48 protein-coding genes and 1 tRNA gene (1 of these 49 running past the window's edge) are annotated in these 57,671 nt (G+C 46.7%); 37 read left to right on the top strand and 12 right to left on the bottom strand.

Going from position 1 to position 57,671, the window contains the following annotated elements; genetic code table 11:
- The 7 genes from Q0090_RS02175 to Q0090_RS02145 all read right to left on the bottom strand — a co-directional run.
- Nucleotides 1–370 carry the 5' portion of a DUF2764 family protein gene (locus tag Q0090_RS02175; protein ID WP_297947005.1) on the bottom strand. It extends 542 nt beyond the left edge of the window, so 370 of the gene's 912 nt are visible here — the first part of the coding sequence; its start codon is at nt 368–370; its stop codon lies off the left edge, out of view.
- Nucleotides 371–377: 7 nt separating this feature from the next.
- A complete protein-coding gene (locus Q0090_RS02170) occupies nt 378–968 on the bottom strand; it encodes a hypothetical protein (RefSeq protein ID WP_297947003.1) in 591 nt (196 codons plus the stop codon).
- Between the two features lie 196 nt (nt 969–1,164).
- The gene (msrB, locus tag Q0090_RS02165) at nt 1,165–2,145 is read right to left on the bottom strand and encodes a peptide-methionine (R)-S-oxide reductase MsrB (protein WP_297947001.1); all 981 of its coding nucleotides are present in this window, start codon (nt 2,143–2,145) and stop codon (nt 1,165–1,167) included.
- A 219-nt stretch (nt 2,146–2,364) separates the two neighbouring features.
- Complete coding sequence (locus Q0090_RS02160; RefSeq protein WP_297946999.1) at nt 2,365–3,612, bottom strand: DUF1015 domain-containing protein; 1,248 nt, start codon at nt 3,610–3,612, stop codon at nt 2,365–2,367.
- 120 nt (nt 3,613–3,732) lie between these two features.
- Nucleotides 3,733–4,656, bottom strand: a complete 924-nt coding sequence (locus Q0090_RS02155) for an NAD(P)-dependent oxidoreductase (protein WP_297946997.1) — start codon at nt 4,654–4,656, stop codon at nt 3,733–3,735.
- 100 nt (nt 4,657–4,756) lie between these two features.
- Entirely contained in the window at nt 4,757–5,839 is a 1,083-nt protein-coding gene (gene serC / locus Q0090_RS02150; protein WP_297946995.1) for a 3-phosphoserine/phosphohydroxythreonine transaminase, read from the bottom strand.
- Nucleotides 5,840–6,356: 517 nt separating this feature from the next.
- Nucleotides 6,357–7,712 carry a hypothetical protein gene (locus Q0090_RS02145; protein WP_297946993.1) on the bottom strand — a complete coding sequence of 452 codons (1,356 nt, stop codon included), beginning with the start codon at nt 7,710–7,712 and terminating at the stop codon, nt 6,357–6,359.
- 589 nt (nt 7,713–8,301) lie between these two features.
- Between Q0090_RS02145 and Q0090_RS02140 the strand changes: the two genes are divergently transcribed.
- From Q0090_RS02140 to Q0090_RS01985, 32 genes are all read left to right on the top strand, one after another.
- Nucleotides 8,302–9,144, top strand: a complete 843-nt coding sequence (locus Q0090_RS02140; RefSeq protein ID WP_297946991.1) for a 1-acyl-sn-glycerol-3-phosphate acyltransferase — start codon at nt 8,302–8,304, stop codon at nt 9,142–9,144.
- A 32-nt stretch (nt 9,145–9,176) separates the two neighbouring features.
- Nucleotides 9,177–10,121 (top strand): GNAT family N-acetyltransferase, encoded by a 945-nt coding sequence (locus Q0090_RS02135; RefSeq protein WP_297946989.1) that lies wholly within the window; start codon nt 9,177–9,179, stop codon nt 10,119–10,121.
- A 7-nt stretch (nt 10,122–10,128) separates the two neighbouring features.
- Entirely contained in the window at nt 10,129–10,512 is a 384-nt protein-coding gene (locus Q0090_RS02130; RefSeq protein WP_297946987.1) for a YraN family protein, read from the top strand.
- 137 nt (nt 10,513–10,649) lie between these two features.
- Nucleotides 10,650–11,645, top strand: a complete 996-nt coding sequence (locus Q0090_RS02125; RefSeq protein WP_297946985.1) for an ROK family protein — start codon at nt 10,650–10,652, stop codon at nt 11,643–11,645.
- Nucleotides 11,646–11,683: 38 nt separating this feature from the next.
- Complete coding sequence (locus tag Q0090_RS02120) at nt 11,684–12,454, top strand: SDR family NAD(P)-dependent oxidoreductase (protein WP_297946983.1); 771 nt, start codon at nt 11,684–11,686, stop codon at nt 12,452–12,454.
- Nucleotides 12,455–13,026: 572 nt separating this feature from the next.
- Entirely contained in the window at nt 13,027–14,505 is a 1,479-nt protein-coding gene (locus Q0090_RS02115) for a cell division FtsA domain-containing protein (RefSeq protein ID WP_297946981.1), read from the top strand.
- 27 nt (nt 14,506–14,532) lie between these two features.
- Nucleotides 14,533–16,074 carry a cell division protein FtsZ gene (locus Q0090_RS02110; protein ID WP_297946979.1) on the top strand — a complete coding sequence of 514 codons (1,542 nt, stop codon included), beginning with the start codon at nt 14,533–14,535 and terminating at the stop codon, nt 16,072–16,074.
- A 48-nt stretch (nt 16,075–16,122) separates the two neighbouring features.
- Entirely contained in the window at nt 16,123–16,578 is a 456-nt protein-coding gene (locus tag Q0090_RS02105) for a GatB/YqeY domain-containing protein (protein WP_297946977.1), read from the top strand.
- A gap of 49 nt (nt 16,579–16,627) precedes the next feature.
- Nucleotides 16,628–17,986, top strand: coding sequence for a UDP-N-acetylmuramoyl-L-alanine--D-glutamate ligase (murD, locus tag Q0090_RS02100; RefSeq protein WP_297946975.1), 1,359 nt, complete (start codon nt 16,628–16,630; stop codon nt 17,984–17,986).
- A gap of 22 nt (nt 17,987–18,008) precedes the next feature.
- Nucleotides 18,009–19,427: an FtsW/RodA/SpoVE family cell cycle protein gene (locus Q0090_RS02095; RefSeq protein WP_297946973.1), complete on the top strand. Its 1,419-nt coding sequence runs from the start codon at nt 18,009–18,011 to the stop codon at nt 19,425–19,427.
- Complete coding sequence (murG, locus tag Q0090_RS02090) at nt 19,420–20,544, top strand: undecaprenyldiphospho-muramoylpentapeptide beta-N-acetylglucosaminyltransferase (protein WP_297947120.1); 1,125 nt, start codon at nt 19,420–19,422, stop codon at nt 20,542–20,544. Before Q0090_RS02095 ends, murG begins: the two co-directional genes overlap by 8 nt.
- Before the next feature lie 22 nt (nt 20,545–20,566).
- Nucleotides 20,567–21,961 (top strand): UDP-N-acetylmuramate--L-alanine ligase, encoded by a 1,395-nt coding sequence (murC, locus tag Q0090_RS02085; protein WP_297946971.1) that lies wholly within the window; start codon nt 20,567–20,569, stop codon nt 21,959–21,961.
- A 12-nt stretch (nt 21,962–21,973) separates the two neighbouring features.
- Complete coding sequence (locus tag Q0090_RS02080; RefSeq protein ID WP_297946969.1) at nt 21,974–22,822, top strand: hypothetical protein; 849 nt, start codon at nt 21,974–21,976, stop codon at nt 22,820–22,822.
- A 7-nt stretch (nt 22,823–22,829) separates the two neighbouring features.
- The gene (locus Q0090_RS02075) at nt 22,830–24,209 is read left to right on the top strand and encodes an Ig-like domain-containing protein (RefSeq protein WP_297946967.1); all 1,380 of its coding nucleotides are present in this window, start codon (nt 22,830–22,832) and stop codon (nt 24,207–24,209) included.
- Between the two features lie 191 nt (nt 24,210–24,400).
- Nucleotides 24,401–24,476: transfer RNA gene (locus tag Q0090_RS02070), tRNA-Pro, on the top strand.
- Nucleotides 24,477–24,676: 200 nt separating this feature from the next.
- Nucleotides 24,677–26,845, top strand: coding sequence for an AAA family ATPase (locus Q0090_RS02065; protein ID WP_297946965.1), 2,169 nt, complete (start codon nt 24,677–24,679; stop codon nt 26,843–26,845).
- Between the two features lie 285 nt (nt 26,846–27,130).
- Nucleotides 27,131–27,817, top strand: coding sequence for an ATP-dependent Clp endopeptidase proteolytic subunit ClpP (gene clpP, locus Q0090_RS02060; RefSeq protein WP_297946964.1), 687 nt, complete (start codon nt 27,131–27,133; stop codon nt 27,815–27,817).
- Between the two features lie 49 nt (nt 27,818–27,866).
- On the top strand, nt 27,867–29,129 hold the full coding sequence (clpX, locus tag Q0090_RS02055; protein ID WP_297946962.1) for an ATP-dependent Clp protease ATP-binding subunit ClpX: 1,263 nt from the start codon (nt 27,867–27,869) through the stop codon (nt 29,127–29,129).
- Between the two features lie 35 nt (nt 29,130–29,164).
- The gene (gene recQ / locus Q0090_RS02050; RefSeq protein WP_297946960.1) at nt 29,165–31,339 is read left to right on the top strand and encodes a DNA helicase RecQ; all 2,175 of its coding nucleotides are present in this window, start codon (nt 29,165–29,167) and stop codon (nt 31,337–31,339) included.
- Nucleotides 31,340–31,376: 37 nt separating this feature from the next.
- The gene (locus Q0090_RS02045; protein WP_297946958.1) at nt 31,377–32,762 is read left to right on the top strand and encodes a peptidylprolyl isomerase; all 1,386 of its coding nucleotides are present in this window, start codon (nt 31,377–31,379) and stop codon (nt 32,760–32,762) included.
- A gap of 71 nt (nt 32,763–32,833) precedes the next feature.
- Nucleotides 32,834–34,804, top strand: coding sequence for an OstA-like protein (locus Q0090_RS02040; RefSeq protein WP_297946956.1), 1,971 nt, complete (start codon nt 32,834–32,836; stop codon nt 34,802–34,804).
- On the top strand, nt 34,717–35,124 hold the full coding sequence (locus Q0090_RS02035) for a hypothetical protein (RefSeq protein ID WP_297946954.1): 408 nt from the start codon (nt 34,717–34,719) through the stop codon (nt 35,122–35,124). The genes Q0090_RS02040 and Q0090_RS02035 overlap by 88 nt, the downstream gene beginning before the upstream one ends.
- Nucleotides 35,124–37,049: a DNA mismatch repair endonuclease MutL gene (gene mutL / locus Q0090_RS02030; protein WP_297946953.1), complete on the top strand. Its 1,926-nt coding sequence runs from the start codon at nt 35,124–35,126 to the stop codon at nt 37,047–37,049. Before Q0090_RS02035 ends, mutL begins: the two co-directional genes overlap by 1 nt.
- A gap of 371 nt (nt 37,050–37,420) precedes the next feature.
- The gene (greA, locus tag Q0090_RS02025) at nt 37,421–37,891 is read left to right on the top strand and encodes a transcription elongation factor GreA (RefSeq protein WP_297946951.1); all 471 of its coding nucleotides are present in this window, start codon (nt 37,421–37,423) and stop codon (nt 37,889–37,891) included.
- Between the two features lie 37 nt (nt 37,892–37,928).
- On the top strand, nt 37,929–38,327 hold the full coding sequence (locus Q0090_RS02020) for an HIT family protein (RefSeq protein WP_297946950.1): 399 nt from the start codon (nt 37,929–37,931) through the stop codon (nt 38,325–38,327).
- A 266-nt stretch (nt 38,328–38,593) separates the two neighbouring features.
- The gene (locus Q0090_RS02015; RefSeq protein ID WP_297946948.1) at nt 38,594–39,946 is read left to right on the top strand and encodes a DEAD/DEAH box helicase; all 1,353 of its coding nucleotides are present in this window, start codon (nt 38,594–38,596) and stop codon (nt 39,944–39,946) included.
- 39 nt (nt 39,947–39,985) lie between these two features.
- Nucleotides 39,986–41,212, top strand: a complete 1,227-nt coding sequence (locus tag Q0090_RS02010; RefSeq protein ID WP_297946947.1) for an ROK family transcriptional regulator — start codon at nt 39,986–39,988, stop codon at nt 41,210–41,212.
- 201 nt (nt 41,213–41,413) lie between these two features.
- A complete protein-coding gene (locus Q0090_RS02005; RefSeq protein WP_297946945.1) occupies nt 41,414–42,001 on the top strand; it encodes a sigma-70 family RNA polymerase sigma factor in 588 nt (195 codons plus the stop codon).
- A gap of 397 nt (nt 42,002–42,398) precedes the next feature.
- Entirely contained in the window at nt 42,399–44,348 is a 1,950-nt protein-coding gene (gene rho / locus Q0090_RS02000; RefSeq protein WP_297946944.1) for a transcription termination factor Rho, read from the top strand.
- Between the two features lie 272 nt (nt 44,349–44,620).
- Nucleotides 44,621–46,477, top strand: a complete 1,857-nt coding sequence (locus Q0090_RS01995; protein ID WP_297946942.1) for a DUF349 domain-containing protein — start codon at nt 44,621–44,623, stop codon at nt 46,475–46,477.
- A gap of 106 nt (nt 46,478–46,583) precedes the next feature.
- A complete protein-coding gene (locus Q0090_RS01990) occupies nt 46,584–47,615 on the top strand; it encodes an NAD(P)-dependent oxidoreductase (protein WP_297946940.1) in 1,032 nt (343 codons plus the stop codon).
- Between the two features lie 513 nt (nt 47,616–48,128).
- Entirely contained in the window at nt 48,129–48,389 is a 261-nt protein-coding gene (locus Q0090_RS01985; RefSeq protein WP_297947118.1) for a SemiSWEET family transporter, read from the top strand.
- A gap of 211 nt (nt 48,390–48,600) precedes the next feature.
- Here Q0090_RS01985 and Q0090_RS01980 read toward each other — a convergent pair whose 3' ends face one another.
- The 3 genes from Q0090_RS01980 to Q0090_RS01970 are packed head-to-tail and all read right to left on the bottom strand — an operon-like array spanning nt 48,601 to nt 51,809.
- Entirely contained in the window at nt 48,601–49,620 is a 1,020-nt protein-coding gene (locus Q0090_RS01980) for a branched-chain amino acid aminotransferase (protein ID WP_297946938.1), read from the bottom strand.
- Nucleotides 49,621–49,667: 47 nt separating this feature from the next.
- Nucleotides 49,668–51,023 carry a dihydroorotase gene (locus Q0090_RS01975; RefSeq protein ID WP_297946936.1) on the bottom strand — a complete coding sequence of 452 codons (1,356 nt, stop codon included), beginning with the start codon at nt 51,021–51,023 and terminating at the stop codon, nt 49,668–49,670.
- Nucleotides 51,024–51,065: 42 nt separating this feature from the next.
- Nucleotides 51,066–51,809: a polyprenol monophosphomannose synthase gene (locus tag Q0090_RS01970; RefSeq protein ID WP_297946935.1), complete on the bottom strand. Its 744-nt coding sequence runs from the start codon at nt 51,807–51,809 to the stop codon at nt 51,066–51,068.
- A gap of 187 nt (nt 51,810–51,996) precedes the next feature.
- Here Q0090_RS01970 and Q0090_RS01965 point away from each other — a divergent pair, with 187 nt between their 5' ends.
- From Q0090_RS01965 to Q0090_RS01950, 4 genes are read left to right on the top strand one after another with little or no spacing between them, the layout of a single operon-like run.
- Nucleotides 51,997–53,169 carry an 8-amino-7-oxononanoate synthase gene (locus tag Q0090_RS01965; RefSeq protein WP_297946933.1) on the top strand — a complete coding sequence of 391 codons (1,173 nt, stop codon included), beginning with the start codon at nt 51,997–51,999 and terminating at the stop codon, nt 53,167–53,169.
- Nucleotides 53,166–53,855: a pimeloyl-ACP methyl esterase BioG family protein gene (locus Q0090_RS01960; RefSeq protein ID WP_297946931.1), complete on the top strand. Its 690-nt coding sequence runs from the start codon at nt 53,166–53,168 to the stop codon at nt 53,853–53,855. Before Q0090_RS01965 ends, Q0090_RS01960 begins: the two co-directional genes overlap by 4 nt.
- Nucleotides 53,848–54,627: a malonyl-ACP O-methyltransferase BioC gene (gene bioC / locus Q0090_RS01955; protein WP_297946929.1), complete on the top strand. Its 780-nt coding sequence runs from the start codon at nt 53,848–53,850 to the stop codon at nt 54,625–54,627. The genes Q0090_RS01960 and bioC overlap by 8 nt, the downstream gene beginning before the upstream one ends.
- Before the next feature lie 35 nt (nt 54,628–54,662).
- Nucleotides 54,663–55,703: a TlpA disulfide reductase family protein gene (locus tag Q0090_RS01950; protein ID WP_297946927.1), complete on the top strand. Its 1,041-nt coding sequence runs from the start codon at nt 54,663–54,665 to the stop codon at nt 55,701–55,703.
- Between the two features lie 269 nt (nt 55,704–55,972).
- Here the strand turns inward: Q0090_RS01950 and Q0090_RS01945 are convergent, their stop codons facing one another.
- Both Q0090_RS01945 and Q0090_RS01940 read right to left on the bottom strand, forming a co-directional pair.
- The gene (locus Q0090_RS01945; protein ID WP_297946925.1) at nt 55,973–56,293 is read right to left on the bottom strand and encodes a rhodanese-like domain-containing protein; all 321 of its coding nucleotides are present in this window, start codon (nt 56,291–56,293) and stop codon (nt 55,973–55,975) included.
- Between the two features lie 41 nt (nt 56,294–56,334).
- On the bottom strand, nt 56,335–56,829 hold the full coding sequence (locus Q0090_RS01940) for a rhodanese-like domain-containing protein (protein WP_297947116.1): 495 nt from the start codon (nt 56,827–56,829) through the stop codon (nt 56,335–56,337).
- A gap of 339 nt (nt 56,830–57,168) precedes the next feature.
- Between Q0090_RS01940 and Q0090_RS01935 the strand changes: the two genes are divergently transcribed.
- On the top strand, nt 57,169–57,468 hold the full coding sequence (locus tag Q0090_RS01935; RefSeq protein WP_297946923.1) for a DUF3784 domain-containing protein: 300 nt from the start codon (nt 57,169–57,171) through the stop codon (nt 57,466–57,468).
- Nucleotides 57,469–57,671 lie beyond the last annotated feature (203 nt).

Genomic DNA, 57,671 nt, shown 5'->3' with positions numbered 1-57,671 from the left:
CATCGTCTTGTACATCGTCGTCCTCACCCTTCTCTACCACAAAATCCTTAAGAAAATCTATGATATAAGCAGGGAAATGATGCTTAGGAAGCTTTGTACCCTTCTTGAGAGCATCCATCACTGAGGCAACCTCTTCGTAAGAGAATAGCTGAGGTTGCTCATTTGCCTCCACTGCTTTCTCCGAAGATTCGAGGTAATCGATAAGGAATCGATTCTCACGTTCCCAGCGAAGCACTTCCAGAAGCTTAAAATCGCCTGAGGTAAGCACTTCTCTAAGCTCCTCTACGAAGAGCTCCGAAGAAAAGGGGAGTTTTCTATCGTCTACACCAATATTCGGCAAACCCGATATTGTGGCATAATACTTTGCCATGGTGCGCTTAGAATAACATTTCCACAAGACGAGGACGCAAGAAGCTCTGGAAGAAAGACTTTAGTTCTTCTTCTCCGAACTGAATCTTGTACGATCCATCTGCGGGTTTTAGAACAAAATTGGTTGCCGTACCTGCTACTTCATTAATAGTAACTCCCTTATTGAGAAGCTCCTTAGCATTTGAGGCGAAATACTCTTCTAACCCCTTGGCATCGGCTGTTTCAATTACAACATCGTTTCCAGGAGTCCAATTTTCAACAATCTTGCGAATAACTTCGCGCATAAAGTTGGGATCTTCAGCAGCTGCTTTTACGTTGCCTTGGGCAAGCTTGTCGGTAATACAATTTGCCACAGAAGCCTTCAAGGCATCTAGAGTTTGAGCAGCATAGAGTTTGAGTTCTGCCTCAACATTCTTTTTGAGTTCATCAGATCTCTTCTCAGCATCACGGATGATTCTCTCAGCTTCCGCCTTAGCTTGGTTGAGCATTTCGTCGCTTTTGCTCTGGGCATCAGCCACGAGTCTATCAGCTTCTAGCTTCCCTTTTTCAACCCCTTCGTTGAAAATCTTGTCAGTTAGTTCCCGGATCTTAGCATCCATATCTTATCTATGTTATAATTTGTATTCCCTTTTTCATAGAAAACTACAACTCCCCTTGCTCTCCAAAACAGCAACAGGAGCTATACCCTCTATACTCCGCACAAAGATACAACAAAAGCTTGATTTATAGGCCGATTTGGGTAGTATCCCAACAAAGGCCTACAGATCAAGCTTGACAAATAGAAACAGAGAGCATCTATTTTACATACTTAATGTAATCTTCATACCCCTGCGTCTTCATTTCCTCCAGCGGAACAAAGCGCAAAGCTGCACTATTGATACAATAGCGTTCTCCGCCCAATTCTTTCGGACCATCTTCAAAGACGTGTCCGAGATGGCTCCCCGAAGATTTACTTCGCACCTCTACGCGCACCATTCCATGCGACGTATCTGTACGCTCCACCAGGAGCTTATCATCTATGGGACGTGAGAAAGCCGGCCACCCACAGCCACTCTCGAACTTATCTGTAGATACGAACAGAGGTGTCCCATCCACCACATCTACATAAATACCCTTAGCATAATGGTTGTAATACTCATTTTGGAAAGGAGGCTCTGTCCCCTGCTCCTGAGTCACTTTGTACTGCATAGGAGTTAGCTTACGACGCAACTCGTCCTTATCCACATAGCGCTGAGCATGCGCTCTTGCTATTTTATCTTTTCCTATATGGCAATACCCTGCTGGATGCTTCTTTAGGTAATCTTGATGGTAAGCCTCGGCAGGATAAAAATTCTTTAGAGGGATGCACTCTACAACAATAGGCTTAGGATATTTTTTTGCAAGACCTTGAAGCATCTCCTTTGCCACCACTTCATCCTGAGCATCCGTATAATAAATACCTGTTCGATACTGGCGCCCAACGTCATGCCCTTGGCGATTGAGGATGGTAGGATCAATCACATCGAAATATAATCCTAGGATAAACTTCAGTGGAACTACCGAAGCATCGTACTTAATTTGGAGAGTCTCCGCATAATCGGTATCTACATCTTCATATTTTGGATTGGGACGAGTGCTATTGGCATAGCCAACAGTGGTCTCAACCACACCTTGCACCCCATCAAAATAGCTCTGCATACCCCAAAAGCATCCTCCTGCCAAATAGATTGTCTTTACATTCTCCTTGGAGGAGGATGGAGCTGGCGCCTCTGTTACAAATTGATTTACGGCGGTCATTTTGCTTATTGTTTAATTGTCACTTTCTACTCACAAAACGAATAACAACTTGTGATGGTTCACCATCAAAACAGCAAAATAAGAATGGATTTCTGCCACACAAAAGAGATTGCCTTCTCTCTAAGGAGAAAAGGAAAGGGAGGACTTGATCACCTCAAATCCCCCCCCTCCTTCTTTTATTCGCAGACCTTACTGTCTGCGCTTATGCCACGAACTAAATTAGTCGAGCTTGTGAACTACGATACCGGAACGGAGCTTAGGCTCAAACCAAGTTGTCTTGGGAGGCATAATGTTCCCCGTATCAGCAATATCCATAATTTGCTTCATAGTAACAGGATAAAGAGCCAAAGCAACCTTCATCTCGCCGCTATCAACACGCTTCTTTAGCTCGCCGAGGCCACGGATACCACCAACAAAGTCGATTCGCTTATCCGAACGCAAATCCTTGATACCCAAGATCTCATCCAAGATTAGATTAGAAGAGATGGTAACATCCAATACCCCGATAGGGTCGTTGTCGTTATATGTACCGGGCTTTGCTGTGAGCGAATACCATGCACCACCAAGGTACAGAGCAAAATTATGCAACTTAGCAGGCTTGTAAATGTCGGCCCCCTTCTTCTCTACGATGAAGTTCTTTTCCAAAGCCTTTAGGAAGTCAGCTTCGCTCAAACCATTAAGATCTTTCACAACTCGGTTGTAATCGATAACTGTCAATTGGTTGGCGGGGAAGCAAACAGCCATGAAGTAGTTATACTCTTCGTCTCCCTTGTGATTGGGGTTATTCTTTGCCTTCTCAGCACCTACGAGGGCAGCAGCTGCCGAACGGTGGTGCCCATCGGCAATATAAAGAGCTTCGAATCCTGCGAAAATCTCTGTAATACGCTTGATGTCGGCTTCTTGATCGATGATCCAGAACTTATGACCAAAGCCATCAATATCAGCTACAAAATCGTAGATGGGAGCAGCATTGGTGTAACGAGCCACGATGGCGTCAAGTTCTGCATTATCAGGATAAGCGAAGAAAACGGGTTCGAGGTTAGCGTTATTTACACGAACGTGCTTCATACGATCCTCTTCTTTATCTCTACGAGTAAGCTCATGCTTCTTGATTACACCATTCATATAATCTTCTACCCATGCACCTACTACCAAACCATATTGGGTCTTACCATTCATGGTTTGAGCGTATACATAGTAGTTTTCTTTGGCGTCTTCAACAAGCCATCCCTTCTGTTGGAAGAGATCGAAGTTCTCACGAGCCTTGGTATAAACACGTTCATCATGCTCATCCGTACCTTCGGGAAAGTCGATTTCGGGCTTGATAATATGATAAAGAGACATCTCATTTCCTTTTGCTTCAGCACGAGCTTCTTCGCTGCTGAGGACGTCATAAGGACGAGAAGATACCTTCTCTACGAGGTTAACGGGAGGACGAAGTCCCTTGAAAGGTTTAATTCTAGCCATACTATATATTCAAAGAAAAAATCGAAATAAGGGGAGACATGGTATCTCTACAATAAAAACCCATGTGCTCCCCCACTCTGTCTGTCGATCTTTTTGTGTTCTAATGCTACAAAAAAGAAATTACTTGTTTACACGGAACTTTTCCACACCATTGGCTATAAAGTCAACGATTTGGTTAGCAGCTGCAATACCTGCATTGTTGTTAGCTTCGCCGGTCTGTGCACCCATCTTTTTGGGAGTAGAGAAGTAACGATCGCCAAGAGCAGCTACCATAGCTTCGTGGTTAGCGGGCATAATGTCCGTGAGATAGCGAAGGTCTGTACGCTCTGTAAGAGCCTTTAGTACGCCCTCTTCGTCAATAATCTCCTTACGAGCAGAATTGATGAGAACGGCATCCTTAGGCATCTTCATGAGAAGATCGTAGTTGATAGACTTAATCGTCTCCGGAGTTGCAGGGGCGTGGAGAGAAATTACATCGCAAGTAGCGAACAATTCGGGTACGGTAGCAATAGGAGTTGCACCCGATTCCTTGATAGCTTCTGCAGGCACAAAAGCATCGTAAGCAAAGATTTCCATACCAAAGCCCTTGGCGATACGAGCCACATTGCGACCCACATTACCATAAGCCAAGATACCCATCTTTTTATCCTTTAGCTCACTACCCGACTTGCCATTGAACTGATTACGAGCGTTGAATACGAGAAGACCCATCACAAGCTCAGCCACAGCATTTGAGTTCTGACCGGGAGTATTCATTACACACACGTTGTGCGCAGTTGCCTCTGCAAGGTCTACATTGTCATAACCGGCACCTGCACGCACTACAATCTTGAGATTCTTTGCGGCATCAAATACTTCCTTATCAATTTTATCACTACGGATAATGATAGCATCTACATCGGCAACAGCTGCGAGGAGCTGGCTCTTTTCGGTATACTTTTCTAGCAACACAGTTTCGAAACCTGCCTTGCTTACAATATCCTTAATCGCTGCAACAGCGGGAGCAGCAAAAGGCTTTTCTGTGGCAATAAGAACCTTTGTCATAACAATATATTAGGATTAAAAAGAAGTGCTCTGCTCACTAGACGAAACCTCTAGAAGAACTAGAAGCATCTAGAGAGCCAGAGCACTAAGATGTGATTAATTAGTGTTTGCTTTCGAACTCCTTCATGGCGTCAACGAGAGCCTTCACGCTATCCATTTCGAGAGCGTTGTAGAGGCTTGCACGGAAACCACCTACCGAGCGGTGACCCTTGATACCCACCATACCGCGTTCAGCAGCGAAGGCAGCAAAGTCTGCTTCGAGTTCTTTGTATTCATCGTTCATCACGAAGCAAACGTTCATGATAGAGCGGTCTTCGGTAGCTACAGTACCACGGAATAGTTTGTTGCGGTCGATTTCATTGTAGAGGAGCTCAGCCTTGTCGAGATTGCGCTTTTCGAGTACCTTGAGACCACCCAACTCCTTGTACCACTTAAGGGTTTGGAGGGCAACATAGATGGGGAATACAGGAGGAGTATTGAACATAGACTCCTTCTTGATGTGGGTGTTGTAGTCGAGCATTGTGGGGATAGGACGCTCGAAACGACCAAGTGCATCCTTCTTAACAATCACGAAAGTAACACCGGCAGGAGCCAAGTTCTTTTGTGCACCACCATAGATAAGATCGTACTTGCTGATATCTACAGGACGGCTGAAAATATCGCTAGACATATCGCATACCAAGCGAGCCTTGCAGTCGAAGTCCTTGCGGATTTCACTACCGTAGATAGTATTATTAGAGGTGTAGTGGAAGTAGTCCACATCTTCGGGGATAACGAAATTCTTGGGGATGTAGGTAAAGTTCTTGTCTTCGCTAGAAGCCAAAACTTCTACTTCACCACCAAATACCTTAGATACATATCCGGCTTGCTTGATAGCATTTGTAGCCCACGTACCCGTGTTGATATAGGCAGCCTTCTTGTACATAAGGTTAAGAGGCACCATATAGAATTGGAGGCTTGCACCACCACCGAGGAAGATAACTTCGTATCCTTCGGGGATATCGAGAAGTTCCTTGAAGAGCTGAACAGCTTCTTCGATCACAGCGGTAAACTCTTTACCACGGTGCGATACTTCAAGTACAGAAAGACCTGTACCTGCAAAATTCATTACTGCATCAGCAGCATTCTTGATAACCCCTTGATTTAGAATTGAGGGTCCGGCATAAAAATTGTGCTTTTTCATCACCGCAACTGTTTTTATTGATTACTAATATTAGTCTATTCCTATTATCATACGGAACCGAGGCTTGGGATGTTACACACCCCCCAACCTCTAAGCACCTACAAAGGTAAACTAAACATTTGAATAAAGCCAAATACACCCTAATACATCCCTTTTTCTTCACGAAGAGGAGTCCAAAGGAAGCATTCGGGATGCTGCCTGAAAAGAAAAACTTTCTTGCCCTGCGACAAAAAAAATCTTGGGCAAAAGAAAAAACTTTTCTAGGTAGTTTCCGGGGACAAAACCAACTGATTTCCCCCTGCCCTACTGCCCAAGATATTTTATCACTTTGGGGTGCGCCTGGAATCTCGACACAATACAGGTGAAATAAAAATTAGCATAGAAAGCTACATCCTCCCCCTAATTCACAAAAAAAAGGTCGGCCCTTTTGCTAGAAAGGCCGACCCCTTTTTCAAGGAAATCAATGAAGAGGTACTAACCCCAAGTCGTGAGGCGACACACTCTTCTAGAGTGAAGGTTAGAATTCATTGGGGCTAAATGCGAGACACAATCCGCCAAAGTTACCCGATTGATCCACCTGTACCATCACATTATTTTTACGATCGATATAGGTAGGTATGGCCGATTTTGAATACTTCTCCCATCCCTTACCAGTGAAGAACTTCTCAATATAGGTTGAGTTAATCACTCTCACATCGTCAGTAAACAGAAGGGCCATGGAATACTTACCGGCATAAGCGCCTTCACCTTCCCATACAAGCATCATGGGAAAATCCTTTGAGGTTGTATTAACAACGTCACCGAGCTCATTCTTAGCAAGAGACTTAAAGTAAGGTTGCTTCTTGTACAACTCAAGAGCTTCTGCTAGGGTGTATTTGCCAAATTCGAGGATTGGCAAAGGAATATCCAACTCCTCTTTCATAAAGGAATCTGCCATCTGGGGATTGCCTTTGAAGAACTGCACTTTGGGAAGGAACGCACTTCCATCTGTAGGTTTGTTTAGCTCAGCCACAGCAGCCATATTGGTATCCTTATTATAGTACACAGGGTTACCGTGGTCAGAAAGTGTGGTGATCAAAAATCCCATAGAGCGCATATACTCTGTAACATCATCGGGCTTAGGACGCTTATCGGGGTTCACAAAGATGGCGCACTCTTCTACAAAAGACTTGGTTTTCACATCAAGCCAATAACGCGTGCTGGGGAAATCAGGGTTGCCGGTCTTGAAGGAATAGACGCCCTTGTCCGCCATGGTTGTTTCGGGATCAAGAGTATGTCCCATACGAGCCTCAAAGCGAGTTACCATATCAAGGGTATTATCAAGCGCCATAAGAGGAGCCCAAAGACCTATTGCGTGTTGCTTTGCATCAATACGAGACCAAGAGGTGATCGCTTCATCAAAAGGAGCGAAAACATAAGAAATGTCGCTATCACTACGATGCGAAACGAAGACTACCCATCCACGTTGCTTGTGAACAAATACGCCCTCAGTTGCCATCTTAGTTGCAGTCTTTTCTTGTGTAAAGCCTTGGCTTAGAAGGCTTGCAGCAAAAGCACCTTCAGACTCTGTGTTGGCGATCTTTTCCATGGCATAGCGATACTTGCCCTCAGCATCAAACTTGAGGTAAATAGTACGTGCCAAACCTTGATCTCCATTTATCTTGACTGTGAGAGTACGTGCTTCGGCATCTTTTGTCACAGTCTGACCTAGCTGACGGGCTTCAGCTTCAAGGGCATCATAGCTCTTACCAAAAAGGGAGCTAGGTAGCGTTACCATGATAGGTGCGGTCTTCGGATCCGGAGTTTTACCGCAAGAAGCCATCAAAAGTGTGAATAACACAAGAAGTGTGGTAGGAAAAATTTTTCTTGTCATTGTTTTGATTTTCAGTTACTTGTTTACTATAAATTCTGTTTCTAACAAACCATGTTTAGTGTGCGCTCCTTTTAGAGACAACATATTTTCTAGTGTCTCACACTCTATCAAAAGAGCGCTATTAACCCTAGAGAAATAAGCATCTCGGTACAAATATAGCTCGATTTTATATATTTACAGCACATTGAGAACAAAATCTGCACCACTCTGATAATACATAAAGCTTCCGTGCGGCTTTTTTCTTTGGGATGTAGATTTTAATCCACCCGTGCTAAAGTTCGTCATAAAGCACAAATAGAACTGAAATAGAAAAATAGAGAGGGATTAACTCTTCCGGAGCTCTATTCTTCATATTGGGGTGCCCAAAGAGGCTCTGGAGAGAGGCTGATAACAACTCTAAAGGTAGGATTAGACGAAGATTTAACTGCACGATGCGGGCAAAACGTGCAACTTTACGAAAGACGATATTCATACAATGATATATTACTACTTTTGCAATAAGCAACACCACACAACATAGAAAAAGAAGGAAGAGTTGTATCCGCATCCTTTACGCTGTTGGGTATGACGTCACTATAAAAAGGAACGTATGGAAGGGAGTGTTACTCCGCAACAAATAGATATCGGGGCCATTATATCGGCAAAGTGGGGGCGAAGCGTTCCTCGCTTTGTTGTGCGTTTGGTCGAGAGACTTATCCATCAACGGGAAATCAACGAGATACTGCGAGACCACGGGCACCTACAAGGCGTTGCCTTCATGGATAAGCTCGTGGAGATTTATCGGCTTTCGCTGGGCTTTGTACATGAAGAGCGTTTGCCTCAAGACAAGCGTGCTCTTTTCGTCTCCAATCACCCTCTAGGAGGGCTTGATGGTATCTGTCTTACTCACATGCTCGCAGGGCACTACCAGTCGGACATTCGCTACATTGTCAACGATCTCTTAGGGAACCTCAAACCCCTAGAGTCTATTTTTCTCCCCGTCAATAAGTATGGCTCCCAGAGCCGTAGCTCCATTGAAAGGATGAATACCGCTCTTGCAGGCGACCTACCGGTTATTACATTCCCTGCAGGTCTTTGCTCTCGCCACTTCGATGGTCGTATCCAAGACCTCCCATGGCAAAAGAGCTTTGTGCGTCATGCCGAGGAGTTCCATCGCCCCATTGTTCCCCTCTTTTTCGAAGGATATAATAGCAAACACTTCTATCGAATAGAGCGAGTGCGCAGAAAACTTGGGATCAAATTCAACATCGGTACGGCCCTGCTCCCCGATGAGATGTTTCGCGCCCAAGGCTCGTCATTCCGGGTTTGGGTAGGAGACCCCATCCCCTATCAAGAGCTCTCCTCTCTGGGGAAACGCCCTGCAGATATCGCTCTAGCCGTTCGCGAACGTGTATATCGTCTCCCACAAGAGAGTACACCACCGTCTCTCTAGTATTCACCTCAATCACTTTATTGCAATAATCTATGCAACCCATTATAGCCCCTATTGCTCCGGAACTTATTATGGGGGAACTTACCCCCGACAAGTTGCTTCGCCCCACAAATAAAGGTCGCAACGACATTTATATCTTCTCAGCACACGAGGCTCCACAGACCATGAGAGAGGTAGGACGCCTGAGAGAAGAGGCATTTCGGGCCGGCGGCGGAGGCAGTGGTCTTGAGTGTGACATAGATGAGTACGACCTCGACCCTCTGGGCTATAAGCAACTTGTAGTTTGGAACCCCGAGGCTCAAGTAATTGTAGGAGGCTATCGCTATATTTTAGGTTCTGATGTAGTAAAACATCCGAAGGGCACCGACATACTTGCCACTTCTCACATGTTCGACTACAGCGATGAGTTTGTACAAGACATTCTCCCCTATACAATAGAATTGGGACGCTCGTTTGTTTCTCCGGACTTCCAATCTACCCGCTTCCATCATCTTTCCATCTTTGCATTAGACAACCTATGGGACGGATTGGGAGCTCTCACGGTACTCAATCCAGAGATTCAGTACTTCTTTGGTAAGGTAACCATGTATGCCAATTACAATCGTCGCTGTCGCAATCTTATTTTGCACTTTATGCAGCGCCATTTCCACGATGATCGGCATCTTGTATCTCCCAAGCAGCCTCTGACCATCGACGTGGATCCGGAGGAGATGGATCGGCTATTCTCCGTAGGAACGCTCAATGCCGATTACCTTGCTCTCAAGCGCGAAGTTCGCAAAACCGGCATCAGCATTCCGCCCCTATTTAGCGCCTACATATCGCTTTCACCCCAACTTCTCTTCCTTGGCACAGCTATTAACTATGAGTTTAGCGAGGTAGAAGAGACCGGAATCTTGATCCGTATAGATCAGATCTTAGAAGAGAAAAAAGAACGACACATCAATACCTTCCAGAAGGCAAACCACCCTGCGAACTAGAGAAACGATGGCACAGCACAACGATCTCGGCGTATTGGGTGAGCAGGCCGCTTACCGCTATCTAGAGCAATTGAAGTACCGAATACTCGACAAAAATTGGTCTATTGATGGCAAGAAGGAAGTGGATATTTTTGCCACTGACGAGAAAGAACTCATTGTCATTGAGGTCAAAACGCGAAGCGAGGATTATTGTGTTTCCCCCTTATCGGCAGTTACCAAACGTAAGCAAGCCAATATTATCTCTCTTACAAATTCCTACATCCGTATAAAGGGTATTACCCTACCCATACGGTTTGATGTACTCACAGCCGTCTTCCATCCATTCGATCAATCCTTTGATATAGAGTATTATAAAGATGCATTTAGGGCAACAATGCGAAGGCAATACTAGCCAGCACTAACGAAATAACACTAGAAACAATAATTTTGTACGCTTAAGGTCGTAAAAAACCACCTATATGCAACAGGTAAAGTATATCCACCATAATCTTTTTAATACCTTTGTAAATAAAGAATGAAGGTTATTATATGGAAACGACATATACTATAGGCATAGATATTGGAGGGACTAATACTGTAGTGGGGGTAGTAACAACAGATGGCACTATCCTTACTAGAGAAAAATTCCCAACACGTTCTTGTGGTACCGATTTTGTTTGTTTTACCAATAGGATAGAGGCTTGTATCCATACACTTATTCGGCAACATAATCTCGCCGGAAAGATTGCAGGAATTGGTATTGGAGCCCCCAATGGCAACCACGAAAATGGTACAATAGCCTTTGCCTCGAACCTTCCCTGGAAGGAGACCTTCCCCATTGTTCGACTACTGCAAGAGCGAACTCTTCTGCCCGTTGCACTCATAAACGATGCAAAAGCAGCCGCAATTGGCGAGCGCACCTATGGGGCGGCACGTGGCATGCGCGACTTTATTATTATCACGTTGGGCACGGGCGTTGGCAGTGGTATTGTAGCCAATGGAGAACTGATATTCGGACACGATGGATTGGCCGGAGAGCTCGGGCATTTTATAATTCGCCGTGGGGGGCGCCCCTGTGGATGTGGGCGTTGTGGTTGCTTAGAGACCTACTGCTCGGCACGTGGCATGGCACGCACTGCTGTGGAATTGCTTCAAGAAAGCATGGAGGATAGCCCCTTACGCCGCATCAAAGAGGATGAAATCACGAGCAAGGCAGTCTACGATGCTGCCGAAGCCGGGGATCCTATTGCTCAAAAAGTCTTCGAGGTAACCGGGGAGATATTGGGGGAGAGTTTGGCCGATTTCATGACCTTTTCGAGCCCGGAAGCAATTATCCTCTTTGGAGGAGTTGCCGCAGCCGGGGAGCGATTACTAGAGCCCATCCGGAAAGCTCTTAACAAAAATCTTCTCTGCGTTTACCAAACACCCAAATTGCTTCTCTCTCAACTTCCTACTGATGATGCAGCCATATTAGGCGCTGCAGCTGTAGGAGTAGAGGCAGCCCTCCGCGCTAGTGGACAAAGTAAAGGCGCAATGGCTTCGTAATAATATTATATCCTTTTCAAATTAGATATCGAACTACTATGGCAGAAAAATCACATCCGATTGCTCTCGTAACAGGGGCTACATCAGGTATCGGTCGTGCTACAGCATTGAGGCTGGCACACATGGGATACAATGTTATCATTACAGGGCGTCGTAGTGAACGTCTTGTTGCCTTGAGTCAGGAGATAGAAAAAGAAACAAAAAGCCGCACATTGCCTTTAGTTTTTGATGTACGCTCCTTTGAGGAGGTTCAGAAGCATTTAGGCACTCTTCCCTCGGAGTGGAAAGACATAGAAGTACTCGTAAACAATGCAGGACTAGCCGCCGGCATGGAGCCTCTGCAAGACGGCTTGGTTGACGACTGGGAACGCATGATCGACACCAACATCAAGGGGTTGCTCTACGTCACCAAAGTAGTGTCTCCCGGCATGATTGCCCGAGGTCGTGGACACATCTTTAACGTTGGCTCTATTGCAGGGCGTGAAGTCTACCCCTCCGGCAACGTGTATTGCGCTACCAAGCATGCGGTAGATGCGCTCTCCAAGGGTATGAGAATTGACATGCACAAGCATGGAATAAAGGTAACTCAGATAGCTCCGGGAGCTGTAGAGACAGAGTTTTCGCTCGTTCGCTTCCATGATGACGCAGCTCGTGCAGAGAAGGTTTACGAGGGATACTCCCCTCTCACCGGTGAAGATATAGCCTCTTGTATAGAAGCCGCTCTCCGACTTCCCGACAACGTTTGCTTGGCGGATATGCTTGTTCTCCCTAAAGCTCAGGGATCTAGCCGAGACTTTCACCGCCAATAACCCCCTAAAAACACCCCCTCCTTCCCCACGGTATTAGCATATCTGAGGGAGAGAATCCCATCTCGAAGGGCAGTTTAGGAATTGAGACTTGCAAGCTCACTCCCCCTAAGCTGCTCTTTTTTATTTCTAACCATGAGGCAACACCCCAACCTCACCCGAAAGATTTCGATCAGCAACTAGGTAAAAAATCAGAATATGACAGCCTGGATTTGCCTCCCGTTTTGCCCTAAAAACATCATCGTCTTGCCCAAGATTTCAAAAAATATTACTCAGTTTTGGAAAGAAATCCGGGCAAGATCTTTTTCGTATTACCTCTCTCCCCAAGTGAGGGAATTCCTAGATCGGGAGAGGCCTACTTGCCATCTCGAAAAGAAGAACTGACGCCCCGCTTTTCCCTCCGACCGGCAACTCTCCTTCACTCGCCATTGTACACGAGTCTCCCAGCCAATATCCCCTTCCAACGAAATCGGTGGCATATAGGGGTATAAATCATCTATTATAGTTACTTTTGTAGGGAATAATTCCTGCATTACATTGGGAAAGGAGTTTGTAATAATATCAGTCGTTGAAATATGGACACAAACAAGTTAGTGTATGTTGCCCTTGAGCTAGGGAGTTCTCATATCTGTGGGTTACTTGCCTACAAGGATGCTCTGGGGCGCGTTGTGCCTATGGCTTCGCGTCGGGTGGAGAGCAAAGGAAGTATCGTACACGGGACTATCTACAACATAGATGCAGCAAGTGCAATAGCCAAAGAGATCATCAGAGACTTCAACCAGGAGCTAGAAAGCAGTGGCTATAGCATATCCCAGGTATACGTTTCGATAGATTGTCGTTCTCTTCATTCTCTACGGCATATCGTCTCTCACAGCTACGATGGTGATGGAATACTCGCTACAGAAGAGCATGTAAAAGCACTAGAAGAGGAGCTACTCAAAGAGCAATTTGATGGATACGAAATACTCTCTGTACTCCCTCCCTACTACCACGTAAATGGGAGAAGAGAAAACTCCATTGTAGGGATGCTGTGCCGAGAAGTACGGGTTTATTACACATTGCTACTTGTACGAAAGACCTATGTTCGCCTAATCACAGACCTCGTAGAAAAGAGATTGCGTCTAAAACTTGCCGGTATCTTGGCCGCCCCCATCTGCGAAGCTCAGGTTATTTTGAGTCCCGGTATCCGTCAAATGGGCTGTGCACTTGTAAATATTGGAGCCGATTGTACTACGGTGTCTGTCTACAAAGAAGATGCCCTAGAGTTGTTGCGCGTCTACCCCGTAGGGGGCAGTGCTGTGACCCGAGATCTCTCTACATTGCATATTCTACGAGAAGATGCCGAGGAGATCAAGTGTAGCCGACTCAGTGCAGTAAGCGAGATGAAAGACGGCGATTCTTTTGTGGAAATCCCCTCTTTTATCGGCAAAGAGGCCCAACAAATCCGCCTCCTAGACCTTAATCGCTGTGCACAAGCCCGCATGAAAGAGATTATTGCCAACGTACAAGCCTTGGTAGAGAGCTCCGGAGTAGCGAATCGCATCGACGGAGGATATATTTTCACAGGTGGGGGCTGTCTCATTGGCCGCTTCAATCGCCTACTAAAAGACATGGGGATCAATGACTCCATACAGGTCACCTCTGTCAACGATAAACTCTTTTTTGCGGAGCCTAATACGGACGAGTTTTTTGCCAGCCCCTCCCAATACGCAAGTATTGTAGGCGCCATTTATTGCGCCACAAAGGGATGCTTAGAGGTGGCCAACACGGTATTCTCGCCACTTACAGAGGAAGATGAGTTTGAAAATGAGCCCTCAAAACCTCTACGACAAGACGAGCCTCTCCACTCTCCTTCCGAAGGTAGGACAACAAGACGTGAAGAATATACAAGAGACGTGGAAGAGGATTTGTATAGTCAATCCAACCCAATGCCCAGGAAAGAAGAGAAGAAAAACAAATTCTCTTTGGGGAGGGTTTTCAAAGACATCCTCGATGTAGCTTCTAACACACGGCCCGAAGGCGAAGAAGAGGACGAAGAAGACGAAGAAGAATAAAGAGCAAGCACTAGAATCGAAAACAACATGTTTCCAGAAGATAATAAGGATATAAACGACACACCTCTCAAGAGAGGCGAAGAGGGTTTTTCGATTGAGTTTGATGTAAACTCAGATAATGCTTCAGAGACACCAACTCTAGCGCCCGCCCAAGAAACTGTCTCTCGAGATTTGATGGAGGAGCACGAAGAGGTACTAAAAGGGGGACTCCCGTTTGACCTCCTTACCACCTCCATGGCAGAGCGCAAGCCTATAAAAATTGTAGGTATTGGCGGCGGTGGTGGTAATGCAGCCGAACATATGTACCTAGAGGGTGTAGAAGGCGTAAGCTATCTAATCCTCAACACCGATGTACAGCAGCTCAACGACAATAAGATCCCTCACAAAATCGTACTCGGGGAGAATGTAACAAGAGGCCTTGGGGCCGGTGATACGCCAGAGATCGCCCGCCAAGCAGCTCAAGAGAGTGCGAATAAGATTAGAGAAGCCCTCCACGACGGCAATACCGAGATGGTATTCATCACAGCAGGCATGGGAGGTGGTACCGGTACCGGTGCTGCCCACGTAGTGGCTAATATTGCCAAGAAGGAACTGGGACTTCTCACAGTAGCCATCGTTACTATCCCCTTCGCTTTTGAGGGTTCGCACAAGATTATAAAAGCCCTAGAGGCGGTAGAGAAACTCAAGGAGGAGGTAGACTCCATCTTAATTGTCAACAACGAACGCCTCCGCCAATACAATGCGGCTCAAAAGAACTCCTTTACCAAATCGCTCTACATAGGCGACACCGCTGTATCTAAGGCAGCCAGTAGTATTTCTGATCTCATTATCAACCCGGGGTATATCAACCTCGACTTTAATGACGTGAAGAAGACGCTAAACAATGGCGGGGTCGCCATCATTAGTACCGGTATGGCAAGCGGAGAAGATCGTCTCAAGAAGGCTATTGATGATGCTCTCTCCTCTCCCGTTCTCAACAACAACGACATTACCCAAGCCAAGCGTGTGCTAATAGCTATTGCGCATGCCCCCGACAACGACGAAGATCCGACTTACAACTTTCAGACGGAGGAGTTGGATGCTCTCAACGACTTTACCTCGGGGATGCAAGACTATAAGCTCATACCCGGTTTCTACGAAGACAAGACCCTCAAGGAGAATCTACGAGTAACCATCTTGGCCTCAGGGTTCGACCTCTCCGCCACTATCGAGAGCGCCAATCTAGGAGACCCTATTGCCAAGAGCGAACTACTGCAGCGGCATAAGAATCAGCAGCAACTCATCAATAAGTACTACGAAGGCACTCAGTCGGTCGATAACTTCAATCGCAAACTTCGTGGGCACCTCAATCTTCCCTTTATCCTCAAAGAAGAAGAACTTGATGACGATGAGTTTATAAATGCCCTACTCAACACCCCTGCTTACAATCGCAATCATGAGGAGCTTGAGAGCCTACGCAAGCTAAGGAACCCTGATATGGCAGGAGGAGAAAACAAAGCGAGTAGCTTCAGTGGTACCAATGCCATTGACGATAAGCCCCTCGTAAGCAATGTTATTGACTTCGACTAAAAGTGAGAATATCTCTACTATACTAACTCTATTTATCCGTAATGTTCTATGAATCTATTCGATCAAATAAGTGAAGATATAAAGAGCGCAATGCTCGCTCGCGACAAAGTAACTTTGGAGGCTCTACGCGGAATCAAAAAAGAATTCCTCGAAGCAAAAACAGCCAAAGGAAGCAATGGAGAACTCCCGGATGACAAGGCCCTTGCCATTATCCGCAAACTACTAAAGCAAAGACGTGACAGTGCAGATATTTACACACAAAACGGCCGTCCCGAGCTTGCAGAAGCCGAGCTTGCAGAAAGCCTTGTACTCGAGCGTTACCTTCCCAAGCAACTGAGCGAAGAAGAGCTCCTACCCATCGTGCAAGCTGCTGCCCAAGAGAACGGCATCACCGACCCCAAGCAAGGGGGGCGCTTAGTGGGTATTCTCTGTAAGCAACTAGCAGGGAGGGCCGATGGGAAGCTCATTGGCGAAGTAGTGAAAAAGGTATTAGCTTCTGAATAAATTCTGTACATCATCGTCCTTTGCATAGTGTACACAGCGTAAGTATTATATGTCGTATTTATTGATATTAGGAGGTGGAGAAAGCGGTGTAGGTGCCGCTATTCTCGCACAAAAGGTAGGGCTACCCTGTCGAGTTAGTGATAAGGGAAAACTAAATCCTCAGTACCGAGAAGAACTAGAAAAACGAGGGATTCCCTACGAAGAGGGCAAGCACTCCCCCGATTGGCTCCTCGGTGCCAACGAGGTTATTAAAAGCCCCGGGATACCCGATTCTCTCCCCCTAATTCAGGACTTTATAAAGCGTGGAATCTCTGTTATTAGCGAAATAGAGTTTGCCTCTAGATACCTACCGGAGGACACAAAAGTCGCTGCTATTACAGGATCTAATGGTAAGACTACCACCGTCAATTGGGTTACCCATATCCTAAAAACGGCCGGATACGATGCTGCCATGTGCGGCAATGTTGGGTTTTCTATGGCACGCCTTGTTGCAGAAGATCCTCACAAATACTACGTAGTGGAGATGAGTAGTTTCCAACTCGATGGCACCTACAAATTCCATCCCAATGTATCCGTACTGCTCAATATCACCCCCGACCACTTAGATCGTTACGAGCATAAGTTTGAGCTATATGCCCTATCGAAGATGCGTATTACTCAGCAACTTGGCAAGGGAGATAGCTTTATTTATTGGGCAGAGGATGCCTTTATAAAGGCCTATTTGGAGCAACACGCCATGGAGTGCTCCCTACTCCCATTCTCTCTACAAGCCGATGGCTCAAAAGCGCTATATGAGAGTGATAAAGAAATGCTCTGCATAGAGGCCACACACGACCTCCCCGCCTTCTCTATCCCCAAGGATGACTTAGCCCTCGTGGGGAAGCACAACCTACTCAATGCCATGGCTTCTGCTCTCGTAGCTCGTGAGTTTGGAGTGAGCAACGAATGTCTTGGCAAAGCTCTAAGAGACTTTAAGAATGTGCCCCACCGTATTGAGTACATAGCAGAGATCAATGGTGTACGCTATATCAATGATAGCAAGGCAACCAACATCCAAAGTACCTTCTATGCCCTAGAGGCGCAAACTGCCCCTGTGGTACTAATCCTAGGAGGTACCGATAAGGGGAATGATTATTCGGAAATCGAAGATGTAGTATTCAGCAAGTGCCGTGCCCTTATATTCATGGGGGTAGATAATGATAAGCTACACCGATCTTTCGATGGTAAAATTGCTCAAATACGCGATGCTCGCTCCATGGATGAGTGCATAGCCCATGCCCAAGAGCTCGCACAGCCCGGAGATGTAGTCCTACTCTCCCCTGCGTGTGCCAGCTTCGACCTCTTCAAGAACTACGAAGATCGAGGGGAGCAATTTAAGAACAAAGTACTAGCGATTAAGGATAGATAGCCTCCCCAAAACAGAGCGGTATATGCCAATAGATGTAGTATCGAAAGCCGATGGATTGCGTAAGAGTTTCTTTCGCTCAAATCGTGTAATTGTCAGTCTTTTCCTTGTACTTTGGGCTATTGCCGTACTGGTGCAATTCAGTGCTATCAGCTTCTTAGCCGGAGAAGAAGGGCGTACTTTTTTGGGAGTATTAGTCAAATCTTTGGGGATCATGCTCAGCACGCTGGTGCTATTCTTTTTGTTCTCCAGTATCCAGCGTCGTGATAGATTGATAAATACAGGGTGGCTAATCTACCTCCTCTCCGTGCTTGGGATCGTACTGGTCCCCTTCATCGGATTAGAGATTAACGGAGCCCGACGCTCCCTCCCCATGCCAATCATTGGATCTATCCAGCCCACAGAGTTTTTCAAAATCGGGATTGTCTTTGTAGCCGCCATGGTATTCGGGGATTTCAATCACCCCATCAGGCGCTTGGCAGACACCCTGATGAACATACTAAGAAAGATCTTCAGGGGGATCCCTCAGTTCGAGTGTAGCCCTACGGCTTCCTTCTTTATTCTGGTATTTACTCCCCTATTCTTCGTCTTCTCCCATGCTCTGTCTATGACTATCTTTTTAGTCATACTCTCCTTAATACTCGTACTATATGGGGGTAAGGTCGATCGCTTCTTTGTCAAGGTAGTAGTGGGTATGGTGGTCGTTGCCGTAGTGGGATTTTTGGCCATAAAATATACTCCGGATAGTGCAGTGCGTGGCACGAAACTCGAGCGCATGATCACCTGGAAAAACAGATTGGAGCCCGACCGTGCTGGGCTGACTAAGGAGGAGTATAATGCTTTATCGAAGACGCAACAAGACTCTCTAAACTACGTAATAACAGACGCCACGATGCAAGAGAAGTATGCAAAGATGGCCGTAGCAAGAGGGTTGCACAATGGGATACAAGGAGCGGGGAATAGCAAGATGCGTCACTTCATGCCCGAGATATACAACGACTTTATTTACTCTCTTATCATTGAGGAATATGGTTATTTGGGGCTTATCGGAGTGCCTATCATATATCTATTATTGCTGCTCTACATTCGCCAAATAGCTCAAGACTCAAAATATCGCTTCTACGAAATTGTCCTCTATGGTCTCACAACGAGTATCGTACTCCAGGCTCTCGTCAATATGTTTGTAGCCACGGGTATGATCCCCGTTACAGGTCAGACGCTCCCCCTGATAAGCTATGGGGGCTCGTCTCAGTGGGCAGTATCCATTCAGTTCGGGCTTATTGCAGCCGTTGTCTCCATCATTTACAAGGAAAAAATGGCTGACAAAAAAGAACAAGAGGAGCGCGAGAAAGCAGAGACAGACGCAACCATCGAAACCTCTCCAGCCGATATTACAGAGGAGCTAGAAGGCTTTGATGAAGAAACAATCAACGGACATGAATAAGTCAATAGAGAGGGTTATCATATCAGGAGGAGGTACCGGGGGGCATATATTCCCGGCCATCGCTATTGCCGATGCGGTACGAGCCCAATATCCCAATGCCGAGATCCTTTTTGTAGGAGCTGAGGGACGCATGGAAATGGAGCGAGTGCCCAAGGCCGGCTACAAGATAGAAGGACTCTCTGTTCGAGGGCTTGATCGTAAGCGGCCATGGCGCAACGTCAAAGTATTGCTTGACTTTCTCCGCTCGGAACAAAAAGCCAAGAAGCTAGTAAGAGACTTCAAACCCCAAGTGGTAGTAGGTGTGGGAGGATATGCCTCTGCCCCTACCCTTAGAGCGGCACAACGCTTAGGAGTACCCACACTCATCCAGGAGCAAAACAGTTTTGCAGGAAAGGCCAATAAGATGTTGGCTACCCGAGCAAAGTATATATGCGTTGCCTATCCCAATATGGATCGCTTTTTTCCAAAAGAATCCATCATCTTAACGGGGAATCCGGTTCGCCCTATCCTCGAAGACTCTCCCCTACCCGATAGGAGTGAAGCCCTCGCTCATTTTGGGTTTACTGACGAAGAATATCCTCTACTGATGGTCGTAGGAGGGAGCCTCGGTGCTAGAACCATCAACGAAAGTATAGAAGCCGGTTTGGCTCTTCTAATGGAGAATAAAATACGTTTGATTTGGCAAACAGGCAAGGCCTTCGCCTCTAGGGCCCAAGAGGCTATTAAGGAGCTAGGGTCCGATGCTGCTGAGTGGATCGTATCCATGCCCTTTATTGATCACATGGAAGATGCCTTCTCTTGTGCCGATGTAGTGGTATCTCGCGCAGGGGCTACTACCATCAGTGAACTATGCCTACTAGGGAAGCCCTCTATTCTAGTACCCTCTCCCAACGTGGCCGAAGACCACCAGACCTGCAACGCAAAGGCTCTATCCACTCGCAATGCAGCCGTATTAGTAACAGATATCGAAGCCCGCAATCAGCTTGTGGGAGAAGCTCTCTCCTTAATAAAAGACAAGCAGAGACAAGAGGAGATGTCAGCGAATGTTAAGCAATTGGCTGCACCTCATTCAGCTCGTCGTATCGTAGAGCTTATGGAAAGTATCATCTCCCAATAACAACTAGCAAAGCACCTATCCTATGAACAACGATAAGCTCTATAACCACGTATATTTTATTGGTATTGGTGGTATTGGCATGAGTGCCTTGGCTCGCTATTTCCAGGCTAAAGGCTCCTTGGTTGAGGGGTACGATCTGACCCCTAGTCCACTCACCGAGGCTTTACAACGGGAAGGGATCTCTGTACACTACACCGATGATCCGGAGTATCTTGCCCGTTGTGCTTTTCCTCTAGCAACCACACTCGTTGTGTACACACCGGCTGTTCCTGACCATTTGGGAGAGCTACAATACTTCAGACATGAGGGTTACCGAGTGGTAAAACGGAGCGAAGCCTTGGGAGCTGCCGTGCAAGACGATCGTCTTCTCGCCGTGGCCGGGACGCATGGAAAGACTACAACATCCTCGCTTCTTGCCCATATTTTACACAACAGTAAGGTAAAAACAAATGCTTTTTTGGGAGGGATTAGTGCCAATTATCAGTCTAATCTACTGCTGGACTCAGCGAGTCCCTATGTAGTAGTAGAGGCTGACGAGTACGACAGATCTTTCCTGCACCTATACCCCTATATCGCGATAGTCACCTCCATGGATCCCGACCATTTGGATATCTATGGGACTCCCGAAGGTTATCGTGAAGGCTTTGCCCAATTCATCCGACAAATAAAACCGGGAGGAACCCTAATCTATAAGAAGGGTATCACCTCCACCACCTCCACCCAAGAGGCAGTCAAGTGCTATACGTATGCTATGGGCGAGGTAGCCGATAGTTACTCCGACAATATCCACTTCGATGAGGGACGTCTCTTTTTCGATTGGCACTTCCCGGAGCGAGGCATAGAATTCAAGAATCTAGAATTAGGAGTACCTATTACCATCAATGTAGAGAATGCTACAGCAGCTCTCACCGCAGCCTGCCTATTAGGAGTAAGCGAAACAGAACTCCGTTCTGCACTAGCCTCTTTCCGTGGCATTCACCGCAGATTTGAGCGTTTGCTAGATACACCTAGTAGAGTGCTCATAGATGATTATGCCCATCATCCTGAAGAGCTAAGAGCCTCCATAGCCTCTGTACGAGCACTCTACCCCCACGACAAGATAACGGGGATCTTCCAACCTCACCTATACTCACGTACACAAGATTTTTATCCTGAGTTTGCCGAGGTTCTTTCGGAGCTAGACGAAGTTATCTTACTACCTATCTACCCGGCACGAGAAGAACCCATACCGGGGGTTTCTTCCTCTCTTATTTTAGATAAAGTTTCCACAGCAGAGAAATCTTTAATCCCTAGAGAAGAATTGGTAGAAAGACTACGAGAGAGAGAGAATCTTAATCGAGTAATCCTAACACTAGGCGCCGGGAATATCGATCGTATTGTAGCTCCGCTGCGAGATATGCTCCAGGAGCGAAATTAAATGTCCTTGAGAATGAATCGTAAATTATTTTTCTTCATCGTAGGACTGCTCCTAATTGCTACTCTCATCACCCTGGCAATCACTACGCATCGCGATCGCAGTCACATCCATATCGTCAAGTATGTTGCCAACATAGAGAGAATAGAAGGTGCTGCCAATATAGACGAAGAGGATGTAATACATGAGCTGCAACAGATGTTCCCAAGTGGGAAAACTAAAAGTATAGACTCGATTGATGTGCATAAGATTGAGGAAAAACTAAAACAAAACGGACTCTTCGAAAAAGTAAATGTCTACTATACCCTAGAGGGAGAGTTGCATGTGGATATTACCCCCGCAGAGCCTGTGTTCTTAGTAGTTAGCGATGACAAAAGCTATTATGTATCGAAAGCTCATAAATGCATCCCTGCAGAACAGCTAGGGAAGTACTCACAACCCCTACTTGTGGTATATGGAGCTGTAGATGAGCAGGAGGCTACGGGAGAAATCTATGATCTCTGTAATCTCATTTCGTCCGACGCCTATTGGAGTAGCTTTTTCACGGGCATCCGAGTGCAACCTGGGAGCAAAAATGTAGTAGCCGACACACAATACGATCACCTCTCCATCAACTTTGGTTCGATGGGCGATTGGAAATATAAATTGTGGCAACTTCGCACGTTTATAGACCAAGCCATTCCCAAGGTAGGTTGGCAGGCCTATAGTCAGATCTCTCTTGAGTATCCCAACCGCATTACAGCCACCGAACGCATTTCCTCCCAAAGAGAGGAAAATAAATGGGATGGAGTAAGTCTAAAAACGAGAGCCCTCTCGCTTTTAGTAGTCCTACCCCATCACAAAACACACCATACACTTCAATAATCAAATAATGAAACGACAAGTTATGAACAAGATTATCAAAACCTTCCTATGTATTCCCTTTGCTCTTGTGGTACTTCTTACCACATCTTGTCTCAAACCGGAGCCTTGCAATAGCACTTTTCAGTTCGAGCAAGAGAGCGTCACGCTTAAAGTGGGCGAAGAAGTTACACTACAACTCAGTGGATACGTTTCTAAGAAAACTCAGATTTCTTGGAGCGTAGAAAAGCCCAATGTTGCCTCTGTGGATAATGGGACTGTACGTGCCTTGCATGCCGGTACTACTCTGGTATATGCAGAAGCCACCATCAATGGGGTAAAGAAAACGGCCCAATGTACCATAATTGTACCCTCAGAAGGCCCCCAATTTACAGACCCCAATCTTCCTAAGAGGATCCTACAGCTCCACCCCGAGATTGACACAAATAAGGATGGAGCAATCTCTCCGGAAGAGGCTCTTCTGCTCACCGAATTGAATCTAGCGATCGAGGATAAGACAAAGGCAACAGCAGAGGAAAAAATCACCAGTGTTGAGGGGATTGAATTATTCAGCAACCTCACCTCTCTCAACCTTAAGAACCAATTTATCAAGGATGCTAGCCCTATAGAGGCTCTCACAAAGCTCGAAAAGCTCTACATCACTTACACCGAGATCCCCTCTATACAAGTAAAGGGTATGCCGGCATTGCGTGACCTCCGTCTCTTTGGCAATAAGAACTTGACGGCGATTGATGTTAGAAGCAACACTAAGCTCGATACTCTCTATATCCAAGACACTCAGCTCTCAGAGATCGATCTAACCAATAATAAAGAGCTTATAGACCTCAACCTAAACCGCACTAAGCTTACTCGTCTCATCCTTGCAGACCTTCCCAAGCTCAATCAAGTCCTTGCCGTTAAGTGCGAGATTTCGACTATTTTATTCCAGGGGTTACCCACTATTGAAAAAATCTACATCGATAACAACCAACTAACGAGAGTTGCATTGAAAGACTTGCCAGCCCTCATGCACCTAAGTGTTTATAGCAATAAGTTGCAGACTCTTGAGCTAGACCTACCCAAACTCATGTTTCTACATGCCCACGAAAATGAGCTAAGGTCAGTCGATCTCAGCAAGCTTCCGATGCTCTTCCATCTTGATATTGATAAGAACCCCCTCGTCAAGATCGATTTGTCGACCAACAAAATAATACGCGACTTGAGAGCTGACAATACTCCCTCACTCGAAGAGATCAATCTAAGAAATGGCGAGTATAACGAAGATGCCCAGTACGAAATCAAAGAAGGCAATACGGGTCTCAAGAGGGTATTGGTGGATAGCGGAGATGAAGAAACACACCTACGTAACCTATTCCCTGCCGGTTCTGGTGTAGCTATCCTAGCCCAATAAACGATTCCGTTCCCATTTGGGAGAGAATACACAAAAGCCTCTCGCTCCATATTTGGGGTGAGGGGTTTTTCGGTTTATAGGGGATCTTTTGCAAAAAACGCTACCTTCTCCCCTCTTCGTTTCCGCCTTTTAGTAGCTATCATATGGCTAAGTCTAATATTCTTATTACCTTTGTGGGCGGAAAAATCCATCGGGATGTAGCACAGTTGGTAGCGCGCCACGTTCGGGACGTGGAGGTCGGAAGTTCGAGTCTTCTCATCCCGACCAACAAATAGGAAGACGTGTTGAGTAAATCTTTATTCAGCACGTCTTTTTTAGGCCTCCTCTCTGGAGGGCTTCTCAATACCCCTTGTAATCATTGGCCGAAAAAAACGTACAAAACGGCATTAATTGGACATTTTGTCTGATAAATCAGGGCAAGGCATATTTTTTGTATCTATTTTTTGCAAATAATAAAGCATTGACCTATGGAAACTCAAAACAGACAATCAACGACTCAGCAACAGAGTGCTCTCAGCCTTTACGCTCGCGACCTTTGTCAAGCTGCTAGTGCGGGAAAGCTAGATCCCGTAATAGGGCGTGATGACGAAATTCGCCGTGTGTTGCAAATATTATCCCGAAGAACAAAAAACAACCCCATCTTAATCGGAGAGCCGGGGGTGGGTAAAACAGCCATTGTAGAGGGGCTTGCACATCGTATTATTCGTGGTGACGTACCAGAGAATCTTCGAGACAAAAAGATATTCTCCCTCGACATGGGAGCCCTCATTGCAGGGGCTAAATATCAGGGCGAATTCGAAGAACGCCTCAAAGGGGTCGTACACGAAGTGGTGGAAAGCCAGGGACAAATTCTCTTGTTCATCGATGAGATTCACACCCTAGTAGGAGCCGGTAAAAGCTCCGGAGCCATGGATGCGGCCAATATTCTAAAGCCGGCTTTAGCCCGAGGCGAACTACGTGCTATCGGAGCAACTACTCTAGACGAATACCGAAAGTATTTCGAAGTGGATAAGGCCTTGGAGCGCCGATTCCAAATGGTAATGGTCTCAGAACCCGACGAACTTGCCTCTATCTCCATTTTACGTGGGCTCAAAGAGCGTTACGAGAATCACCACAAAGTCCGTATCCTCGATGAGGCCATTCTATCCGCAGTACATCTATCACACCGCTACATCACAGACCGATTTTTGCCGGACAAAGCCATTGACTTGATAGACGAAGCGGCTGCACGACTACGTATTCAAATCGACTCTCAACCCGAAGAGTTAGACGAAATAAGTCGACGTGTCAAGCAACTTGAGATTGAACGCGAAGCAATCAAGAGGGAGCACGACAAGGAAAAAGTGTCTCAGCTCTCCCAAGAGATTGAAGAGCTCCGTAAACAAGAAAGCGAACTATCATCTCGCTGGAATAAGGAGAAGACGATCATCAACACCATCCAGCAATTGAAGTCCGACAAGGAGCAACTTTCCATTCAAGCTGATAAGGCCGAGCGGGAAGGGGATTATGGCAAAGTAGCAGAGATCCGCTATGGTAAGATACGAGATATTGATGCCCGAGTAGAAGAAGAACGAAAGAGATTAGAGGAGATACGCTCAGGAGAACCTCTTATCAAAGAAGAGGTGGGCAGCGACGAAATTGCCGAAATTGTAGCAAAATGGACCGGTATACCCGTGAATCGTATGCTTATGAGTGAGCGAGAAAAGCTACTCCACCTAGAGGAAGAATTGCACAAGAGGGTGGTTGGACAAGACGAAGCTATACGCGTGGTTTCCGATGCTGTACGTCGCTCTCGTGCCGGTCTACAAGACCTCCGTCGCCCTATCGGAAGCTTCATATTCTTGGGTACCACAGGAGTCGGAAAGACCGAACTTGCCAAGGCTATGGCTGAGGTGCTTTTCGATGACGAAAGCATGATGACTCGTATTGATATGAGCGAATATCAAGAGAAGTTCAGTGCCACCCGATTGATTGGTGCTCCTCCAGGGTATGTTGGATACGAAGAAGGCGGACAGCTTACCGAAGCCATACGACGCAAGCCCTACTCTGTGGTTCTATTCGATGAAATCGAAAAAGCACATCCCGATGTATTCAATCTTCTGTTGCAGGTTTTAGACGATGGTCGTCTAACAGACAACAAGGGGCATGTAGTCAATTTCAAGCATACGATCATCATAATGACGAGCAACTTAGGGAGCTACGAGATTAACCAAAAGTTCGCCCACATTACCCCGGAGAATAGGGAAAGAGTAGAAGAAGAGGCTCGAGAAGAGGTTTGGGCTATCCTCAAAAAAAGTATCCGACCCGAGTTCCTCAATCGTATTGACGAAGTCGTAATGTTTAAGCCCCTCACTGCACAAGAGATTGCAAGCATCGTACGTCTACAGCTACAGTCTATTGGCGCACTCCTAAAGAGTAGCGACATAGAGCTGACTTACTCAGACGCTGCCGTTGCTCGACTCACAGAGCTGGGATATAGCCCTGAGTTCGGGGCACGAGCTCTCAAGCGTGTATTGCAGAGAGAGATCCTCAACGAACTCTCAAAGGCTTTACTGGGGAATAGTGTTGACAAGGAGCGCCCCATCCATATTGATGTGGATGCAGAGACGAAAAAGTTCACGTTTACCAATATCTAAATTTTACAGCCCGTGGAGAAGAAGTCCATGGGCTGTAATTCTTTCTTTTGCCGTCAATAGATTCTCTACCAGAGGGGAAGTAAGAAGTATGTCTTCTAAGAAGAGATTCCGAAACACCCCTCTAGCATACCATTGCTCCCCCTCCTCTTGCTTGAGAGATGGATGAAAGGGGGAGATTATTGTTATTGTTTTTATTACCTTTGTTTTGATGGATAGGAAGTCTCTCTTGGGGGCTTACCTACCCTAAAGGCATCTTATAAGCATAGAGATAGCAACAGATACAAGATGACAGTACAAGACGAATTTAAGCACTTTGCAACCCGTAAGCTAGGGCTCAACAGCAATACCCTACACCATTACATATCCGCAAACGGAGGTTATGTATCCCCTACCATCATAGAAGAACGCCAGCTCAATGTGGCTCAAATGGACGTATTCTCTCGTCTTATGATGGATCGAATCATTTTCCTTGGTGCGGGAGTAGACGATTATACCGCCAACGTAATCCAAGCACAACTACTATTCTTGGATAGCTCCGATCCCGGGAAAGACATTTCTATTTATATCAACTCCCCAGGAGGATCCGTATATGCCGGTTATGGGATCTACGACACAATGCAGTATATCAGTTGCGACGTATCTACTATCTGTACAGGGATGGCCGCTTCCATGGCGGCAGTACTACTAGTAGCCGGCACTCACGGAAAAAGGTTTGCACTACCGCACTCTCGTGTTATGATCCACCAGCCTCTAGGGGGGATGCAAGGGCAAGCTAGTGATATCGAAATCGCAGCAAAAGAGATCTTGCGTGTGAAGGGAGAGCTCTATAAAATCATCTCTGATCACTCCGGGCAACCACTAGAGGTTATTGAACGCGACAGCGATCGGGACAAGTGGATGACGGCCACAGAGGCTCAAACCTATGGCATGATCGACAAGGTCCTTAGCCCCAAACAAAAGAAAGAAGACTGATTGACTTCCATACAGAGAGATAGATAGTACTCCTCCAGAAAAAAGAGAGATGGCTCCTAAAAAGAAAGACAACAATCAGAAACATTGCAGCTACTGTGGACGTGGGGAAGCAGACGTTAACTTCTTGATACAAGGAGAAGAAGGTGTAGCTATATGCGATCTTTGTATCAACGAAATGAACAAGATGATCCGCCAAGCGATGGGCCCCGCCCCTGTAGATAGCGCAGTAGAGAACCCTCCAAAAGCAGATCTATATTTTGAGAAATTACCCCGACCCAAAGATATTAAAGCCTTCTTAGACCAATACGTAGTTGGGCAAGATGCGGCAAAAAAATACCTTTCGGTTGCTGTATACAATCACTACAAACGAGTGCTCCAGGTCCCCAATGACGAAGATATTGAAGTAGAGAAAAGCAATATCATCATGGTAGGGCCCACAGGTACGGGTAAGACACTTCTTGCCCAGACCATTGCACGAATGCTGGACGTACCCTTTGCTATTGCAGATGCTACCGTGCTTACCGAAGCCGGTTATGTAGGCGAAGATATTGAGAGTATCCTCACTCGTCTCTTGCAAGCATGCAACTACGACGAGAAAGCAGCAGAACGTGGGATTGTTTTCATTGATGAGATTGATAAGATCGCACGCAAAAGTGATAATCCCTCTATCACTCGCGATGTAAGCGGAGAGGGTGTGCAACAAGGGCTACTCAAATTGCTTGAGGGGTCTATTATCAATGTACCCCCTGCAGGCGGCCGTAAGCACCCCGATCAAAAGTTCATCCGAGTAAACACTCGTCATATCCTATTTATCTGTGCCGGAGCTTTCGATGGTATCGAACGCAAAATTGCCAACAGATTAAATACGCGCTATATTGGTTATCAAGAAGATGGAGAGCGTACTCATGTAGATCCACAGCATCTTCTCAAACATGTCTCCCACCAAGATCTCAGAGCCTATGGGCTTATCCCCGAGATCCTTGGGCGCCTCCCCATCCTCACCTATCTCGATCCTCTAGAGAGGAGTACCCTCAAGAGCATCCTTACGGAACCTAAAAACTCCATCATAGGTCAGTACGAAAAACTCTTTGCCATGGATGGCATCAAGCTCCAATTCACCGAAGAGGCCCTTGACTATATCGTAGACAAAACGATCAAAGAGGAGCTAGGAGCTAGAGGACTTCGCTCCGTGGTGGAGACAATCATGATGGAAGCAATGTACACCCTCCCGGGTAGTACTGACGTTTCAGAGCTTCTCGTAACACGAGAATACGCACAAGAGCATAGCAAGGAACTGCATATTCGCAATTAGAAGAGAGATTACATTCTATCCCCCACTCCTCTAACATGGATCTAACCCTACTGGCTCATCTCAAAGAGCACTTTGGCTTCGAGACATTCAAGAATCACCAAGAAGAGATTATTTGCGCCCTATTGGAGGGCGAGGATTGTTTTGTGTTGATGCCTACCGGAGGGGGGAAAAGTATGTGTTACCAGTTGCCCGCCCTTATCTCTGAGGGGACGGCAATTATCATCTCTCCTCTCATTGCTCTTATGAAGAACCAAGTAGATGCTTTACGTAGCTACTGTAATGACGACTGTGTAGTGCACTTCTTTAATTCGTCTCTACGCAAGAGTCAAATGGATCTTGTGCGACAAGATACTCTAGCGGGACGTACCAAGCTTCTCTATGTTACCCCAGAGTGTCTCACAAAGGAAGAGAATCAATCTTTCTTACAATCTATTTCTATTTCCTTCTTTGCCATAGACGAGGCTCATTGCATCTCGGAGTGGGGGCACGACTTCCGTCCTGAGTACCGCAAGATACGCCCGATGATCGATGTTATAGGACGTCGTCCTATCATTGCTCTCACGGCAACAGCTACTCCCAAGGTGGAGCACGATATTCTGCGAACCCTGCAAATTCCTCAAGCTCACATCTTCCGATCCTCATTTAATCGACCCAATCTTTTCTACAGCATACTCCCTAAAAATGAGGATGTTGACCGAAATATTGTTCGATTTGTTCTCTCAAACCCTCAAAAAAGTGGCATAGTCTATTGCATGAGTCGGAGCAAAGTCACTACTTTTGCCGAGATTCTTCGAATTAATGGTATCCGTGCCCTTCCTTACCATGCCGGTTTGGATGCACAAGAGCGAGCTGCTAATCAGGATGCATTCCTTAGCGAGGAGTGCCAAGTTATCGTGGCAACCATTGCCTTTGGCATGGGGATAGACAAGCCGGACGTGCGCTTTGTCATTCACTACGATATGCCCAAAAGTCTCGAGGGATATTATCAAGAGACCGGTAGAGCGGGGAGAGACGGAGGAGAGGGAGTCTGTATTGCTTACTACAGCCAAAGCGACATGCAACGGTTGGAAAAGTTTATGCAAGACAAGAGCAATAGTGAGCGAGAGATAGGCAAACAACTGCTTGCCGAAACAAGTAACTATGCCGAGTCCGCCCTATGTAGGCGCAAGCTCCTACTTCATTATTTTGGAGAAGAATACAGAGAGGAGAATTGTGGAAATTGTGACAATTGTACGATGTCAAAAAAGAAATTAAACGCAAGTGAGTGGTTACAATCTCTCATAGAGACGGTACTCGCACTCAAAGAAAAATTCAAAGCAGAATACGTAGTAGACGTGCTACGAGGCGTGAATACTGCGGATACAGAAGCCTATGGCCATACCGAGCTAGAGTGCTTCGGACAAGGAAGTGATGTGGATGCCGATCTATGGCAGTGCGTCATTAGCCAAGCTGTGATAGGTGGTTTTATAGACAAGGATGTCGAGAACTATGGTATCCTAAAGGTAACGGCAAAGGGGAAAAAGTTCCTAAAGAAGCCTACTAAATTCGAGATCGTAATTGATGATCAAGAGGATGATGAGGATGCCATGATGGGTAAGGAGGATGCTTCCGGAGAGGCTGGAGACCCTGAGCTTTTTTCCATCATGAAAGAGTTTCGTAAGACGATGGCTCTACAGCTAAAGGTGCCTGCTTACGTAATATTCCAAGATGCCTCTCTCAAGGCTATGGCCACACTCTACCCCACCACCGAAGAGGAATTACAAAACATTCCCGGTGTAAGTTCGAGTAAGGTAAAGCGCTACGGTGCCGAATTCCTCAAGCTCATCCGCAAACATGTGGAGGAGAACGAAATAGAGCGCCCCATAGACTTCCATGTGCGTACCATCCCCAATAAGTCTAAGATCAAGCTCTCAATTATTGAGCAAATTGACCGCAAGGTATCACTCGAAGACATCGCTTTCTTCAACAACTTAGAGATCGACGAACTCCTCACTGAGTTGGAAGAAATCGTATATTCCGGAACGGGCATCAATATCGACTATGCCATCAAAGAAATAATGGATGATAGTGATGTTTTGGAGGTGTACACCTACCTCAAGCAATCTGAGACTGACTCCATTGATGCTGTACTCGATGAGTTTGGCGATGTTTATTCGCTAGAGGAGCTACGCCTTATCCGCATCAAGTTCATATCCGAGCAGGCCAATTAACCTAGCCCAACCCCCATTTCTCTAAGCAACAAAGAAAATGAAAAGACTCAACTCACTACGCCCTTGGATCCTAGCTATCGGGCTATCATGTGTCTCCATATGCACCCTATTGGCTCAGCAAGTCATAGACGAAGTCGTTTGGATGGTGGGGGATGAAGCTATCCTTCGCTCCGATGTAGAATATCAAAAGCTACGCCTTCTCTCTCAAGGTGTACGCCTAGATGCCAACTCAGAGTGCGCTATACCGGAGCAACTTGCCGTGCAAATGCTCTTCCTCAACCAAGCAAAAATTGATAGCATCACGGTAGATGATGCGATGATCAATCGCTACGTAGAAGCCAATATCCAGGGAATGATAGCGGAAGTGGGTTCTAAAGAAAAACTCGAAGAGTACTTCAATAAGAATCTAACACAGATTAGAGAGGACCAGAGACGACAAGCAAAAAGCGGAGAGATCGTGCGTGCCATGCAGCAGAAACTCGTGTCGAACATCTCGGTAAGTCCCTCCGAAATTCGTGCTTACTTTGCCTCTATTCCTACAGACTCTCTACCCTATATCCCTACCCTACTAGAGGTGCAAAAGGTTGTGCGCAAGCCTATTGTAAAGCTATCGGAGATCGATCGTATCAAACAAAAGCTTCGCGAATACTCAGAAGAGGTTAACTCCGGAAAATCTTCGTTCTCCACTCTTGCTCGCCTATACAGCGAAGACACTCGTACCGCCCTCAATGGTGGAGAATATGGCTTTGTGGCGAAGACGAGTCTGGAAAATGAGTTCGCTCGCATTCTCTTCGATATGCCCAACAATAAACGTGTTTCTCCCATTATCCAAAGTGAAGAGGGCTATCATATCGTACAAATCATAGAAAAACGTGGCGATCTTATCAACTTCCGTCACATTCTCTTACGCCCCAAAGTTTCTGACGAAGCCCTTGAAACAGAGGTTATAAAGCTCGACAGTATCGCCGGACAGATAACGAGTGGTACCCTCACCTTTGAGGATGCTGTTGCTAAATATTCGCAAGACGAAGACACCAGTAATAGCAATGGACTTCTCGTGAATGCCAACTACCAAAGCACCTATTCCGGTAGTTCTTTCTTCCCCCTTGAAGAGCTTCCTCAGGATATCAGCCGAGAAGTGGCCAACTTGAAGGTAGGAGACGTATCTCGCGCTTTCGTCATGATCAACGACAAAGGCAATAGAGAAGTCTTGATTGTAAAGCTTCGTAATAAGTATGATGCTCACCGCGCCACGCTTACCGAAGACTATCAAACGATCAAGGAAATGGCTCTACAGAAAAAGCGAAACCAGGAATTGGACGATTGGGTGCGCACACAACAACTCAAAACATTTATCGAAGTTGCTGAGGGCTATCGCAATTGTGACTTCAAGTATCCAGGTTGGATTCACGATAATAAATAACCGAACAAAGATCACACAAAAGCCATTCTCCCATCCTGAAGAGCATGGATTGATCCCTATTTCGATAGAGAATGTCGAACAAAGACTCTCACCCCCACACTAAAGGGCACTCACGGTGGCAAATTTCCACGGTGGTGCTCATTGGTTTGTTTATTCTCTTCTCTTCATTTGCTCTCGTGCCCCCTCCTCCCACCCTAGGGGGTAATATGCAAGAAAAAGGGACGCGGCGTATCATCCTTGATCATGCAGATCGCCTAGAGTATAATGCCGAATTGAGCCCCGGAGTACAGCGGCTTGTTGGCAATGTGCAGTTGCGCCATCTCAATTGGCTAATGACCTGCGATAGCGCCTTCCTAGACCAAGAGACAGATCAATTTGAGGCTTTTGGGAATGTAGAAATACATGAGGGGGACTCTATAACCATCCTATCAAAGTATCTCAATTATGATGGGATAGCCCGCTTTGCAAGGCTCAGAAACACCGTAGAACTTCGCAACTCCACGGCTACCCTCTACACCGATAGTCTAGACTATGACAGAGTCGCAGGCAAAGGGTATTACTTCGATACCGGTACCATTGTAGACTCGCTCAATACCCTAACCTCCGTCTATGGGGAATATACCCCTGGTACAGACGAAGCTATCTTTAGGGATGCCGTAGAGCTTGTCAATCCCGACTTTACCCTAAACACAGACTATCTCGTCTACAATACGCGAACCAAGATCGCAGTATACGATGGGCCTACACATATTGTCTCAGACTCCGGTCACATCGAAAGTATGCGAGGTGTCTACGACACACAACAAGACCTAGGTATCCTACTCGACCGCTCTACAGTGTACAACACTCATGGTACCGTAGAGGGGGATTCTCTACTCTACGACAATAGGCTAAAGTTTGCAGAAGCCTTTGGCGATATGGTGCTCATCGATACTGTAAACCAAGCCATACTCAGAGGAGAATATGGCTACTACGACGAAAATAAAGAGTATGCTTTTTCTACCCAACACGCTTGGCTAACAGATTACTCAAAGCCCGATACCCTCTATATTGGAGCCGATACTCTTGAGTTAATCACACGAAAGCAGGAACCCAAAGATATCCGTATAACGCGCGCCTATCACAATACAAGAGTATATAGAAATGATGCCCAAGCAGTTGCAGACTCACTGCATTACTTCTCTATGGACTCTACAATGTCGCTCTACGGAGCCCCTATTCTCTGGAGAGATAGCTTGCAACTCGAAGGCGACACAGTACGGTTGTACTTTGCCGATGACACACTACACCATGCAACAGCATGGCTCAACGCAAAGGCCATGCGGCTATTGGAGGAGGACAAGTTTGAGCAAATCAAGGGGGACTCTCTCATCACATTCTTTGCCGATAGTACCATACGAGAGATACAAGCCCACGGAGAGGTTGAGATGGTGTACTATGCCCTGCAAGAGTCCATTAAGCACTACTATGCAGTGGGCCGCATAAAGTCTCCTCACCTATATGCCTACCTAGCTGCAGATACTCTACAAAAAACGATTTGGCAAGGACCGGCCTCAGGAGGCATTCACCCTATTGAGAGTGTAAGCCCCGACATATCTAGGATTAGCGGCTTGGTTTGGCAGCCGGAGAAGCGCCCCAAGTCTCCCGACGATCTATTTGCCCAAGAGCTAGACTCATTAGGGGCCCCTATACCCTATACCCATCCTCACACCTCTGCCCTTCGGGGCTTTAGTGGCGCACAGGCTGCCCTGGCCGCTTACCAACTTCTAGACAAAGAGGTAGAGAGGATAGAGACTCAGCAAGCCTCTCTAGAGAAGAAAGAGTCTCAAGACGAAGAGAGCGACAAGGAGCAAGAAGAGACGCTAAGTCCATACATTTGCCGCCCCGATGACAATACGCCCTCTTGGCAGGCTCCCCAGCCTCTCGATATTTTCAATAATGCAATGAAACAATTATGGGACTCTTTTTCTTCTTCAACAACCAACGAGCAAGACGCTTCGAACACAAGCCAATCTACTGGAATCAAGAGCGAGAAGCCCTAGAGGACCGGGTAGCACGCATCCGAAAAGAACTTGAAGAAAATGGAGAGATCTCTCCCGACAAAGAAGTAGACCTCTACAATACGGAGACTCTTTTGGGGAAACAACTTGCCGAGAACGAGGCTAAGAAGAAGGCACAAACGGAGGAGCATCGTACTCAATTTGCCGATGAACTACACTCTTCTATGTTGCAAAACATGCGCCATCTTAGTCAGCAAGAAGAGAAAGGGATATCGGGCACAGGGAGAATAAATGAAATACTAAAGATCCTGCTTGTACTCCTTGTTTTGGGGGTAGTGGTTTGGTTTCTCTATTATAAATAATGAGCGATATAATACATGTACTCCCCGATAGTATTGCCAACCAGATAGCGGCAGGGGAAGTTATTCAACGTCCTGCATCTATCCTCAAAGAGTTGGTCGAAAACTCTCTTGATGCGGGAGCAAAGCGTATTGTCGTAGAGGTAGAAGAGGCAGGAAAGGCAAGCCTCAAGGTTACAGACGATGGGTGCGGCATGTCTCAAATGGATGCCCGCATGGCCTTTGAGCGTCATGCGACCAGCAAGATCTCTGATGTCCAAGACCTCTTTTCTCTCCGCTCAATGGGATTCCGAGGGGAGGCCCTAGCCTCCATCGCCTCCGTTGCACAAGTCGAGCTAACAACACGACGTGCCGAAGACGAAATGGCTACCCAGCTGACACTGAATGGCTCCGATATTGTAAACGTGCGCAACGTTGCAGCCCCCGTAGGGAGTAGTTTTATGGTACGAAATGTCTTCTTCAATGTACCGGCACGTAGGCGCTTCCTCAAGTCGAACCAAACGGAACTGAAACACCTTATAGAGCAATTCGAGCGCATCGTATTGGTCTATCCCGGTGTCTCTTTCTCCTTTTATAGTGATGGCAACCTCACGCTCAACCTACCAGCCACCACGCAACGGCGCCGTATCACCGATACGCTAGGGCAATCTGTAGATAAGGGGCTAATTTCCATCCATTTCGAAAACGAGATTTCCAATATCAACGGATTCGTTTCCCTACCGGACAGCGCCAGGAAACGAGGTGCGGAGCAATATCTGTTTGTCAATGGGCGATATATGCGCCATCCCTACTTCCATCGTGCCATCCTCTCTGTGTACGAGAAGTTACTCTCCCCCGGCTACGCTCCCAATTATTTCCTTTTCTTTTCCATCGATCCCTCTCGTATCGATGTAAACATACACCCCACCAAAACGGAAATCAAGTTCCTCGACGAGCAAGCCATCTTCAAGCTCCTAGCCATTGCCATTCGGCAGTCTCTGAGCACCACTATGGCGGTGCCGACCATCGATTTTGAGCAAAAACACATTGTAGATATCCCCATTTACTCAGGGAAACAACAAGAGATACTCCCCTCTCCCGAGCAACCTTTGGATCCGAATTACAATCCGTTTAATTCCACAGACCTACCCACTACACAGTCAAATAGCAAGGGGTATTCGGCCCCCTCTCGGCGCCCGAGGGTGGATTGGAAGTCTATGTTCGAGAGCTTTGAGCAACACAAAGAAAATAGGGCTGCCACTCCTCCTCAAAAAGAAGCTGCCCCAATTTCTCCGGAAAACTGCCCGGGTTCTCAAAAAAATCTACCCAGCAATCAACTTTTTTCTACCCAAGAAAGTTTTTCTTCTCAGGCAGTAAATCCCGAGAAAACTCCCTGCTTTCTCCATGGCAATAAATACATAGTTAGTTCGATCAGCAGAGGGGTTGTTCTCATCGACTACAAGCGGGCCCAACAACGGATTATCTACGAAGAGGTAAAAAGGGAGTTCGCCAAAGAGGGAAAAGAACACGCAACCCGTAAGCTACTTTTCCCCGAGTTATGTCTCTTCCCCACAAAGGATATTGCTCTAGTGGATGCCCTTCTTCCCGAATTAGAATCCATCGGATTTGAAATTTCTTCGCTTGGGGGGGGGAGCTATTCCATCTTAGCTGTACCGGAAATGGTAGAGACTGATGCCAAAGAGCTCGTCGAGCAAATCGTCTCCGATGCCCTAGAGCAATCTATCTCTACTAAGGAGGCTCTTGTAGAAATACTCGCCATCAAGCTATCTAGCTACAAGGGAGCAATTAGTAGCCATCCGCTCTCTCCGGAGGGGATCGAGGCTCTTATCGCCAAACTATTCTCTTGCCAAGAGAGTACGTACACCCCACAGGGAAAGCTCATCATGCGGGTATTGTCTAACAACGAAATAGAGCAGAGCTTCGACTAAAGGCCCTCGCTATTCACTCCTCTTCCTGCTCCAATTCAGAACAAACTAACCTACTGTTTTACAGAAGGATTAGTCCATTGATCATGAACTTTCATTCCTAAAAGGGGATCCGAATGATAGGTCGACATTCAAAAGAAATAGCTACTTTTGCACTCGTATTGCGATAAAGGCCTATTACGGTGTCGCAGCACATAATGGGTCAAGTACTCTACGATACAGAAAGTTTTTTCTGGCTTTTAGAACAGAAAAACCAAGAAGGACGCACAGAGAACCTACCCATTGTTTTTTTGATATTAAGGTGAAAACAATAGCCATTCCTCCTCCCAATAAGAGTATAAAAGAGCAAGAGAAATGGTACTAACCCAAGAGAAATGGATTATCACTACATGACTAAGGACGGCTTCGACCGTCTAATGGATGAAATTAGTCGTCTGGAAAGGGAGGAGCGTCCTGCCATAGCTCAAGCAATTGCTGAGGCTAGAGACAAAGGAGACCTCTCAGAAAACGCGGAGTATGATGCTGCCCGTGAAGCTCAAGGCTTGCTCGAAGCGAAGATTTCGCAACTAAAAACGCAAGCTGCCAACACACGCATTATAGATGAGAGTACGATCGACACCAGCAAGGTGCAACTACTAACCAAAGTAAAAGTAAAGCGTCTTGATGATAATTCGATCATAGAATATACGATTGTGCCCGAGATAGATGCTAACTTCAAAGAGCGCAAACTCTCCGTTACAGCCCCTATCGCCCGCGGTCTTATCGGGAAAAAGGTGGGAGAGATTGCCGAGGTACAGGTACCTATAGGGCTTCTTCGCTTCGAAATTTTGGAGATCTCTATCTAAAGATCTCACTCCGTAGGGTTCAAATTGATAGTAAGCTATGAGTTCGATTTTTTCTCGGATTATCGCAGGAGAGATCCCTTGCTATAAGGTAGCAGAGGACGAGCGTCATTTTGCATTCCTAGATATCAATCCCAAAGCCGCAGGGCACACTCTTGTAATACCCAAGCAAGAAATTGATTATATCTTCGACCTGGATGATGAGAGTACAGCAGCCCTCCACCTATTTGCCAAAAAGGTAGCAAAAGCCATTGGCGAGGCTATCCCTTGTCGCAAAGTAGGTTCTTTTGTGCTGGGATTGGATATTCCCCATGCGCACATTCACCTCATTCCCCTACAAGACGAATCGAGCGTAAACTTTGCCTCAGGGCAGCACCTCAAGCTCAGTAGCGAAGAGATGCAACGTATTGCAGATAGTATAGCACAAAAGATCCTATAAAAAGGAGCTAATCAAAAACGATAGAGCCCCCCATACAATAAAGGAAAACGGCCTCTGTTCTATCACTCCCATGCAAGTTTTATTATTTGCATGGGAGTTTTTTTGAGCCAATATGTTTTTAGAAGATCGGTTTAGATATAAAGCATTTTAGAAAGCAAGAAATAATCAACCGAGGGCATCTATACAAGAAATTCGAAACATTTATTCCACAAACAGACCATTATAAAGAAAAAACTCCTATCTTTGCTAGGGAAAAATAGTATGTAATGAATTTTTTCGATTTTGACTTTGCAGACGAAGTCCTAGATGGGCTGGACGCCATGAATTTTTCGGAGCCGACTCCCATACAAGAGGCGACTATCCCCCCACTGCTGGAGGGGCGAGATCTTCTTGGATGTGCTCAGACAGGTACCGGCAAAACGGCAGCATATCTCCTCCCTATCATTAACCGGATCTATTTAGGTGAGTTCGAAGAGGGGTATATCAAGGCTATTGTAATGGCTCCCACACGCGAACTAGCACAACAAATAGACCAGCAAATTACGGGATTTGGCTACTTCGTATCCATCTCCTCTCTCGCCATATATGGGGGGACTGATGGTACTGCTTGGGCACAAGCTCAGCGAGGCGCCGAGCGAGGAACCGATATTGTTGTAGCTACTCCCGGTAGGCTTATCTCTATGTTAAACCTGCAGGCAGCCGACATATCTCACACCTCTTATTTTGTTATTGATGAGGCAGATAGGATGCTCGACATGGGCTTCTACGATGATATAATGAGCATCTGTAGACACCTACCAAAGACATGCCAAATTGCACTCTTCTCGGCAACAATGCCACCAAAAATAGAGGAACTCGCTCGTAGTATTCTTAAAGATCCGGTACACGTTGCCATTGCAATCTCTAAGCCACCCGAGACTATCCTACAGAGTGCTTACATCTGCTACGAAGCTCAAAAATTACCCATCGTTACGGATCTTTTATCCTCGATGTCGGAAGAGCAACCAACCAAAACGGTCGTATTCTCTTCCTCAAAACTCAAGGTTCATCAGCTTGCTACTGCGCTAAAGAGCAGAGGGGTAAATGTGGCAGAAATGCACTCCGACCTCGACCAAACCACGAGGGAGCAAGTAATGCGTGACTTCAAAACAGGTTACGTAGAGGTGCTAGTCGCTACAGATATTGTAGCCAGAGGGATCGATATTGATGACATCAAGGTGGTAATCAATTACGATATGCCCCACGATCCCGAAGACTATGTACACCGCATCGGACGTACCGCTCGAGGAACCGACGGAAGAGGCGTTGCCATCACCCTTGTCAACGAGGAAGAGCAACGTAGCTTCGCCTCCCTTGAGCACTTCCTTGGCTACTCTATATATAAGGTGCCCATAGGATCGGAGTATGGAGAAGCCCCTAAGTACTCTCCAAAAACCTCTCAGAAGCGTTACGGCAAAGGAGGTAATAGACGTAGGCCAAAGGTGCAAAACCATGCAAAAAAAGCTTCAAACGGAAAACAAAAACAGACACAATCTGAAAATGGGACAACCCCCAAAGGACGGGTTTCGCACCGCTCCAGAAAACCCTTTTTCAAGAAAAAGCAATCTAAGGGGGAATAATAAACACTATTATCTCTATTGCCAATAATGAAGAAATCTATGAAAGAACCCGTATTACTCAGTGAAGTTGCATCTGGGACAAAGGTGGGTCAAACAAAAAGCCAAATCATTGCGTATTGTATTGAACATGGTCCCTCTACCATCACTGACCTCGCACATCATTTGATGCTCAGCACGCCTACCGTTACTAAGTTCATCACAGAGCTAGAGAATAAGAAGTGTATTGCCAACTATGGCAAGCTAGAGACCAATGGTGGGCGCTATCCCTACATCTACGGGCTACACCCCGAGGCAGGGATATTCATCGGAGTAGATGTACAGCACGATCGTTTGCACATCGGGCTTATGAATTTAGTGGGAGAGATCCTTCTTCAGGACTACGATATCCCCTACACACTCAGCGATACTCCGGAGTCTCTAAACGAACTTTGCAACCAGATCCGCGCCTTTATCTCCGAACACAAGATTGATACGAGCAACCTGCTCAACATCAATGTCAATATGCCGGGGCGTATCAACTCCCTAACTGGGCATAGCTACACCTTCTTCCAGCAGCTACAAAGGGAGACTCCTCTAGCAACAATTCTCAACAAAGAATTGGGCTTTAATGTTTCGTTGGACAACGACACTCGAGGCATGGCCTACGGAGAATATATGCAGGGAGTAACTGCCGGTAGTGATGCCAAAAACGTACTCTACCTCAATCTAAGCTGGGGACTTGGTCTCGGGATTATCCTCGATGGCAAAATCTACACCGGCAAGTCCGGCTTTAGTGGCGAGTTTGGGCATATGAGTATCTTCGACAATGAGATACTTTGCCCCTGCGGCAAGAAGGGTTGTATGCAAACCGAGATTGGCGGGCTTGCACTCCACCGCGTACTTACCCAGCGTATTGCAGCCGGAGAGGTTTCTGTGCTTTCTGAGCTCTACCACAAGGGGCAGAATATCACTCTAAGCGACATTATCGACGCCATCAATCATGAGGACGTACTCTGCCTCGAAGTGCTTGATTCTATCGGACGCAAACTCGGTAGACAGCTTGCAGGGCTTATCAATATCTTCAATCCCGAAGTAGTGATTTTGGGAGGGGCATTGGCCGCAACAGGCGAATTCCTCCGACTCCCCGTTGAGACAATTGTACGCACCTACACGCTTAATGTGGTAAGCAACGATACATCTATCAAGATTGCCGCCCTAGGAAAAGAAGCCGGGCTTATTGGCTCTTGCATGATGGCTCGCTCTCGCCGTTTTGGTAAGACAAACTAATCAAGAAACAGAGGGGAGGAGAAAAGAATCTTCCCCTCTTACTCTCCCCCTCTTATTGCATATTTCGCAAGAATAGTGTTACTTTGCACCCAAGGAGGGAGGAATTAACCTATAAAGGCTACCCCCCCAAGAATATAAAACTAGATCACGATTGCCTATCGAAACATTGCTACTCTTTATTTATTAGAAGATCATAGCAATATGAAAGATATAAAGCTGAGATCGGACGATGAGTTGATCTCACTCTATGTTGAAGGTTGCAACGAAGCCTTCGACGCGCTTATCGACAGATATGACGGTGAGCTGCTTTCTTATATACGCCTACAAGTAGGCGATAGCGATGTGGCAGATGACCTATTCCAAGATACGTTTATCAAGGTTATCCATGTGCTCCGTGCCGGCACCTATCAGATGCAAGGCAAGTTTCGTCAGTGGCTATTCCGAGTGGCTCGCAACATGGTGATAGACTACTTCAGACGCACCAAGGCACAGCACGTTGTCTCCATCCACGACGAAAACTTCAGAGAGGAGTTTCTTGATAGACTTCCCTACCCTAGCCCCAACATTGAGGAGCAATTGGTAGAACAAAATCGTAAAGATTTATTACACTCTTGCGTGGCACGCCTCCCCAAAGAGCAGCGCGATGTACTCATTTTGCGCTATCATAAAGACATGAGTTTCAAGGAGATTGCCGATTATACCGGGGTTAGTATCAATACAGCCTTAGGGCGCATGCGCTATGCGCTTATGAACTTACGCAAGATGGCGCCTCGGCAGGCCTTCGACTAAAACAGAGCTCTCCTCACAAAGGTCCAAAGGCCTCCTAATCCTATCAAAATGAGGTCCAAAAAGGATTTCGTAAGGAGTATTATGTTTTTTAAGCACTGCTATTTAGATTTTGTATTGTATATTTGCAGAGAAATAGCATCGATGGATTCTACATTAGGAGATATACAGGTTTCCCTTTCGTTGTAGAAAGAATCGTCCCTTTTTCTGAGCTAATCGCTAAGTAAGACTTGCCCCCTGGGTGAGCGATTCCTTTTCGAGTTTAGTAAGTTTTTTGGATTTGATCGATTCTCCATCGTGGCCAATCATATATATTTAAATTCTATAGCCTACACAACCCTTGCAGTAAAGGGAAAGGCTAAAGAAGCACTAAAGCAAAATAGCAGAAGGTAATCACACGATGCAAACAAAGTACACTATTGTATCTCTTGATGGCAAAAAAGACGAAGAATTGCACGCTATCGCCCAAGAGCTGGGGATGAAAGACATCCCTTCGGGCAGGGATAGACTAATTTATGCCATTCTAGACTTCCAGGCCGAACTCCAGGCCGAAGTGGGCAAAGATCAAGGGAGACCCAAGTCGGATCGGAGCAATACGAAACGCTCTGACACCAATAATACAAATACGACAGAGGGGAAATCCTCTTCTCAACCGAAGGAAAGAGATCGCGCCAATAACCCCAGAGGGGCAGCGAAGACATCCTCAAACACCCCCTCCGCTCCCAAGCAGAAGAGCCTCTTCTCCCCGGATATGGACGATGAAGCACGAAAAAAAGCAATCGAAGCAGCCTCTGCTGAGAGCGCAAGTCATCTAGCAGGCAATACAAAAACAGAGAGTTCGTCAATCCACCCTGCTCTCCTTTCTTCTAGCTCAATCCCAGAAGAAATTGCCTCAACCATCAAAAACGAGGATAATTACCCCAAGGGCGCTGCAGCCATCCTCCCCGAAACTCCGGCATCCGAAGCCTCCCAAGGAGCGGCATCTACGAGCAAACCTACGCAAATGGTATTTACCAATGCCAATGCTAAAGACTCGCTACTCGACTCTATTATGCCACTAATTACCCCCACAAAGGGTGCAAATGGAGAAAAAGCGGCAGCTCCCCAAGAGCGCAAAGGACAGAAAAATCAGGAAAGGAATAACCGCAATCAGCAAAACCGCCAAGACAAAGCAGAAAAAGCTGAGAGCACCGCTGAACAAGAAACCCCGCTATACAACTTCGAGGGCATACTCCCTTGCATTGGGGTACTCGAGGTGATGCCTGATGGATACGGCTTCTTGCGCAGTGCCGATTACAACTATCTCTCCTCTCCGGACGACATATATCTCTCACAGCAACAGATCAAGACCTATGGCTTAAAGTCGGGAGATGTAGTAGAGGGTACCATCTATCCTCCTCAAGACGGAGAGAAGTATTTCCCCTTTGCTTCTCTTGAGAAAGTAAATGGCAAGCTCCCCTCGGAGATCCTAGACAGAGTGCCGTTTGACCACCTAACTCCGCTTTTCCCCGAGGAGAAATTCAAACTCGAAAGCCTTGATGTGGCAGGGGTATTCGACAAGACGGCCATGCGCATTGTAGATCTATTCTGCCCTATCGGTAAGGGACAACGTGGACTTATCGTATCTCAACCTAAAACGGGTAAGACGATGCTACTCAAGGATATTGCCAATGCCATTGCAGCCAATCACCCTGAGGTATACGAGATCATATTGCTCATCGACGAGCGTCCGGAAGAAGTTACGGATATGGCTCGCAACGTTAATGCAGAGGTTATTGCCTCTACCTTTGACGAGCCGGCAGAGCGCCACGTAAAGATTGCAGAGATTGTACTGAGCAAGGCCAAACGTATGGTGGAATGCGGCCATGACGTTGTAATTCTATTGGACTCAATCACACGTCTTGCTCGAGCCTACAACACGGTGCAACCAGCCTCTGGGAAGGTACTCTCCGGGGGGGTGGACGCCAATGCCTTGCAAAAGCCCAAACGATTCTTTGGTGCCGCTCGTAACATCGAACACGGAGGAAGCCTCACGATCCTCGCTACGGCCCTTACCGATACGGGTTCAAAGATGGACGAAGTGATCTTCGAAGAGTTCAAGGGAACAGGTAACATGGAGCTACAACTCGATAGAAGAATTGCCAATAAGCGACTCTTCCCCGCCATGGATATCATGTCGAGCAGCACCCGTCGTGACGATCTTCTTCTCGACTCTGTGACCCTCAATCGTATGTGGATCCTACGCAAATATCTATCAGACATGAACCCCATAGAAGCCATGGAATTCGTAAAGCAACGTGTAGAAGCTACGGATTCGAATCTCGAGTTCTTAGCTTCGATGAATAGCTAAAGAGCCCATCATTCAATGGATTATAGGTACCTTCTCCTCTCAACGGGGAGGAGGTACTTTTTTTATTTCCGAGAAGGATATAAACGAAGGGCGCCCCCTTGTCCGAAGATACAGCAGTAGGAGATTAAGCGACAGAGGACAAGAAATCTTCGGAAGAAGCCCACTTTATTTACAAAAGACAGGCCCTAGTCTCATTTTTATTTGCTTAATTTGTAAACGAATTGAGAGAGGGTCCCTATACGTTGTAGGGTTGCCCCATCAAAGGAACGCGTATGGAAGATACTAACTTGATGCCCCAAGAGAAAAACCTCAATACTACAGCACCCGATGCTGCTGAGGCTACTACTCCCGAAGCTCCCGTAAACGGAGCCGACCACTCAACTGAGAGCCCTGCTTACAAAACTTTCTCTTATGAGGAAATCGAAGCGATGACTTGTCCTCAGATTGTAGATGCAATTGCACTGATGTCTCAATCTGAAGTTTTACCCTCTCGCCGTGATGTCGACGCCCTAAAAAAGGGATTTGATAGGAAAAAAAGTGCGTACGAACGCGCGGAGACAGACGAAGCGAAAGCCCAACTCGAAGAGGCAAAACTACACGAGAGTCGCTTACACGATATCCTGGAGACCTACCGACTTCGCTACCAACAAAACCTAGAGGAAGAGCGAAAAAAGCAGGAGAAGAACTACGAACTCAAGCGTCAGCTCATCGAGACCTTGCGCTCCATCGTTTCGAGTCAAGACGACTTTTCGACCATCCGTACACAATACTACGAACTAGAGGAGAAGTGGAAAAGCATCGGACAGGTACCCGAGGCGAAGTACAACGAACTCCAAGCCGAATATAGTAAGTTGCGCGAAGAGTACTACGATCTTCGCCAGATGAACGAAGAGAGTCGTGCCTACGACTTCCGCAAAAATCTCGAAGCCAAACAAGACCTCATAGCTCAAGCTGAGGAGCTTAGTACTCGTGAAGATATCATAGAGGCCTGCAAAGAGCTACAGCAGCTACACCGCGAGTGGAAAGAAATTGGCCCCGTAGAGAAGTCTATGCGTGAGGAGATTTGGGCCAGATTCAACGAGCTATCCCACGATCTTAATAAACGTCGTCAGGAGTTTTTCGACAACCGAAATGCTCAAGAAGAAGCCAACCTCTCCGCAAAACAAGAGATCTGCTTGGCCATAGAGTCTCTCCCCATTGATTCGTTCAATAACGCCTCAAAATGGAAGAGTGCTACCGAGCAAGTGCTCAAGCTGCAAGAGCAATGGAAAGAGACCGGGCACGCTCCACGCAGCGAAAGCAACGAGATATATAAGCGATTCAGATCGGCCTGCAATTTCTTCTTCGACACTAAGGCTAAATTCTTCCAAACCCTACGGGAGCAATACGATCAGGCTGATACTACAAAGCGCAGGATTATAGAAGAAGCAGAAGCTCTTGCCTCCAGCACGGATTGGAATAAGACTGCCAATAGACTCAAAGAGCTACAAGAAGAGTGGCGCAAGGCGGGACGCTCGTCTCAACGTGTGGGTGATGAGCTATGGGCTCGCTTCCGCACCGCATGCGATACCTTCTTCGAAGCACGCAAAAAACAGGGCAATGCACGCAATACAGAGCAGGTAGCCTGCCTAAAAGAAAAGCGTGAGATCATTAGCGAAATCGAAGCTTTGATTCAAGAAGAGGGTGCTACACAAGAGGAAATGCGAGGCAAACTCAATGCCCTCATGGAGCGCTTCAATGCCGTGGGTCATGTACCCTATCGTGATAAAGAAAAGGTGTACAATGCCTACTACCGTGCTGTAGACAAGGTGTATGAGAAGTTCCAAATGGAGCGTAATCAGCGTCGTCTCGAAGCATTTGCATCAGATATCGATGGCATGGGCGGCGACCTAAAGAAGCTAGAGGATGAGCTAGAAAGACTCTATCGTACCCGCGAGCGTATGTCCAAGGAGTTGCAAACCTCTACTGGCAATCTAGATCTCTTCTCAGTTTCGTCGAAGTGGGGAGACTCCATGATGAGAGACATAGAGCAAAAGCAACAACGCTTGAAACGAGATCTAGCCTCCATTGGCGAAAAGATTCGTCTACTCCAAGAAGCGGTGAAGGAAGCACGTGCAGAGAACAAATAAACTCCTCTTGTCACTACTTCGGACATTCACGAATAACGATTAATTGTGTCACTCAAAGGAGGTCTATTCGGCCTCGTTTGAGTGGCTTTTTTATTCTAAAAAGGAAATGAACTTGCAAGAAGAGGGGCAACACAAAGAGCGACTTCTAATTACAGGAGCAACAGGTTTTATCGGCAAATACATCCTAGAAAAAGCTATAGAACTGGGGTTTGACGTATGGGTGGCAGTACGCAAAGAGAGTGCAAGAGAGCGCTTCGAGGGGCTACCTATCCATCTCTTGGAAGTTGATTTCTACTCTGTGGATCAGATGGCGCAACAGTTCGCACAGATCCCCCTCTCGCTCCCCACAGAGGCTCCTTTTCGCTACGTTATCCACAACGCAGGTCTTACCAAGACGCTCCATAAGAGAGAATTTCAGGAGGTCAATGCCGAGCATACACGCCGTCTGCTAGAGGCTCTTGAGCGTATGCCTGCTCTACCCGAGAGGTTTGTATTGATGAGCAGTATGGGCAGCTATGGAAAGAATCGTAGCCATCACCCCTTGGATGCCTCCATGCCACACGAGCCAAATACGCTCTACGGGAAGAGCAAACTCCTGGCCGAGCACTATGTGCGCCAATCGGACTTTCGCTACACCATCCTCAATCCTACCGGGGTATATGGTTTTGGTGACCAAGACTATTGGCTCTCCATCGATACCATGAAAAAGGGTTGGAGTTTTCTATCAGGACGCAAGCATCAACAGCTCTCATTTGTGTACGTGCGAGACTTAGTGCAAGCTCTATTCCTCGTAATGACCCATCCCGAAGCCGAAGGGAAAAATTATCTCGTTTCGGATGGGCAAACGTACGACGACCACGACTTCACCCTTTTCGCATCAAGGCATATCCATCGTAAAGTGCGCGAAGTTCGAGTTCCCCTTAGCATCATATATATAGCATGTGTTTTGGGAGAACTCTATGGAAAACTCACGGGGTATCCCATTGCACTAAACCTAGATAAATACCCCATCCTCAAGCAACGCAATTGGCAGTGCAATATCGCTCCCCTTCTAGCCTTAGGGTACCGCCCCCAATATGATCTCGCCAAGGGACTTGACGAAGCATTCGCTCTTGCCAAAAAGAAGGAGGGACGCTAAAACTTAGCCGTCGGAGGGCACTTTCCACCCAATCCTCCAACAGACAACTTGACCTAGAATAGAAAAGGAAAAACTCCTGCCCTAAAAATAAAAATTTATAGGCTGATAATTCACCGATTATCAGCCTATTTTTGTATCCATTTCTGCCCAGAATCCCTCCCCAAACCACCCTAGACAAAAAGAGAAATTTCCATACTTTTATCTCTCGAAAAGAGAGTATTATTCCTTCTCTTAGCATTTCTGTACTCCTTTTGACAGCACCAATCCTCTGGCTTATCGGCAAGAAATCCCTCTACATTTGAGGCAGAAGACCTTATTTCTTGCCTATAACGGCAAGAAAACAGATAGATCGCCTAAGCCATTATTTATTGGAGCTTTGTATTTTTTATTGCGAGAGACAAACACTTTCACTGCAAAGTAAAAAACGCACCGAACTAAAAAACACTCAACTATTGTCGTAAGTAAAAACAAAAACTATCTTTGCGTATGATTAAGATCAAATATTATAGTAATATGAAGCTAGAAAAGTTTTTATCAATCCTCGGTTGGATAGCTACGGCAACAGCCATGGCGATGTATATTTCCTATATACCACAGATCAGTTCTAACCTCGCCGGACAAAAAGGCGACTGGCTGCAACCAATGGTCGCAGGTATCAACTGTACGCTATGGGTAGCCTATGGTTTTATTCGCAAGAAGAAGGATTGGCCCATCGTTATAGCCAATCTCCCCGGCATTATCTGCGGCTTCCTTGCCTCTTTTACGGCCATGTAAAAATCTCTATGAGTTAATAGAGACGAAACTCGACAACAACGAACTACTAAAAGTAAGACCTCAGGAATGCAACAAAGCATATCCTAGGGTCTTTTTTATGTAAGCCCCCCCCCCGCATTTTATCACGGTATCAAAAAGAAAAGAGCCCGCAGGGAAGTCTCCCCACGAGCTCTCTCTCAAAGTATATATCAGACTATATGTCTAGATTTCATTACTCTACAATAGTAACCCATCCATAAGGATCTTCTATATCACCATACTGAATAGCACGGAGACGGTTGTAGAGTTCTTCGCAACGCTTGCCTGGCTTACCATCCTTAGAGATCTGGTAAGTCTTATTTTCATCAAGATCGTCAATACGAAGAATAGGGCTGATCACAGCAGCAGTACCGCAAGCACCGGCTTCTTCGAACTCTGCAAGTTCGCTTTCGGGTACATGGCGACGTTCTACATTCATACCCATATCCTTAGCGAGTTGCATCAAGCTCTTATTGGTGATAGAGGGGAGGATAGAGGTAGACTCAGGCGTAATGTATGTATTGTTCTTGATACCAAAGAAGTTAGCAGGACCGCATTCGTCGATATACTTCTTTTCCTTTGCATCAAGGAAGAGACATGCAGAGTAGCCCTTATCGTGAGCAAGTACCGTAGGAATCATACCGGCGGCATAGTTACCCCCAACCTTGATCGTACCGGTACCCAATGGAGCTGCACGGTCATAGCCACGCATAATAGCCATAGGAGTAGGTTTGAATCCTTCTTTGAAGTAAGGACCTACAGGAGTTACAAATACGATAAAGAGGTATTCGGGAGCGGGCTTAACACCTACTTGAGCACCGAGTCCGAGAAGGAGAGGACGGATGTAAAGAGAAGCACCACTCTCGTAGGGAGGGATGAAGCGTTCGTTGAGCTTAACAGCCTTGATGCAAGCCTCTTCGAAAAGTTCTTGAGGTACGGGTTGCATCACAACGCCCTCTGCTGAGCGGATCATGCGCTTAGCATTTTCGTCCATACGGAAGATACGCACCTTTCCATCTTTGCCCTTGAAAGCCTTTAGACCTTCGAAAGCTTCTTGCCCATAATGGAGGCAGGTTGCCCCCATATGTATGGTGATCGTTTCTTCGGAAGAGACTTCTAGTTCTCCCCATTTGCCGTCGCGGTAGTAGCAACGTACGTTGTAGTCAGTCTTGTGATAGCCAAAACCTAAAGATGACCAATCGAGTTGTTCCATAATACAGTACGTATTTGAGATTTGTATAACACTTGCAAAAGTAGCCATTATCGGTTAAATAACAAAGGCTTTACCGAAGGTCTTGCCTCAAACATACCTTTGTAATAAGCTCGCTGCCCATTGACATAGGTGCTTTCGACGCTGTGATCGAAGCTATAGCCTTCGAAAGGCGACCAACCACAGCGGCTCACAATGCTTTCTTTGCTTACCTCTGTATTCTCCCGAGGATTGACAAGGACGAGATCTGCATAGTAACCAGGGCGGATATATCCTCGCTCTTGTACCGAGAATAGGTCACTAGGACGGTGACACATCTTATCCACCACCAACTCTCTAGACCACAAGCCCTGCTCAGCAAGTTGTAGCATCACGAGTAGAGAGTATTGAATGAGGGGACCACCCGAAGCAGCCTTGAGAGCTCCTCCTTCTTTCTCCTGCCAAAGATGCGGAGCATGGTCCGTGGCTACGATATCCAATGCTCCGTCTATCAGACCTTGGCGCAATGCCTGCCTATCGGCTTCTGTCTTTATGGCCGGATTCCACTTAATACGTGTGCCAAGGCGGGCATAATCCTGATCCGTAAACCAGAGATGATGCACACAGACTTCACTTGTGATATGCTTTTCTTTTAAGGGGAGGTCATGGCGGAATAAAGCTACCTCTCTAGCTGTACTCAGATGCAACACATGGAGGCGAGTGCCATACTTCGTAGCCCTATCGAGAGCCTCCGATGTACAACGATAGCAAGCTTCGTCACTACGAATAAGGGGGTGGCAAGTGATAGGAGGATCCTCTCCATAACGCTCAACGTACAAGGCTCGATTACGGCGAATGATCTCTTCGGACTCAGAGTGAATGGCTATGAGATGAGGGCTCTCTGCAAAGAAAGTCTCTACCGCCTCCCTACGATCCACCAACATATTGCCTGTAGAGGCTCCCAAGAAGAGTTTGATCCCGGGGATTATCTTTGGATCTAGAGAAAACAGACTCTCCGCATTACTATTTGTGCCCCCCACAAAGAAGGCATAATTTGCCCAAGAGACCTCGTACGCATGGTCGCGCTTCCACATAAGAGCATCGTACGATGTGGTGGCGGGATTCGTATTGGGCATATCCATAAAGGAGGTTACCCCTCCGGCAATGGCAGCTCTACTCTCGCTCTCTATATCGCCCTTGTGGGTAAGACCCGGGTCTCTAAAGTGTACTTGATCATCAATAACACCAGGGAAGAGCCACAAGCCCTCACAGTTTTCGATCTGGGCATTACGAGCCTCTTCGGGGATGTGGGTCGGAGACATCACCCCCGGATAAACGGCCGCAATGCGCTCCCCGTCAATCAACACAGAACCGAAGAAAGTTTTTCCTTCGTTCGTTATCTGAGCATTAAGTAGTAGTTGTTTCATAGTAGCACGTAGTGTTGAGAGATCCTTCTTCTCCGCTGTTTCTTAATTTGCTTTGCGGCGAGGATATCCTTTGAATGTATGCCATAAACGCAACTTGAGTACTCCCGTGAACGCTTCGCCAAAGATAGAACTGCTCATCTTGGAGACTCCAAGCTTGCGATTGATAAAGACGATGGGCACTTCTGTTAGCTTGAAACCGAGACAAGCGGCCACGTATTTCATTTCGATTTGGAAGGCATAGCCTTTGAAATGGATGGCATCAAGATCAATGGCTTCTAGCACCTCTCGGCGATAGCATACGAAGCCGGCCGTAGTGTCGTGCACCTTTAACCAGGTAACGAAACGGACATAATAAGAAGCCCAACGGCTCATCATGATACGATTACGAGGCCAATCCTTCACGCCCCCCCCCTTTATATAGCGAGAGCCCACTGCCACATCATACCCTTGATCGTGACAAGCTGCATAGAGGCGGGGTAGCGCTTCGAGAGGATGACTAAAGTCGCAATCCATCTCAAAAATGTAGTTATACCCCTCAGAGAGACACCACTTGAAGCCTGCAATATAGGCCGTACCCAAACCGAGCTTTCCCTTACGCTCCAAGAGATGGAGGCGCTCAGGGTATTTCGCCATCTCCTCTTTTACGATGGAAGCTGTACCATCAGGAGAGGAATCATCCACGATAAGTATTTCAAAATTACCCTCTAGAGCAAATACTTGGGTAATCATATTGGCGACATTTTCTCGCTCGTTGTAGGTGGGAATGATAATAATCTTATCCTTCATATGTAGCGCAACTCTCCTATAATTGCTATCCGTTTTTTAGTTGCCACAAAGGTAACACAAAAGAAAAAGAGAATACATCACTCGAATACAAGACAAGCCCTTCCTATGCTGGGATTAATGTACCTTTGCTCCGTAAAGAAGACAAGCCCCGGGGGAGTTATACGCATCTTTACCCCAAAAGTACGTCATGCATGATCTAGACAAACAGGTAAACCAACAGCTCGAGGCCCTAGCAACAAAGGAGAATCTCCGCCAGCTCTCCCTCCCCTACTCCTCTCTAGGGAAATGGATTGTCGTCAATAAGGAGAAGCGTCTCAACCTATCCGGCAACGACTATCTTGGGCTTACTGAGCGGGCTGACCTACGTGAACAGTTCGCCGCTCTTCATCCTGAGTATAGTACCCCCTCGGGCAGCACCTCATCTCGCCTCCTATTGGGTAACTATGAGGAGGCCGCTCTCTTCGAGACCGAAATAGCAAAGGCTCTAGATCACCCGGCAGCTCTACTCTTCAATAGTGGATACCATCTCAATACAGGCATTCTCCCTGCATTAGCCCATCTGGAGGGTATAAAGGTATATGCAGATAGGATGGTGCATGCCAGTATTATTGATGGGATACGCCTAAGCCGACTCCCTTTCACGCGCTTTAGACACAACGACCTTGAGCACCTTAGCGAGCTACTGAAAGAGGATGAAGGGAAGTATCGTATTTCCATCGTTGTAGTAGAAAGTCTCTACAGCATGGACGGCGACGAAGCTGATCTCAAGTCGCTTGTTGCCCTAAAGAAGAGCTATCCCTCGCTCGTTATCTACTGCGACGAAGCCCATGCCATAGGCACCCACGGCGCCAACGGATACGGATTGGCAGAAGAGCAGGGAGTACTTGCCGATATTGACATACTAGTGGGCACATTCGGAAAAGCCCTAAATAGTATGGGAGCCTATGCCGCAATTAGCCCCTCTCTGAGGGAGTATCTCATCAATATGGCCCGCCCCCTTATTTTCTCAACAATGCTACCACCGGCTGTTATAGCTTGGAGCCGATACATATTCGCATTATTGCCCCAATTAGGAGAAGAGCGTGCTCAACTGAGAGAGGTAAGCCGATATCTCCGCTCTTCTCTCGAAGAAAAAGGATACTCGTGCCCCGGAGTGGCTCAGATCTTACCCCTAATTATAGGCGAAAATGGGGCTTGCGCTCTTTTGGCAGAGAGGCTACAAGAGGGAGGATTCGAAGTAAAACCGATACGCTACCCCACCGTAGCTCTCGGGACAGCTCGCCTACGCCTTTCTCTTACCGCAGCTATCAACCCGAACGACCTCACCCCAATGCTACAAATACTAGAGCCTCTCCGATGAAACAGCTGTTACTCCGCTCCGCCTCCTCACCGGCACCCGCCCTCCTCATCTTTTGCAACGGATGGGCCATGACTCGTGCCGCAATAGAGCACCTTGCACTCCCCCTGGGGTATGATCTCCTACTCGTAGAAGACTATAGGCGCCTCGACTTCTCTTTCGGCTTTTCACCCTACACTCATGTAGATCTTGTAGCCTGGTCTATGGGGGTATGGGCGGCGACTCTCCTTCATCTGCAGGGCCAATTACCTCCACTATCTAAAGCGATTGCCATTGCAGGGACTCCCTACCCAAGGCACGATGATTGGGGGATACCCTGTGCCATCTTCGATGCAACAAGAGACAACCTCAGTGAGGAGAATAGAGAGCGATTCAACCGACGGATGTGTGGCGGGAAACGGCTACGACACCTATTCGACTCCCTCAAAACACGCTCTACCGAAGAGCTAATAACAGAACTATCTTACGTAGGGTCACAACCCCTCTTCGCCAGCGAGCAAGGGCGCACTCCGTGGACGCACGCTATAATCCCGATCAAGGATCGCATCATTCCTGCCGCTAACCAACTTGCTTGGTGGCAGACGACAGACGTTGCCATCACCATACTCCCCGAAGCCGATCACTACCCCTTTGGAGCCTACTCCCATTGGGAGCAACTTCTCTCTCCCGATACGCTTCCCCATGAATAAAGCCCAACAAGGTATCGCCCGCTCCTTTGCCCGTGCCGTCTCCTCCTACGATCGGTACGCCCTTGTGCAAAATCAGATTGCTCAACACTTGGTAGCCTATCTACCCCAGGGGAAAAAATACAACCATATCCTGGAGTTTGGTTGCGGAACGGGCCTACTCACCAAAGCTCTGACAGCTAGAATTGAAGTACAACATTGGTTGCTCAACGACCTTAATGCCACTATCCTAGAGAAGGCCGAGCAATACCTGGAGCATCAAACATATACAAAACTCATAGGAGATATATCCGAGGTATTATCCCGGATCACCACTCCACTAGATCTTATTACCTCGGCTTCTGCCCTACAATGGATAGAAGATCCTTTTCTCTTGCTCTCCCAAGCCCAAAAGCATCTTACCCCCCAAGGGGCTCTACTCATCTCCACATTTGGGGAACGTAATCTACACGAGTTGCGTACCCTCACAGGGCGAGGGCTCCGCTATTTCCCAGCATCGGAATATAGGGAGTTTTGTGCCGAATATTTTAGCGATGTAAAGGTAGAAGAAGAGGAGGTTGTACTGCAATTCCCCTCGTTAACTGACCTCCTGCATCACCTACGAGCCACCGGTGTGACTCACCTCCCCAATGACAATATTTCCTATCTTTGCGGTCGTGCCCAACTCGCTCAGCTAGAGAAGGAATACACGATGAAGTACCCTCACCCTCAGGGAGGCATCTCCTTGACCTATCATCCCATATATATAAGATGTAGCAAAAAGGTCTCTAAGTAGACCCCTCAAAGTAGAAATAAAACGAAATAAGCAATATGAATCGAACAAAATTTTTCTCTGTCATTGCATTGGCAGCACTTACATTCCTTGCCATTGGCTGCAAAAAGGAAAGCAAGATTACAGGTATAGTATCCCCCGACATGAAGGGCGAGATGCTACGAATTTACGATCTAGACCAAGAGGACACCTCTGTCGCCGTAGATAGTATCACCCTCGATGGGCCCAACTTCGAATACGTATTCAAAGGCGAAATGGGCAAAGTTTATCGCCTCGTTTCTACTGACGAAGGTATCAATACGATGTTGGTAGCGGAAGCCGGAACCCTTACTCTAGACACCACTTGCAACGCATTCCGTGGCACCCCCATCAATGATGAAAATGCCGACATCTACAAAAAGATACAAGAGGGAATTGCCCAAGGTGGTGAAGTTTGGATCCGAAATGTCTACACCCTTGCTGAGCAATTCTATCTTAAATATGCCGACTCTAAGGCCGGATTCTTGGGCTACTACCTCTGCAAAATGACCTGCGAGGAAAGCAGCAAACTAAGCGATCTATTAGACAAAGCAGGGGACGCCCTCAAGGCTATGCCCATCATTAAAAAGGATATCGCACTCTTTGCCAACCTCAAAGAAACCATGCCCGGCAACCAATTTAGAGACTTCACGGGCGAAGACCCCGAGGGAAATAAAGTATCTCTCGGCGACTATGTAGGCAAAGGGCAGTACGTGCTCGTAGATTTTTGGGCCTCTTGGTGTGGTCCCTGCCGTAGAGCGATCAAGAATGAGCTCCTTCCTATCTACGAAAAGTACCGCAACAAAGGCCTTGGCATTGTAGGCGTAGCTGTATGGGACGGCAAAGAAGATCATCTCAAAGCTGTAGAAGAATTAGGCATCGCTTGGCCTCAAATCTTCGACACTGAGGGTACTACAGCTACCGAACTCTACGGTATTATGGGTATCCCCCAGATTATGCTCGTAGGCCCTGATGGCAAGATTGTTGCCCGCGACTTGCACGGAGAGGCTATCGAAGAGATCATCGCTCCCCTCTACGAAACCACGGGCGACGCAAAATAACGCCCCCTGCGCTCTCCTTCCCGAATAGGGAAGAGCCGAATAAAAGGTGTGGTGTACTGAAAATAATTTCTGAACTTTTTTCGAACCATTGCCGTCCGATAAAAGAAAAAGTAAGGGGCTGATTTCCGCAAATGGAAATCGGCCCCGTTTGTTTTACCCTTGGCGTTAGAGGGTACAATAGTAAGAGATAAGAAAAGTACCCTCTTTACCGAGAAGAAATAATTTCGAACCTTTTTATGCCCTAGAAAAAGGGGGATTGCCAAACCTGCTCAGATGCTCTTCTTGAGTGAGGCAACGTGGTTCCATGTACCAGCATTGAGGACGTTGTCAAATCCATTGCGTTCGAGGATGACATGGGCTTGAGAGCTGCGGCCACCACTGAGACAGAAGACTATGATCGACTTCTTACCCTTGAACTTGTCAAGCTTCGCTTCGATCTGATCTAGTGGGATATTAACTGCACCGGGGACACTGCCCGAGGCAAATTCGCCGGCAGAGCGGACATCGACCAAGAATGCACCGTCCTTGATGGCCTCGATGAGTGTCTGATCATCGGGGCGAGAGAAAAGGCTTTTGATAAGTTTGAACATGAAAAAGTTATGATGTTTTATAGGAGTGATGAATGACATTATTATTTGGACCTCCTGCTCCGGCAGACAAAGTCTGTCTTTGGGATGCTTGTCTGAGAGATGGCTTCGAAGCCTCCATCGACATTCGTGAAGTTGCGATACCCCTTTTCCTGAAGGATGCTTGCCGCTATCATACTGCGATAACCACTGGCGCAGTAGAGGTAAACATGTTGGTCACGAGGGAGATCTGCGATCCAATCATTGATGTAGGCGAGGGGGCGGCTGTAAGCCTCCTCGACGTGCTCTGCTGCGTATTCGCCCTCCTTACGGATATCGATGATGATACCCTCTTTGAGTGGGAAGTGTCCGGCAAGACTCTCTGCCGAGATGCACTCTACGTGATCGACCTCTTTGCCCGAAGCCTTCCAAGTCTCGAAACCTCCGTCAAGGTGCCCAAGGACATTGTCAAATCCCACACGGCTGAGCCTTGTGATGACCTCTTCTTCACGACCTGGTTCGGTGATGAGAACGAGGGGTTGTTTGACATCCACGATCATGGCACCTACCAAAGGAGCGAAGTCTCCGTCAATACCAATGTTGATCGAACGAGGGAAAAGGCAAACGTAATAAAAAAAGCATGACTTTGCCCCAGCTTCGGCTTAGAAAAATGAAGTAATCGACTAATAGCCTTTTACTTGTCATGTGTGATATCCCAACACCGATCCCCTCCACCCGATCCGAGGGAAAAACCTTCCTCCTCTACTATCCCATCAACTGCCCAAAACACCACGAAGTACGGTCTGGAGACAAAAGTCCTCTATGTGGCATTTTTTATTAGACAATTTTATTCGCAAAAATGATGTACCTTAGCGAGGTAACAAAAGAGGAAAATCCGTATGAATACATTCTTTATTCTAGGTTTGATCGTGCTAATATTAGCCCCTGTTATATACCGCTTCCCTATGCTACTTGCCGGCTATAATACCATGTCTAAGAAAGAGCGTGCAAAGATTGATGAAAAACGCCTCAAAACATATGCCGCAGGAGGGTTGGCAATACTGGGGATAGTTACGATGCTCTTTGGCTTCCTACCGGAGAAAGCCATGTGGGTACACATCACTTATGTATGCTTTATTCTTGTATTTCTGGTCGCCTTTCTCATCGCGACAAACAGCAAGCGTATGCAGAAAAAATAGCCCTGTAAACCCAATCTTCGTGCCTAATTTATTTTCCTCAATAGGGTAATTTCCCAAAAATTATGGGCCAGAATAATGAAAAGAATTAGCCTACTTCTGCTTAGCCTTCTACTCTTCTCTTTGAAACTTACTTTCGCACAAGAGAGGGCAATAGAGGGATTCGTTTATATCGATCAAAAAGAGCCTGCCGAGATGGCTCTTGT

The organism is uncultured Porphyromonas sp., from assembly GCF_938023125.1.
In the GTDB taxonomy this organism is placed as follows: Bacteria; Bacteroidota; Bacteroidia; order Bacteroidales; family Porphyromonadaceae; genus Porphyromonas.
The sequence above is the reverse complement of the archived record's forward strand: the minus strand, read 5'-3'. Positions and strand labels throughout refer to the sequence as shown.

Excerpts from the sequence above, each read along its gene's own strand:
- murD (WP_297946975.1), top strand. The coding sequence starts at position 16,628 with ATGTCGTATTTATTGATATTAGGAGGTGGAGAAAGCGGTGTAGGTGCC.
- Q0090_RS01940 (WP_297947116.1), bottom strand. The coding sequence starts at position 56,829 with ATGATCGTGGATGTCAAACAACCCCTCGTTCTCATCACCGAACCAGGT.
- recQ (WP_297946960.1), top strand. The coding sequence starts at position 29,165 with ATGGATCTAACCCTACTGGCTCATCTCAAAGAGCACTTTGGCTTCGAG.
- Q0090_RS02140 (WP_297946991.1), top strand. The coding sequence starts at position 8,302 with ATGGAAGGGAGTGTTACTCCGCAACAAATAGATATCGGGGCCATTATA.
- Q0090_RS01935 (WP_297946923.1), top strand. The coding sequence starts at position 57,169 with ATGAATACATTCTTTATTCTAGGTTTGATCGTGCTAATATTAGCCCCT.
- Q0090_RS01975 (WP_297946936.1), bottom strand. The coding sequence starts at position 51,023 with ATGAAACAACTACTACTTAATGCTCAGATAACGAACGAAGGAAAAACT.
- Q0090_RS01985 (WP_297947118.1), top strand. The coding sequence starts at position 48,129 with ATGAAGCTAGAAAAGTTTTTATCAATCCTCGGTTGGATAGCTACGGCA.
- Q0090_RS01960 (WP_297946931.1), top strand. The coding sequence starts at position 53,166 with ATGAAACAGCTGTTACTCCGCTCCGCCTCCTCACCGGCACCCGCCCTC.
- Q0090_RS02035 (WP_297946954.1), top strand. The coding sequence starts at position 34,717 with ATGGGACTCTTTTTCTTCTTCAACAACCAACGAGCAAGACGCTTCGAA.
- Q0090_RS02135 (WP_297946989.1), top strand. The coding sequence starts at position 9,177 with ATGCAACCCATTATAGCCCCTATTGCTCCGGAACTTATTATGGGGGAA.
- Q0090_RS02040 (WP_297946956.1), top strand. The coding sequence starts at position 32,834 with ATGTCGAACAAAGACTCTCACCCCCACACTAAAGGGCACTCACGGTGG.
- rho (WP_297946944.1), top strand. The coding sequence starts at position 42,399 with ATGCAAACAAAGTACACTATTGTATCTCTTGATGGCAAAAAAGACGAA.
- Q0090_RS02005 (WP_297946945.1), top strand. The coding sequence starts at position 41,414 with ATGAAAGATATAAAGCTGAGATCGGACGATGAGTTGATCTCACTCTAT.
- Q0090_RS02045 (WP_297946958.1), top strand. The coding sequence starts at position 31,377 with ATGAAAAGACTCAACTCACTACGCCCTTGGATCCTAGCTATCGGGCTA.
- Q0090_RS02080 (WP_297946969.1), top strand. The coding sequence starts at position 21,974 with ATGAATCGTAAATTATTTTTCTTCATCGTAGGACTGCTCCTAATTGCT.
- Q0090_RS02065 (WP_297946965.1), top strand. The coding sequence starts at position 24,677 with ATGGAAACTCAAAACAGACAATCAACGACTCAGCAACAGAGTGCTCTC.
- serC (WP_297946995.1), bottom strand. The coding sequence starts at position 5,839 with ATGAAAAAGCACAATTTTTATGCCGGACCCTCAATTCTAAATCAAGGG.
- Q0090_RS02110 (WP_297946979.1), top strand. The coding sequence starts at position 14,533 with ATGTTTCCAGAAGATAATAAGGATATAAACGACACACCTCTCAAGAGA.
- clpX (WP_297946962.1), top strand. The coding sequence starts at position 27,867 with ATGGCTCCTAAAAAGAAAGACAACAATCAGAAACATTGCAGCTACTGT.
- Q0090_RS01995 (WP_297946942.1), top strand. The coding sequence starts at position 44,621 with ATGGAAGATACTAACTTGATGCCCCAAGAGAAAAACCTCAATACTACA.
- msrB (WP_297947001.1), bottom strand. The coding sequence starts at position 2,145 with ATGACCGCCGTAAATCAATTTGTAACAGAGGCGCCAGCTCCATCCTCC.
- Q0090_RS02075 (WP_297946967.1), top strand. The coding sequence starts at position 22,830 with ATGAAACGACAAGTTATGAACAAGATTATCAAAACCTTCCTATGTATT.
- Q0090_RS02015 (WP_297946948.1), top strand. The coding sequence starts at position 38,594 with ATGAATTTTTTCGATTTTGACTTTGCAGACGAAGTCCTAGATGGGCTG.
- murC (WP_297946971.1), top strand. The coding sequence starts at position 20,567 with ATGAACAACGATAAGCTCTATAACCACGTATATTTTATTGGTATTGGT.
- Q0090_RS02020 (WP_297946950.1), top strand. The coding sequence starts at position 37,929 with ATGAGTTCGATTTTTTCTCGGATTATCGCAGGAGAGATCCCTTGCTAT.
- Q0090_RS02170 (WP_297947003.1), bottom strand. The coding sequence starts at position 968 with ATGGATGCTAAGATCCGGGAACTAACTGACAAGATTTTCAACGAAGGG.
- Q0090_RS01990 (WP_297946940.1), top strand. The coding sequence starts at position 46,584 with ATGAACTTGCAAGAAGAGGGGCAACACAAAGAGCGACTTCTAATTACA.
- Q0090_RS01970 (WP_297946935.1), bottom strand. The coding sequence starts at position 51,809 with ATGAAGGATAAGATTATTATCATTCCCACCTACAACGAGCGAGAAAAT.
- bioC (WP_297946929.1), top strand. The coding sequence starts at position 53,848 with ATGAATAAAGCCCAACAAGGTATCGCCCGCTCCTTTGCCCGTGCCGTC.
- Q0090_RS02010 (WP_297946947.1), top strand. The coding sequence starts at position 39,986 with ATGAAAGAACCCGTATTACTCAGTGAAGTTGCATCTGGGACAAAGGTG.
- Q0090_RS02145 (WP_297946993.1), bottom strand. The coding sequence starts at position 7,712 with ATGACAAGAAAAATTTTTCCTACCACACTTCTTGTGTTATTCACACTT.
- Q0090_RS02105 (WP_297946977.1), top strand. The coding sequence starts at position 16,123 with ATGAATCTATTCGATCAAATAAGTGAAGATATAAAGAGCGCAATGCTC.
- Q0090_RS02115 (WP_297946981.1), top strand. The coding sequence starts at position 13,027 with ATGGACACAAACAAGTTAGTGTATGTTGCCCTTGAGCTAGGGAGTTCT.
- Q0090_RS01945 (WP_297946925.1), bottom strand. The coding sequence starts at position 56,293 with ATGTTCAAACTTATCAAAAGCCTTTTCTCTCGCCCCGATGATCAGACA.
- Q0090_RS02130 (WP_297946987.1), top strand. The coding sequence starts at position 10,129 with ATGGCACAGCACAACGATCTCGGCGTATTGGGTGAGCAGGCCGCTTAC.
- mutL (WP_297946953.1), top strand. The coding sequence starts at position 35,124 with ATGAGCGATATAATACATGTACTCCCCGATAGTATTGCCAACCAGATA.
- clpP (WP_297946964.1), top strand. The coding sequence starts at position 27,131 with ATGACAGTACAAGACGAATTTAAGCACTTTGCAACCCGTAAGCTAGGG.
- murG (WP_297947120.1), top strand. The coding sequence starts at position 19,420 with ATGAATAAGTCAATAGAGAGGGTTATCATATCAGGAGGAGGTACCGGG.
- Q0090_RS01965 (WP_297946933.1), top strand. The coding sequence starts at position 51,997 with ATGCATGATCTAGACAAACAGGTAAACCAACAGCTCGAGGCCCTAGCA.
- Q0090_RS02155 (WP_297946997.1), bottom strand. The coding sequence starts at position 4,656 with ATGACAAAGGTTCTTATTGCCACAGAAAAGCCTTTTGCTGCTCCCGCT.
- Q0090_RS02125 (WP_297946985.1), top strand. The coding sequence starts at position 10,650 with ATGGAAACGACATATACTATAGGCATAGATATTGGAGGGACTAATACT.
- Q0090_RS01950 (WP_297946927.1), top strand. The coding sequence starts at position 54,663 with ATGAATCGAACAAAATTTTTCTCTGTCATTGCATTGGCAGCACTTACA.
- Q0090_RS02095 (WP_297946973.1), top strand. The coding sequence starts at position 18,009 with ATGCCAATAGATGTAGTATCGAAAGCCGATGGATTGCGTAAGAGTTTC.
- greA (WP_297946951.1), top strand. The coding sequence starts at position 37,421 with ATGGATTATCACTACATGACTAAGGACGGCTTCGACCGTCTAATGGAT.
- Q0090_RS01980 (WP_297946938.1), bottom strand. The coding sequence starts at position 49,620 with ATGGAACAACTCGATTGGTCATCTTTAGGTTTTGGCTATCACAAGACT.
- Q0090_RS02120 (WP_297946983.1), top strand. The coding sequence starts at position 11,684 with ATGGCAGAAAAATCACATCCGATTGCTCTCGTAACAGGGGCTACATCA.
- Q0090_RS02160 (WP_297946999.1), bottom strand. The coding sequence starts at position 3,612 with ATGGCTAGAATTAAACCTTTCAAGGGACTTCGTCCTCCCGTTAACCTC.